Genomic DNA, 57523 nt, shown 5'->3' with positions numbered 1-57523 from the left:
AGTTCCTGCGACGGCTTCTCCGGCAGGCGCTCCAGACGGGCGACCCCGCCGATGGGCAGCAGGGTGATGTCCGGCGTGCGCACGCCATAGCGCCGGGCGGCGAAGACGTGCCCGAACTCGTGCAGCAGCACGCAGAGGAACAGCAGCGAGAGGAAGACCACCCCCTCCAGCGCCGCCGGCCAGCCGCCCTGAGCGTGGTAGGCGGCCCCGATCCACAAAAGGAACAGGAAGAAAGTGATGTGGATGCGGATCACCGTGCCCTTCACGGTGCCGATGGGGATCGACCAGCTCATCACGACCTCGCCTTGCGCTGCGACCGTTCTCGGCCAGAGTCCAGAATGTGGTGTCGCGCGGCGTCCGAAGGCATGGGCCGGGTGGTGGAGTGGGGCGGCGGGCCGGGAGAGAGGGCCGGGGCACGCCCGGCCCTCCCGCCGTGTCACAGGCCCCAGACGACGGTGTTGAACCAGTAGTCCGTGCCGCTGAGGTTCAAGTACTCGATGCGGCCGGCACCGGCAGCGCTGCCGCTCCAGAAGTCGTCGATGATGATGTACTCGCTGATGGTGCCGTCGGCGGCGTCGGCCTTGGTGAAGAACAGGAGGTCGTTGGAGTCGCCGCCGAAGGTGCTGGCCCGGTAATATTCGAGCTGGTTGGGCGCCGTCGGGCCGTTCATGCGGAGCCGGTCGTAGTCCCCGTGCGAATCGGAAATCAAATCGATCCCGTCCGAATTGCAGGTGTAGAGATAGTTGTCGTTGTCGTAACCGCCGTAGAGGACATCGTTGCCGGTTCCGCCCGCCAGAACATCCAGACCGACATCCGAGCTATAGTCCCCGAACAACGTGTCGTTGCCGGCCCCTCCGTACAGCGTGTCGTTGTTGTTCCCGCCGTAGAGGAAGTCGTCGCCGGCCTCGCCACTCAGAAGATCGTTGTTGTCGTTGCCGTACAGCGTATCGGCACCAAGGCCGCCATACAGGCTGTCATTTCCGAAGCTGCCGTAAAGAGTGTCGTTCCCGTCGCCACCATCAATGTAGTCGGCGTCAGTGTTCCCAAGGATATCGTCGTTTCCGCCCTGCCCGAACAGCGTGTTCGGCCCCGAGGGAGCGTCGTAAATGTCATTTCCGGAGGTTCCATACCAAGTTGTCATCACAAGGATCTCCAAATTATTTGCCAATTGGTGGCATATGCTTTTCACAGACAGCTTGTATCGGAGTCAATGGAGTAGATTTGAAATTGAATGCTCTTGTACGCATTATATACCAAATGAATTCAAAGGAATGCAAATTGACGCTTGATCAACTATGAAAGCGGTTGATTTCGTTGGCGGGCCGCGTGATTAGTTACCTAACTAATTTATGGCGTCATTTTGACGCGCCACGCTCCAGTGGTTCCGTTTTTGACGGCAAGGCTGATCTTTCCCTGAGGTTGTGTTCGTGTGATGGCGCTGCGCCCCCGCCGACTCAGGTTGGGTGGATGAAGCGTGATTCGTTCTGTCAAGAAAATGTATGGAGGAATGGGGAATGAACCTGAGTAGCAAGGTGTCTTGAGTTTATTTCTGATGATCACCGCATTGGTGCAGCTTCTGTATGGATGCGAGGAGATGCCGGGCCGGCTGCATCCGGCGGCGTGGCGGGGAATCTGCTGCAGGCACGCAAGGACGGCGGCGCCAACACCAAGGCTGACGACGCCAAGGGCATGGGAGCCATCGCGCGAGCGTCCGGCTTCCGCCTTGGCCTTTCATGCCGTGGGCGGATGATGGCTTTCATCATCCGCCCACGGTCAAACCCGACAGATCAATGCGCCCGACAGATCAATGCGATAGCATTGATTGAAAAGGTGATACGGACGAAGCCTTCAGGCACCGTCCGTATCACAGGATGGACGCCGCCGGCGCTCGGCACAGGGAAGGTTACACCGCCTTCAGATGGCGGACCGGGCGGCCGGGCGACAGCGCTTCCGCCGCGCGGACGATGGCCTGGGCGTCGAGGCCGTGATGGCGGTAGAGGTCGGCGATGGTGCCGGTCTGGCCGAAATGCTCCACCCCCAGCGCCCGCGTGCGATGGCCGTGGACCGAGCCCAGCCAGCCCAGCCCCGCCGGGTGCCCATCCTGCACCGTCACCAGCGCGCAGTGTGACGGCACCCCCTCCAGCAGCCGTTCGACGTGGGAGCGTGCATGGGGCTTGCCGCGCTCGCGCGCCCGCTGTGCCGCGCTCCAGCCGGCGTGCAGCCGGTCGGCGGAGGTGACGGCGAGCAGCCCCACGTCGCGGCGGTCCTCGCCAAGCATCCCCACCGCCTCGATGGCCTCCGGCGCCACCGCGCCGCTGTAGGCGACCACCACCTGAGCGTTCGGGCCGGGGCGGCGCAGCCAGTAGGCGCCCTGGACGATGCCGCTCTCCAGCTCCGCGTCCATGGTCCGGACCGGCTGTTCCAGCACGCGGGAGGACAGGCGCAGATAGACCGAACCGCCGGTTTCGTCGCGCAGCCAGTTCCGCTCGTCCGGCTCGCCCTCGCCCTCCCGCTGCATGTAGTCGAAGGCCCAGCGCATGGTGACGGCCAGTTCGTCGGCGAAGGCCGGTTCGAAGCAGGCGAGCCCGTCCTGGGCCATGCCGACCAGCGGCGTGGCGATGGACTGGTGCGCCCCGCCCTCCGGGGCCAGCGTCACGCCGGACGGGGTCGCCACCAGCAGGAACCGCGCGTCCTGATAACAGGCGTAGTTCATCTGGTCCGCCGCCCTCATCACGAAGGGGTCGTAGACGGTGCCTATGGGCAGCAGGCGCTCTCCGAACAGCGAGTGCGACAGGCCCAGCGCCGACAGCAGGATGAACAGGTTGGACTCGGCGATGCCCAGTTCGAAATGCTGGCCGTCGGGTGAGAAGTCCCATGTGTAGGTGGAGGGGATGCGCTCCTTCTTGAACAGATCGGCCAGAGCGCTCTTGGCGAACAGGCCGCGGCGGTTCACCCAGGCGCCGAGGTTGGTGGAGACCGTCACATCCGGCGCGGTCGTCACGATGCGCTCCGCCAGTTCCGTCCGCTCGCGTCCCAGCTCGTTCAGGATCAGGCCGAAGGCCGCCTGGGTGGACAGCGCCTTCTGCGACGGGGCCGCCAGCGCCGCCGGCACCGGAACCGCCGCAGCGCCATAGCGCCGCCGCCCCTTGGCCGCGAAGGGCACGCGCTTCAGGAAGGCGTCCAGCTCCGCCGCCGGCCGGTTCAGCCCCTCAAAACGGTCCCACTCATGGCCCGGACGGACGGCGTTGGCGGCGCGGAATGCCTCCATCTGCGCCGGGGTCATCAGGCCGGAATGGTTGTCCTTGTGCCCGGCCAGCGGCAGCCCGGCGCCCTTGATCGTGTAGGCGATGAAGCAGACCGGCCGGTCGTGCGTGCGCGCCTGGGCGAAGGCGTCGAGCAGCGAAGGCAGGTCGTGGCCGCCCAGGTTGCCCATCAGAAGGGCCAGCTCCTCGTCGCTGCGGCGTTCGATCAGGCGGGTGACCGGCCCCTGGTCGCCCAGATCGTCGAGCAGGCGCTTCCGCCACGCCGCCCCGCCCTGGTAGGTCAGCGCGGAATAGAGCTGGTTCGGGCAGCGGTCGATCCAGTCGCGCAGGCGCTGGCCCCCCTCCTCCTGGAAAGCCGCCTGCATCAGCGCGCCGTATTTCAGGATCACCACGTCCCAGCCGAAGGCGCGGAAGATGTTCTCCAGCCGCTCCCACAGCCCCTCGCGGATCACCGCGTCCAGGCTCTGGCGGTTGTAGTCGACGATCCACCAGGTGTTGCGCAGCCCGTGCTTCCAGCCCTCCTGAAGGGCTTCGAAGATGTTGCCCTCGTCCATCTCGGCGTCGCCGACCAGCGACACCATGCGCCCCTCCGGCAGATCCTTCGCCCAGCCCTTGGCCTTCACATAATCCTGCACCAGCGAGGCGAAGAGCGTCTGCGCCACCCCCAGCCCGACCGAGCCGGTGGAGAAGTCCACGTCGTCCACGTCCTTGGTCCGCGACGGGTAGGACTGGGCGCCCTTGAAGCCGCGGAAATTCTCCAGATTCCCGCGCGTCTGGTTGCCCAGCAGATACTGGATGGCGTGGAAGATCGGGCTGGCGTGCGGCTTCACCGCCACCCGGTCCTCCGGGCGCAGGGCCTGGAAGTAGAGCGCCGTCATGATCGTCGCCAGCGAGGCCGAGGACGCCTGATGCCCGCCGATCTTCAGCCCGTCCTGGTTGGGGCGTACGTGGTTGGCGTTGTGGATCGTCCAGGACGCGAGCCAGAGAACCTTGCGCTCCAACTCGCGCAGGCAGGCGAGGTCGGCGTGGTTCGGAACGGTCGCGTCCATGTTGGTGCCTCTCTTGACGGAACGGCGGTCGATGATCGGTGAAGCCTATCATTTGTGCCGCGGCAGGAGTTTGCAAAGTGGCGCCGGAGATGCCGCCGCTTTAGCATAGGATTGCGCAGAACTGGCCAGGACGGCATAAAATGCCAAAAATCAAACTCGACCGTATCGACCGCAAGATCCTGGCCCTGCTTCAGCAGGACGGGCGGATGCCCAACAACGAACTGGCGGAGCGCGTCGGCCTGTCGCCGTCCCCCTGCCTGCGCCGGGTGAAGGCGCTGGAGGAGGCGGGCGTCATCACCCGCCACGTCGCGTTGGTCGATCCCGCCGCGGTCGATCTGCCGGTGAACGTTTTCGTCAGCGTCAGTCTGGAACGCCAAGTGGAGGAGCGGATCGACGCCTTCGAGGCCGCCGTGATGGCGCTGCCGGAGGTGATGGAATGCTATCTGATGACCGGGGACGCCGATTACCTGCTGCGCGTGGTGGTCCCCGACCTCGCCAGCTACGAGCGCTTCCTGAAGGAGCATCTGACGCGGATTTCCGGGGTCGCCAACATCCGGTCGAGCTTCGCGCTGAAGCAGGTGCGCTACCGCACCGCCCTGCCGCTGGGCCATTTGGCGGAGTGACCAGGACGGTCATGAATCCATAGAGATCTAAGCATTCACGCCAAAATTATTGGTTAGGTTTCTAACTATATTCTATGATTATTGATCAATTGGATAAGTCGTTCTATCATTTCATTCAGTTCCAAGGCTGCGACATGATGGGGATAGGATGTCAAACATTTCCTTGAGCGGCGCGATCCCTTCAGCGTCGGCACATCCGACGATGTCCTCCAAGCCGCCGGTGAGCCGGACCAAGGAGAGCGAAGCCAGCAACGGCGGCGGGAAGGCCGACCATGTGGACTTGAGCCCGTTGGCATCGGCCTTGAAGGGCGACGCACTTTCGCTGTTTGGCAAGTTGTCATCTGAGGACCGAAGTGCATTGGGTCTCTTCGTTTCGTCCGGCCAAATGTCGGCCGACGAAATGAACGATGCGCTTTCGGGAAAACTGAAGGAAACCCGCAGCCGGACGTTCTGGAAAGGCGCCATCGAAGCGGGCGTCGGGCAGGAAACCGATAAACAGAAGAAGATCAGAACACTTTCGGAGAGCATCGAGGCGCGGCTGTCCGCCATCGATAAGATCGCCGGCTCGGGGTTGCGTCTGGATCAGGCGGTCGCGATCTCGAACGAGATGCGAGGCGCGATGCGGGAACGCAGTTCATTGATGGGTCAGACGGACGATGGCGCAACCACGGTGAGGTTGACCGCGGATTTTGCCTTGAACCAGCTGGCGCGGACCGACTCGGAACGCGCGGCGGGGGCCAAACTGTCCGCTGTGGGCTTCAAGTCCGAAAGCTTCAATCAGCTGTTGAAGGACACGGCGGAAAAGGACATCGCTTCCATGTGAGCGTGTGCGCGCTGTGACAACCGTGGTCCGTCGGCCGCAATCCTGCTTTCAATATGTTCAACATCCCGTCGCCCGGACCGCTCATGACGTTCGCGATGGAAGACCTGCGCCGCTTTTTGCCATAAAGAGTATTGGAACAGGGGCGCTCGGCGAAATTTCCCGCTGACAGACCCCGACCAACAGGCGAAGGCATGGGGAAGCAGGACGGGATGATGGACTGGGACAAGTTGCGGGTGTTCCACGCTGTGGCCGAGGCCGGCAGCTTCACCCACGCGGGCGAGGCCCTCAACCTCAGCCAATCGGCGGTCAGCCGGCAGATCAGCGCGCTGGAGGACAGTCTCGGCGTTCCGCTGTTCCACCGGCACGCCCGCGGCCTGATCCTGACCGAGCAGGGCGAGTTGCTGAACCACGCGGCGCGCGACATCTTCGCGAAGCTGTCGATGACCCAGGCGATGCTGAGCGAGAGCAAGGACGCCGCCAAGGGGCCGCTGAAGGTGACGGCCACGGCGGCCTTCGGCTCGACCTGGCTGACTCCGCGCATCGGGGAATTCCTGGCGCTCTACCCGGACATCCAGCTCACCCTGCTGATCACCGACACGGAGCTGGATCTGGGCATGCGCGAGGCCGACGTGGCGATCCGCGTCAGCCCGCCGCGCCAGCCGGACCTGATCCAGCGGCACCTGATGACCTTCCGCTCCCACCTCTACGCGCACCGCCGGTACCTGGACCGCAAGGGAGAGCCGCAGACGGTGGGCGATCTCGCCTCCCACGACCTGGTGACCTATCCGCAGGAGTTGCGCGCGCCTTTCGCCAACACCCACTGGCTGCGCGATCTGGTGACCGACCCGGTGGCCCGCGACCGGACGGTCCTTCAGGTCAACAACCTGTACGCGATCTTCCGCGCCGTCGAGAGCGGGCTGGGCATAGGCTCGCTGCCCGACTATCTGGTGACCGGTTTGAATGACATCGTGCGGGTGCTGCCGGACCAGTCCGGGTCGAAGGTGGACGCGTTCTTCGTCTATCCGGAGGAGCTGCGCCATTCCAAGCGCATCGCGGTCTTCCGCGACTTTCTGGTCAAGAGGGTTGCGGAAAGCCAGTTTTAATTCCCGTTTGACGAGTTGGCGGACGGGGCGCGCGCCGGAGACGGCCGCGCCCTTTGTTTTTTGCGCCATCCAGCATGCGACATAGTGTCGGTCAGGACGGCACGGCCGACTTCGCGCTTGCACGCTAAACTGATATATTAATATATGCCACACATGCGGAGCCCACCGCGTGTCGGCCTTCAGAGCCTGGGCCCCATCCAATAATCGCAATCGCCAGGAGTTTCCCGGAAGGGAAAGGCGTGCGCCTATGCCTGCCGATGAACAGGCAAGTGAGGAAGTCATGAAGATAGTGCGTGGTCTGCGATGGAAAGTCCTGGCGCTCATCATGCTTGGGACGATCATCAATTACATCGACCGCAACACGCTGGGCATCCTGGCGCCGATGCTCAAGGAACAACTGCACTTCACGACAGAGCAGTATTCCTACATCGTCAGCGTGTTCCAGCTCTGCTACAGCCTGATGCAGCCGATCGCCGGCTATGTGACGGACCTCATCGGCCTGAAATTCGGCTACGCGATGTTCGCCTTCATCTGGGGCAGCGCCGCCGCCTTGCACGCCTTTTCCGGCGGCTGGCAGTCGATGGCTTTCTTCCGCGGCCTGCTCGGCATCAGCGAGGCGGCGGCCATGCCGTCGGGCGCCAAGACCGCCACCCTGTGGTTCCCGGCCAAGGAGCGCTCGATCGCCACGGGCTGGTTCAACACCGGCAGTTCGGTCGGCGCCATGATCGCCCCGCCGCTGGTGATCTGGCTGTCCGTGACCTGGAGCTGGCAGGTCGCCTTCGTCGTCACCGGCCTGCTGGGCGTCGGCCTGTCGATGCTGTGGCTGGCGCTGTACCGCAACCCGGAGAACCACCCGCGCCTGACCAAGGAGGAGCACGCCTACATCCTGGACGGCCAGGAGCACGTTGAGCTTCCCAAGCCCTCGATGAAGCGCGTCGTCACCATGCGCAAATTCTGGGGCATCGCCGCCGCCCGCTTCCTGACCGAGCCGGCGTGGCAGACCTTCAGCTTCTGGATTCCGCTCTACATGGTCAGCACGCGCGGCATGGACATCAAGCAGTTCGCGCTGTTCGCCTGGCTGCCCTTCCTGTTCGCCGACATCGGCTGCGTCCTCAGCGGCTACCTGTCGCCCTTCTTCGCCAAGCGTTTCCGCATGTCGCTGGTCAACTCGCGCATCGCCGGCATCGGCATCGGCGCGGTGTGCATGATCGGCCCGGCCCTGATCGGCCTGACCAGCAGCCCGATCACCGCCATCTTCCTGTTCTCGGTCGGTGCCTTCGCGCACCAGATGCTGTCGAGCCTGCTCTACGCCTTGGTCACCGACACCTTCGAGAAGCAGGACGTCGCCACGGCGACCGGTTTTGGCGGCATGGCCGGCTACATGGGCGGCATGATCTTCTCGCTGATCATCGGCCAGCTCGCCAGCACGATCGGTTACGAGCCGCTGTTCGTCTGCCTGTCGGTCTTCGACATCACGGCCTTCATCGTGGTGCTGGTGGTTCTCGGCCAGTGGGGCCGGAACAAGGTCACGCCCCCGGCGGTGCCGAGCGGCGCCCACGCCGACTGAGCCGGACGTCTTCTCGTCCCACGGGGCCGCGCGATCCGGGAAGACCCGGGTTACGCGGCCCTTTTTTCATATGGACGAACGGTTTACTGGACGGCCGCGGTCAGCAGGGAGGCGAGGGCGAAGCCGCTGACGATGACGAGGCGGGCGATGATGTGGGTCTTCATGGCAAGGCTCCGATTGGCTTTGGCGGGCGCCGGGGCGAGCCCCGCTTTGTGTTGAGCCAATGTTCGCACCGCGCGGACTAAAGACAAACCGCGCAATTCGCATGCCTTCCATATCGATATTGCAGCGCAACATAGCGCTGTTATAAGTCGAAGCCCTGGAGAGTTCAAGTATTCATAGCGCTCTTCACAGCGCTGCTACTGAGTCAATTGCAGCGCTATGAATCCAGTGTTCATGCGGATTCGGCGATCGGTTCGGCGGGGGCGGAATCGCTGTCGAACAGGTCGGGGAAGCGCCGGGCCAACTCGGGCAGGGAGTTCAGGATCTCGCGCAGATGCAGGCGCATGGCGGCCTCCGCGGCGTCGGGACAGCGCGCCCGGATTCCTTCGACGATTTGCTCGTGCTGGGCGATCAGCCGGTCCAGCGGGGTTGCCTGCGGCAGGCTGAGGTAGCGCACGCGGTCCATCTGGGCCTTGGTCTCCTCCACCACCCGCCAAGCGTATTCGCAATCCACCCCCAGCGCGATGGTGCGGTGGAAGGCTTCGTCCAACTCCAGGAAGGCCGCCGGATTGGTGCTTTGGGCGGCCTCGCGCTGCGCTTTGAGATTGGCCTCCAACTCCGCGACGGCGCGGGCGGGCAACCCTTCGCCGGCCTTGCGCGCCACCGCCAGCTCCACCGCCTCGCGGACGAAGCGGGCGTCCATCACCTGCTTGGCCGAAATCTTCACCACGAAGGTGCCGCGCTGCGGGCGGATGACGACCAGCCCGGACTCGCTCAGCTTGATGAAGGCTTCGCGCACCGGCTGGCGGCTGACCCCAAGCTGGCCGGCCACCTCCTGCTCGGACAGCGGCTGGCCGGGCTGGAACTGCATCGTCACGATGGCGTGGCGCAGTTCCCGGAAGACGCGGCGCGCCACGGGCTCCGTCGAATCCGGCTCGATCCTCCTCAACATGCTCTCCCCATCCCTTCTTTTTGCAGTCCGTCCCGTCGGTGCCCGCCCGGATGATCCTCGACGGCGGATTCATCCTGCACCGTTCGCAAGCCCATAGACAACACCATTCTTGTATACTACCATACCAGTCGCGTACCGAACAATCGCCTCCGTGCAAGAGGCGTTGTCCTCAAAGGGAGGAAACATGAGCATCATCACCCGCACTTGGCGCGTGGCCGCCCTCGGCTTTGCGCTGGCCACCGTCGCCGGCGGCGCGCTGGCGGCCGACTACACGCTCAGCGTCAACACGGCGCTGGCCCAGCAGGACCCGCTCTACAAGGGGCTGGAGGAGTTCAAGAAGAACGTCGAGGCGCGGTCCGGCGGCAAGATGGCCGTCCGCCTGTTCCCCGGCTCGCAGCTCGGCAAGGACGAGGATGTGCTGGAGCAGGCCCGCGCCGGGGCGGGGGTCGCGGTGGTCGTGGACGGCGGGCGTCTTGCCGTCTTCGTGAAGGAGTTCGGCGTTCTGGGAGGACCGTACCTTGCCCAGGGCTACGAGGGCATCCGCAAGGTCGTCACCTCGCCGTTGTTCGACCAGTGGTCGGACAAGCTGCGCAAGGCGTCGGGCCATCAGGTGCTGTCCTTCAACTGGTGGCAGGGCGAACGGCACCTGCTGACCAACAAGCCGGTGAAGGGACCGGAAGACCTCGCCGGCATCCGCATGCGCACGCCGGGCGCGCCGGTGTGGATGGAGACGATCCGCGCCATGGGCGCCACCCCGACCCCGATGGGCTGGTCGGAGGTCTACACCGGCCTCCAGCAAAAGGTGATCGACGGCGTCGAGGCCCAGCACCCCGCCAGCTTCGGCGCTCGCCTGTACGAGGTGACCAACCGCATCACCAAGACCGGCCACATCAACCTGATCACCGGGATCGTCACCAGCGCCGCCTGGTTCGACAAGCTGCCGCCGGAGCAGCAGACGATCCTGAAGGAAGAGGCGCTGAAGGCCGGCGACAGCGCGTCGCGCGCCACCCAGGCGTCGCTCGCCGACTTCGAGAAGCAGATGAAGGACAAGGGCATGACGATCGAGGAGATCGACGTGACGCCCTTCCGCAAGGCCACCGCGCCGGTCTACGAGAAGCTGGGCTACGCCGAACTCCACAAGGACGTGGAAAAGCTGCTGCAGAACTGACGCGGGATTCGGTTCGCGCTGACGTTGCTCCCACCCCGGCCCTCCCCCGCTGTCGTAGGGGAGGGCCGGGGTGGGGGCCAGTACCTTCCACATTCAACGCTGCCTGCCGCCACCTTCCGCCATCAAGGGACCGCCATCATGTCGTCCTTGTTTCACAAGGGGGAAGCCGTCCTGGCGATGCTTCTCCTCGCCGCCATCGTTCTGCTCGTCTTCGCCGCCGGCGTCATGCGCTGGTTCGGCCATCCCCTGGTCTGGTCGGTGGACGTGGCGCAGCTCCTGTTCGTCTGGGTCGCCTTCCTCGGCGCCGACATGGCGCTGCGCAAGCGCGCCCACATCGGCATCGACTATCTGGTCAAGCGCCTTCCCGACTCCGCGCGGGCCACGCTGGACGTCGTGCTGGGCGTGCTGGTCGTTGTCTTCCTTCTCACCATGACGGTGATGGGCTACCGGCTGACCATGCTGAACCTGGAACGCCAGTTCGGCGACAGCGGCATCAGCTACGCCTTCGTCACCGCCGCGGTGCCGGTGGGCTGCCTGCTGCTCGCCATCACGCTGACCGGCCAGATCCTGGACACCCTGCGCGAGCTGCGCCGCCACCCCAAGCCGGTCTTCGCCCCGGCCCCGAAATCCGGCGACATCGAGGAGGTCGTGCCGTGACCCTGCTTGCCGTTACCTTCTTCGCGCTGATGGCGTTCGGGCTTCCGATCGCCTTCGCCATCGGCATCGCCGGCTTCTCCTTCTTCGCCACGAACGACATCATCCCGATGTCCATCGGGGTGCAGCAGGTCGCCTCGGCCTCGCAGAGCTTCCCGCTGCTGGCCGTGCCCTTCTTCGTGCTGGCCGGGCACATGATGAACCGGACGGGCATCACCAGCCGCCTGATCAACTGCTCCAACGTGCTGGTGTCCTGGATGTCCGGCGGGCTGGCGCAGGTCTGCATCGTGCTGTCCACCCTGATGGGCGGCGTCTCCGGCTCGGCGGTGGCCGACGCCGCGATGGAGGCGCGCATCCTCGGCCCCAGCCTGATCGCCCGCGGCTATTCGAAGGGCTTCACCGCCGCCGCCATCGCGGTCGGTTCGCTGATCACCGCGACCATCCCGCCCAGCCTGGGGCTGATCCTCTACGGCTTCGTCGGCAACGTGTCGATCGGGCGGCTGTTCCTGGCCGGCGTCATCCCCGGCTTCATGATGATGGCCGGGCTGATGCTGACCGTCTGGCTGATCGCGCGTCGCCGCGGCTACCGTCCCGAAATGGCGGAGCGTCCGACCCTGCGCGCCGTGTGGCGGGCGGTGGCCGACGCGAAGTGGGCGCTGCTGTTCCCGGTGGCCCTGCTGTTCGCGATCCGCGGCGGGTTGTTCACCCCGTCGGAGGTCGGCGCCTTCGCCGTCGTCTACGCCGCCGTCGTCGGCTTCCTGCTGCACCGGGAACTGACCTGGGCCGCGGTGGCCGAGGCGCTTCAGGAAGCGGTGGTGGACACCGGCCTGATCATGCTCATCATCCTGTTCTCCGGCATGGTCGGCTACGCCATCATCTTCGAGCAGGCGCCCCAGACCATCGCCGAGGCGATGACCCAGCTCACCACCAACCCGCTGCTGGTGGTGGCGCTGATCCTGATCTTCCTGTTCATCGCCGGGCTGTTCGTCGAGAGCACGGTGCTGGTCCTGCTGCTGACGCCGATCTTCCTCCCCATCGTGACGCCGCTGGGCGTCGATCCGGTGCATTTCGGCATCCTGATGATGACCATCGTCACGCTGGGCTCCATGACGCCGCCGGTGGGCGTGGCCATGTACACGGTGTGCAGCCTGCTCGACTGTCCGGTGGAGGAGTATGTCGTCGAATCGCTGCCCTTCGTCGGCACCATCGTCCTGCTGGTCGCCGTGCTGACGCTCTGGCCGGGGCTGGTGCTGTTCCTGCCGAACATGCTGATGTGAGGGAAGGGGGCTTGCCAGGAGTTGGAGCGCTGATATACTAATATATGGCGCTCCGATCTCTCGGCGGACCCACGGCCGGTCCGGGCACACCAAGCCCCGTCCATGGAGCGTCCTTGTCATTGTGGAAACGGGGCAGGGCCGCGTGTGAAGGGCAACGCCAAGGGGCGGTCCGGGCAGGGCCGCCCCTTCGCGCTTCGCCCTGGGCCACGCTACTTTCCCGTCACCATGCCCCAGAGCGGCTTGATCACCTTGTGCACCAGGGGGATCAGCAGGGCGCCCAGCAGAAGCCCGAACACCCCGGCTCCCGCCGCCCCGACCAGCCATTCCACCGCGGCCTTCGCCGCCGGAACGGCCTCTCCGGCCGCCACGGCGGCACCGTGGATCGTGTGTCCGATCGCGGTCAGGCCGAAGCCTTCCAGCCCATGGACGACGATGCCGCCGCCCACCCACAGCATGGCGGCGGTGCCGACCAGGGCCAGCAGTTTCAGGAAAACCGGCATTCCCTTGACCAGCCCGCGTCCGATCGCCTGGGTCACCGGGGCGAGCGCCCGGTCGGCCCCGCCCGGCGCATCGGAGTAGGGTGTGCGCAACCCCAGGAGACTGGCCGCCGGACGCCCGTTCTGGGCCAGCGACAGGCCCACGTCGTCCGCCTTCACGATCAGCGCCACCGCGCCGTAAACGATGCCGGTGATGCCCGCCCCGACGACCGCAAGAACGGCAGCCTGCATCCAAAAGGAGGAGGTTTCGGCGGCGATCGTGGAGAGGACGATGGCCATGATCTCCGCTGACAGGATCAGGTCGGTCTTGATGGCGCTGTTGATCTTCTCCCGCTCGAACTGCGCGGCGTCCTGCCCCGCGGCGCCCAGTCCTTCGGCGTCATGATGCGCTGCGTGGGGGCGCAGGGCCTCCCACACCTTCTCCGCCCCCTCGTAGCAGAGGAAGCCGCCGCCGAGCATCAGCAGGGGCGTGATCGCCCAGGGCGCGACGAGGCTGAGCGCCAGCGCCAGGGGCAGCAAAAACACCAACTTGTTCTTCAACGAACCCAGTGCGATCTTGCCGATGATCGGCAGTTCGCGGTCGGCGGTGAAGCCGACCACATAGCGTGGCGTCACCGCGGCGTCGTCCACCACCACCCCGGCGGCCTTGGCTCCCGCGCGTGCCGCCTGTCCCGCGGCGTCATCCAGCGAGGCCGCGGCGACCTTCGCCAAGCCAGCCACATCGTCCAACAGTGCGATCAGTCCCGTGCTCAAGGTTTTGGCTCCCCTCCGTACCGGCGTCCATGGAGCAGACAACGCCGCCGGGGGCAAGCCGGACCTTCGGAAAGCCGGTCAGTCGTCGACGAGCTGGTCGGCGGTGAGCATGTGGAGATCCGGGTCCGGCATGTCCCGGCCGTCGTCCAGATAGAGCACCCGGTCCACCAGCACGAGGACGCGCACGCCGTCCACCGGGACGACGCTCAGCCGCCGGTTGATGACGGCGTTGCGGAAGGCCACGGCCCGGTCGTTGTAGGTGACCGACAGAACGTCGTTCGTCCCTTCCAGCATGGGCAGGGCGTAGCGCTCCATCATCTCCGCGGTCAGCCCGTCGATGCGTGGCAGCAGGGAGGAGCCGACGATGTCGAAGCGGTGCCGCTCGAGCCATCGGGCCAGCGGCGGGGACACGGCCTGGGCGATCAGGCCGGGCGTGTAGAGGGTGCACTTCTCACCCATGCTCCGCACCATCGCCTTCAGGCCGAGGAAGGTGGGGTGGTGCCGGAAATGGCCGGTCAGAACGTCGCGCAACAGCGCCTGCTCCCGCGGGTCGGGCAGGGCGGCGCCGGACTCCCAACGGGCGACGGTTTCCTCGGTGGTGGCCAGCATGACGGCGAACTGCGCGGTGGTCAGGCCGTGCAGCCTTCGCAACGCGCGCACGATCTGCGGCCACTCATGCACCGGCACAGACGGCTCTCCAGATTATCTCCAGGGGTAATGATGGGAGAATACGCGATTCTACGGCAAACACATACGCAATCATGCGGGAAGAGTCATACCGGAGTATCCGGAACTTTGGTTCGTAACGCCGACTGTTTTGCGGGTAAACGCTTGAGGAAGCTGTAATTTTTCGGTCTTGCTGCTCTGCGGGCATAGCGCTTCTGGTATTGGGTATACCACGGCACAATAGCTCCATCAGCACAGAGGAGACACATCATGGCTTACGCTTCCGCTCATCACAGCCATCACGAAGGCCTTCTGGCGAGCATCGCCAAGGGTGTTACGGAATTCGCCAGCGCTTGGTTCTCGGCCACTCCGCTGTATATCGTATACCAGGCTGTGGCCTCGGGCACCTACGCCCCGGCGGCCAGCACCTCGACGCTCGATCTGCCGACGCTGATGCGCGAATGACCGGCGCCAGGGCCATCCGGCCCCACGACGCGGCGGCCCGCCCATCCGGGCCGGAAAAAAGGACCGACTCCTCCGGAGCGGTCCTTTTTCATTTCGCCCGTCGTTTTACCCGGCGACCGTGAACGTCGCCGGCGGCAAGCCTCGGCGCTGCCGGTCCAGCATCGTCAGCAACGCCTGGTCCAGCAAGCGTGTGTAGGCGTTCATATCGAACAGCGGCCCGCTGTCGCGTTCGGCCCGCAGTCTGTCCCGAACCGCCGCGAGGCCACCGCGGTTGTTCGCCCAACGAAGAACCGCGCTTTCGTAGTGCGCCAGGGATTCCGTCACGAATTCGGGAAGGCCAGCGGCGTGGAGCAGGCTGGCGGCCACGCGCGACTGCAGCGTGCGTCCCGGGAGCGTCACCACCGGAAGCCCGACCCACAGCGCGTCGCTCGCCGTCGTGTGGGCTCCGTAATGCAGGGTGTCCAGCATCAGGTCGGCGTTCTGAAGCCGGGCCAGGTGATCGGCCAGCGTCGGTGCCCAGGGCGCGAAGACGATGCGGTCCGCGGCGATCCCCGCCGATTGGGCGGCTTGGAGCAGGTTCTGTTCGGCCTCCGCGGTCGGCCGTGCAAGCCACAGAACCGCGTCCGAAATCTTGTGCAGCAACGCCATCCAGACGCCCCAGATCTCGGGCGTGATCTTGTAGGCGTTGTTGAAGCAGGCGAGCACGAAGCCATCCGCCGGAAGCCCGCAGGCCGACCGTGGCGGCGCTGGGGGGACGTCATAACGGCGGTCCCGCGGCAGGAAGCAGCGCGGCATCCGGGCGACCGTCTCGGTAAAGCCATCCTCCAACTCCGGCGGCAGGGCGATGGGGTCGGCGACGATGTAGTCGATCCACGGCGCGCCCATGGTGCCGGGATAGCCGAGGAGCTGGACCTGCACCGGTGCCGGCCGCGCGGCGAGGATGTGCGGCCGCGGGTGGCCGGTGTAGCCCTTGAGGTCGATCAGGATGTCGACGTCGTCCCGACGGATCGTTTCGGCGGCGGCCTCCGCGGTCAGGGCATCGATGTCCACAAAGCGGTCGACGCCCTCGCGCACACGGTGGCGTTCGACGCTGTCGTCGTCCGGGCCGTAGCTGTAGGCGACCACGCGGAAACGCGACCGGTCGTGCAGGGCCAGCACCTCCGCCAGCAGCTGCGCGACCGGATGCTGGCGGAAATCGTTCGACAGGTAGGCGATGGTGGCGACGGCCGTCCTGGCGGGCTTCGGCTTCAGCCGCACCGGCTTCGACCGGATCGTCTGCGCGTGGGCCCGCGCCGCGGCCAGGAGCGACCGGGCGGAAACGCGGTGGGACAGCATCATGGACGCCTGGACCGGCACGCCCTGCGACGCGATGGACTCCAGCTCGACCGCGTCGTCATCGAAGGAGGACCAGTCGCAGGATCGCTGCTTGGTCTGGATCAGCCCGACCGTCGCGGTCGGATTCTGCGGCGCGATCCTCAGCGCGCGGCGGTAGACCTCCGCGGCGACGGCCAGATTGTCCTGTCCTTTGAGGGCGGTCCCCAAATTGAACCACACCGCCGGAGCGTTCGGCGCGACCGCCGCCGCTTGACGGGCCAGACGCTCTGCCTCCGCGAGGCGCCCCAGTTGGAACAGCACCGCCGAGAGGCTGAGCAGCGTGTCCGGACTTGCCGGGTGCAGCGACCGCGCCTGTTCGAGCGTCCCGGCGGCGCGGTCGTAGGCTCCCATCCTGAACAAAGTGTTGCCGATGTTGAGCAGGATTCCAGGATGATTCGGATCGTGGCGGAGCGCCCGCTCGAACGCGCTCAGGGCATCGTCGTAGCGCTGGTTCCCGAAGGCCGCGTTCCCGACCGCCGCATGGAGGTCCCGTCCGAACCCGGCGATTTGCGGAGTCAGGGCGGTCCCCCTGGTCGCCTGGTCGAACAACGCGACGGCGCGCCCCAGATCGCCTTTCTGGGCCAAGGCCAGAGCATCCGACAGTTTGCGCATGTCCGGTGCGGAAGGACCGCCGGATTGCCTGTTCTTGTTCATGGTCGCTCCAACCCGGACTGCTTCGGTTCACCCAACACACCGAACCGCGCTGCGCCCGCCGCAGCCCGGTTCGTGCGAGCCGCACCGCCATGGCGATGCGCTCTATTAGGGTATGCTAACGCCTTGCCGTCCCGGGAAGGAGAGCGTTGTCGTCGGGCCAGCCTCCACACGCGACCCGTGCCGGTGGAGGCGTCAGGCGTCCCCGGCGATCTCCGCCAGAAGCTGGACCTGGAAGGAGAGCAGGAAGGCTGCCCGCTCCTGCGCCCGTGCCCGACCCGCCGGGGTCTGCATGGTGTTGGGCAGCAGCAGCAGCTTCGCCTTGAAATGGTCCAGCGCGTATTGCAGGTCGTCGAGCGGGCGGCCCTCCGCCATCGGGTCCTCGCCGTGGAACAGCGCCCGCTTCATCAGGCCGGAGGTGGCGAAGCAGCGGGCGATGCCGATGGCCCCCAGGCTTTCCAGCCGGTCGGCGTCCTGAACCAGCTTCGCCTCCACGGTCAGCGGCGGAATGCCGGCGGAGTAGCTGTGCGCCTCGATGGCGTGGCGGGTGGCGGGGATCAGCGCGTCCGGGAACCCCATGCCGCGCAGAACCTCCTCCGCCCGATCCGCCGACAGGCGGGAGGCGCGGCTGCGGTCCGGATGGTCCTTCGGCACGTTCACGATGTCGTGGAGCAGGGCCGCGGCCAGCACGACGAGCATGTCGGGCGGCGGTCCGCCGTCCCGTTCGGCCTCCGCCGCGGCCAGAGCCTTGGCGGTGCGCCAGACGCGAAGAAGATGGTCGACGTCGTGCGCCGGATCCTCGGCCACGTTGGAACGCAGCCATGTGGTGATGGAGCTTTCCCAAACATCGACATCGCTGAGCACAACATCTTTTGGCATGAGCGCTCGTCCTCTTCCGTGCTTTTTACATAATATGGGGATGGGGAGGGCGATTGTCCCGAAATCATTTGTGGGCGGGCATCCCCCTCCCCAAATCGGGACTCCCAAATCAGGAACCCCCTATCCGGAATGGTTGCATCGCGCCGAATGCCCGATGACCACGGGCCGTCGCGCCGTTAAGGTGACGCCCGCCCGGAACGGGCCGACCGACAGGCAGAGGGGAGACATGCAGCCGATCATTCAGGTGCGTGGGCTGGAAAAGACCTACGCCACCGGCTTCCAGGCGCTGAAAGGGGTCGATCTCGACATCCGCCGCGGCGAGATCTTCGCCTTGCTGGGACCGAACGGGGCCGGCAAGACGACGCTCATCAGCACCGTCTGCGGCATCGTCAACGCCACCGCGGGCACCGTGACGGTCGACGGGCACGACATCGTGCGCGACTGGCGCGCCGCGCGCTCGCTGATCGGCCTCGTCCCGCAGGAGCTGACGACCGAAGCGTTCGAGAGCGTCTGGGCCACCGTCAGCTTCAGCCGCGGGCTGTTCGGCAAGCCGCCCGATCCCGCCCACATCGAGAAGGTGCTGAAGGACCTGTCCCTCTGGAACAAGAAGGACAGCAAGGTCATGGCGCTGTCCGGCGGCATGAAGCGCCGCGTGATGATCGCCAAGGCCCTGTCGCACGAGCCGCGCATCCTCTTCCTCGACGAGCCGACCGCCGGAGTGGACGTGGAGCTTCGCCGCGGCATGTGGGAGATGATCGGGCGGCTGCGCGACAGCGGCGTGACCATCATCCTGACCACCCACTACATCGAGGAGGCGGAGGAGATGGCCGACAGCATCGGCGTCATCTCCAACGGCCGCATCGTGCTGGTCGAGGACAAGGCCGCGCTGATGCGCAAGCTCGGCAAGCGGCTGCTGACCCTGCAGCTCCAGCATCCGCTGGAGGCCATCCCGGCGGAGCTGGCCGGCTACCCCCTGACCCTGTCCGGCGACGGGCGTGAGCTGGTCTACAGCTTCGACACGCAGGAGGACCAGACGGGCATCGCCCGGCTTCTCCGCAAGCTGGGCGACCACGGCATCGATTTCACGAACCTGCACACCGAGGAAAGCTCCCTCGAGGAGATCTTCGTCAGCCTTGTGAAGGAGCGGGCATGACCTCCCCCATCAACCTTCATGCGGTCAAGGCCATCTACCTGTTCGAGCTGGCCCGCACCTGGCGCACGCTGTTCCAGAGCATCGCGGCGCCGGTCATCTCGACCTCGCTCTACTTCATCGTCTTCGGGGCGGCCATCGGCGGGCGCTTCACCGCGGTGGACGGGGTGAGCTACGGCGCCTTCCTGGTGCCCGGCCTCGTCATGATGTCGGTGCTGACGGAAAGCGTGTCCAACGCCTCCTTCGGCATCTACATGCCGCGCTATTCCGGGACGATCTACGAGGTGCTGTCGGCCCCGATCTCCGCCTTCGAGACGGTGCTCGGCTATGTCGGGGCGGCGGCCACCAAGTCGATCATCCTCGGCGTGCTGATCCTGCTGACCGCCCGGCTGTTCGTGGACTACTCGATCCAGCACCCGTTCTGGATGGTCGCCTTCCTGGTGCTGACCTCGGTCACCTTCAGCCTGTTCGGCTTCATCCTGGGCGTCTGGGCCGACGGCTGGGAGAAGCTGCAGATCGTGCCGATCCTGGTCATCACGCCGTTGGCCTTCCTCGGCGGCAGCTTCTACTCGATCAGCATGCTGCCGCCGCTGTGGCAGAAGATCACCCTGTTCAACCCGGTCGTCTATCTGGTCAGCGGCTTCCGCTGGAGCTTCTACGGCCAAGCCGACGTGCCGGTGGGGATCAGCCTCGCCATGACCGCTCTGTTCCTGGCGCTCTGCCTGACGGCGGTCTGGTGGATCTTCCGCACCGGCTACAAGCTGAAGGCCTGACAGCCTCGGGCGGCGGGGGTTACGCCCCGCCGTCCAACATCCCGTGGGCGCGGTGCCACTCCTCCAGCGATTCCGGCGGGTAGTCGTCGCTGCGCTCATCCCCCGGCCCGGCCTGGACCGGCACCCAGTTGGCCTTCGACCCCAGCATCATGTGGACGTGGGCCGGCGCCTCCGGCAGGGGACTGTCGATGGCGCTGGCGAAGGGGTGGACCAGCTCCGGCCAGCGCGGGTCGCTCACCCACAAGGCGGAGCCGCAGCGGGAGCAGAAGCGCCGCTCGCCGGGGCTTTCCTGCCCGTCGATGCGGGCGTGGAAGACGGTGATGTGCTCCGTCCCCGTCACCGCCAGCGTGTCGGCCTTGGCCCCCAGATTGATGGCGTAGCCGCCACCGCCCGCCGTCTTGCGGCAGATCGAGCAGTAGCAGCGCAGGTAGGGGACCGGCGCGTAAGCGTCCACCGAGAAACGCACCGCGCCGCAGTGGCAGGACCCGTCGAGCTTCATCGTCCTCTCCTCCGATCCTCGGGCGCCCGCCTGCGGCGCCGCACCCGTCCAACCCTCCCTCTTCGGGAAAGTTTCCGGGGGGTGCGGCGATCACACGTCGACCACAAGGGCCATCGCCTCGGCCATGGCCAGCGGTCCGACGGAGGCCCAGGTCCGCGCCCTGGTCACCGTGAACACCGAACCATCGTCGCTGGGACCGCTGGGCGAGCCGGTGATGAACGCGCCGCGGCTCAATCTCGCCCTCGACGCAGTCACGGCGATGCATTAGCTGAAGGTCAGCAGACGGCCTCTTCCGTTCCCTCGCGGGTGGGGAGGGGATGGGGCCGCCGATCCGTTCCGAAAGCCGCCCCCGATGCCGAACGACCGAACCGCCGCCGCCATCCGGCCTTCGCCCGATGCGCTCCTGCGCGAAGCCACGCGGGAGGGGCGCGGGCGGCTGAAGCTGTTCCTGGGTGCCGCCCCCGGCGTCGGTAAGACCTACGAGATGCTGTTGACCGCCCAAGCCAAACGGCGCGATGGGGTTGACGTGGTGGTCGGGGTGGTGGAGACGCATGGCCGGCGGGACACCGAGGCGCTGCTCGCCGGCCTGACGGTCCTTCCTCGCCGCAAGGTCGATTACAGGGGCCGCCAGCTCGACGAGATGGACCTCGACGCCATTCTCGCCCGCCGACCCGCCATCGTGCTGGTGGACGAGCTGGCCCACACCAACGCCCCCGGCAGCCGCCACGCCAAGCGTTATCTCGACGTGGAGGAGATCCTCGCCGCCGGGATCGACGTCTACACGACGATGAACATCCAACATGTGGAGAGCCTGAACGACGTCGTCGCCCGGATCACCCGCGTCCGTGTGCGCGAGACGGTGCCGGATTCCATCCTCGACCGCGCCGACGACATCGAGGTCATCGACATCACGCCCGACGACCTGATCCAGCGGCTGAAGGACGGCAAGGTCTATGTCCCGCGCACCGCCGAGCGGGCCATCCGCCATTACTTCTCTCCCGGCAACCTGACGGCGCTCCGTGAGCTGGCGCTGCGCCGCACCGCCCAGCGGGTGGACGACCAGCTTCTCACCCACATGCAGGCCCACGCGATCGCCGGCCCCTGGGCGGCGGGAGAGCGGCTGCTGGTCTGCGTGAACGAGGACCCGGCCTGCGCCGCCGTCGTCCGCTACGCCCGCCGTCAGGCGGACCGGCTGCGCGCCCATTGGACGGCGCTGCACGTCGAGACGCCGCGCAGCCTGCGCCTGAGCGAGGCCGAGCGCGACCGCATCGCCGACGCGCTGCGGCTGGTCGAGAAGCTGGGCGGCGAGGCGGTGACCATCCCCGGCGGCGACGTCGCCGGAACCGTGGTCGAGTATGCGCGAACCAACAACGTCGCGCACATCGTTATCGCCAAGTCCCACCGCGGCCTCTGGGCGGAACTGCTGCGCGGCTCCGTCGCCTTCCGGCTGATCCGGCAGGCCGGCGGCATCAGCGTCCACGTCATCGCCGGCGACGCCGAGGAGCCGATCCCGCCCAAGACGGTGCGCACCGCGGCCCCCCGGCGTCCGGCGCTGTGCTGGTGGCCCTACGCCGCGGCCACCGGCTATGTTGCCCTGGCGCTGGGCGTCGGGCACCTGCTGCATCTGATCCTGGACGTCGGCAACATCGGGCTGGTGTTCCTGACGGCGGTGCTGACCAGCGCGGTGACCGGCGGGCTGGGGCCGTCGCTCTACGCTTGCGTCGTCAGCATCCTGGCCTTCAACTACTTCTTCCTGAACCCGCTCTACACCTTCTCCATCGCCGATCCGGAGAACATCGTCGCGCTGTTCTTCTTCGCGGTGGTCGCGGTGATCGCCAGCAACCTGACCGCCCGCGTGCGCGCCCAGGCGGTGACGGCGCGGCTGCGGGCCAAGACGACGGAGGATCTCTACGGCTTCAGCCGCAAGCTGGCCGGCGTGGTCACCATGGACGACCTGCTGTGGGCGACCGCCCACCAGATCGCGGCGATGCTGAAGGTGCATGTGGTCCTGCTGCTGCCCGACGGCGACACCGTGTCCGTCCGCGCCGGCTACCCGCCGGAGGACGAGCTGCGCGAGGCCGACCTCGCCGCCGCCGTCTGGGCGTGGGAAAACAACCGGCCCGCCGGGCGCGGCTCGGACACGCTGCCCGGCGCCAAGTGGCTGTTCCTTCCCCTGCGCACCGGGCGCGGTCCGGTCGGGGTGGTCGGCATCGACACCGACACCGCCCGCACCGGCAAGCCCGGCGCCCTGCTGACCCCCGACCAGCGCCGGCTGCTCGACGCGCTGACCGATCAGGCCGCACTCGCCATCGAGCGCGTCACCCTGGCGGAGGACGTGGACCGCGCCCGTCTGGCCGCCGAGACGGAGCGGCTGCGCTCGGCCCTGCTCACCTCGATCTCCCACGACCTGCGGACGCCGCTGGCCTCCATCCTGGGGTCGGCGACCAGCTTGACCGCCTACGGCGCCGGGATGGACGAGGCGTCGCGCCGCGACCTCGCCGCCACCATCCAGGAGGAGGCGGAGCGGCTGAACCGCTTCATCGCCAACCTGCTGGACATGACGCGGCTGGAGTCGGGGGCGATCCGCCCGCGCACCGGCCCGGTCGATCTGGCCGAAACGGTGGGCAGCGCGCTGGGGCGGGCGGGCCGCATCCTGGCCGGGCACCGGGTGGACGTCGATCTGGCCGCCGACCTGCCGATGCTGGAGGCGGACGACGTGCTGTTCGAACAGGTTCTCTTCAATCTTCTGGACAACGCGGCCAAATACGCGCCTACAGGCTCGCTGATCCAGGTCGGGGCGTCGCGGGAGGACGGTCGGGTGCGCGTCGAGGTGCGGGACGAGGGCGACGGCATCCCCGTGGCGGATGTCGAGCGCATCTTCGACAAGTTCTACCGCGTCCAGGCCCAGGACCGGCAGCGCGCCGGGACCGGGCTGGGGCTGGCGATCTGCCGCGGCTTCGTCGAGGCGATGGGCGGCACCATCACCGCCGGCAACCGCAAGGACCGCTCCGGCGCCGTCTTCACCCTGACCATGCCCGCCGCCGCCGCTCTGCCCGGCCTTGAGGAGCCCGGCCTTGAGGGGGAGGGGACGCCATGAGGTCGGACACCCTGCCGCTGCGCGTCCTGGTGGTGGACGACGAGCCGCCGATCCGCCGCTTCCTGCGCACCACCCTGTCCGCCCAGGGCTACGACATCGCCGAGGCGGAGGACGGGGCGGGCGCGCTGGAGGCGATGCGGCGGCGCCCGCCGGACCTGCTGGTGCTCGACCTCGGCCTGCCGGGGATCGGCGGGCTGGAGGTGATCCGCCGCCTGCGCGCCGACGGGGTGGCCGCCCCGATCATCGTGTTGTCCAGCCGAACCGACGAGGCGGGCAAGGTGGAGGCGCTGGACCTCGGCGCCGACGACTATGTGACCAAGCCCTTCGGCATGGACGAACTGCTGGCCCGCATCCGCGCCGCCCTGCGCCACCGCCTGCAGCAGCAGGGGGAGCGCCCGCTGTTCCGCAGCGGCGACCTTGCCGTCGATCTGGTCCGGCGGATCGTGACGGTCCGCGGCGCCGAGGTGAAGCTGTCGCCCCGCGAATACGACCTGCTGCGCCTGCTGGTCGCCCATGCCGGCAAGGTTCTGACCCACCGGTTCATCCTGAAGGAGGTCTGGGGCGCCGACACCGACGTGCAGTATCTGCGCATCTACATCCGCCAGCTCCGCCAGAAGATCGAGGCGGAGCCGGAGCGCCCCTCGCACATCCTGACCGAGACCGGCGTCGGCTACCGGCTGCGCGCGCCGGATTGATCCCGCCCCCACATCCGTTGCAACCCACCGCTGCACGCTAAACCTGCTGCGCGGTGGTTGGATTCGTGCGACAGAACCCCCAGGGCCGCTGTTTCAAGCGCAAGCCCCAAGAAAAGAGATGACCGCACACCGCCATTGAGCCCACCCGCAGCCTTCGAAGAGATTTTTATATGGAAAGCGTCGATCTCTGGTCGCAGCTCACCGCCCTTGGGCAGGTGGTCGCCATCGACCTCGTTCTCGCCGGCGACAACGCCATCGTGGTCGGCATGGCCGCCGCCGCCGTTCCCGTGGAGCAGCGCCGCAAGGTGATCGTCTGGGGCATCGGCGCGGCCATCATCCTGCGCATCTTCTTCGCCCTGATCACCACCCAGCTTCTCGCCATCATCGGGCTGACCCTGGCCGGCGGCGTCCTGCTGCTCTGGGTCTGCTGGAAGATGTACCGCGAGCTGCGCTCCGGAGGGGCGGACGAGGTGACGCCCGACGAGGCGCTGGCCGCAAACGGCCCTGGGGACGCCGCGGTCGGTGCGGCGGTGGTGACGACCACCTTCGGCGCGGCGGTCTGGCAGATCGTGGTGGCGGACGTGTCGATGTCGCTCGACAACGTGCTGGCGGTGGCCGGTGCGGCCAAGGACCATCCGACGGTCCTGGTCATCGGCCTTCTGCTCTCCGTCGTCCTGATGGGCGCTGCGGCCAATGTGATCGCCCATATCCTGCACAAGCACCGCTGGATCGGCTGGATCGGCCTCGCCATCATCACCTACGTGGCGCTTGACATGATCTGGCGCGGCGGCAACGAGGTCCTGACCCAGGCCCACCTGCTCTGATGTCCCATCTGCTCTGACAATCGAAAACCCCCGCCCCTCCGGTGGGGGTTTTTCTTCAGGCGCCGGCACCCTCCAACAGCGCCCGCAAATCCTCCTGGCGCTGGACCGTCCGCACCCCCAGCGTGCCGTCGCGGCCCCGGATCGCCACTTCCCGGCGCTCCAGATGCTCAAGCTGCCGCAGCCCCGCCAGTTCGGCGGTCGCGTCGGAAAAGACCAGGGTGGCGCCCAACGTCTTGGTCATCTCCTCCAGCCTTGCGGCGACGTTGCCGGTGTCGCCGATGAACTGCAGCGACCCGTCCTCCGAACAGGCCACCGCCCCGACCACGGCGAGGCCCGAGTGCACCCCGGCCCCGAAGGCCAGCGGCTGGTCCAGCTCCTCCGCGAGGTCGCGGCTCAGCACCTCGATGTCGCGCCACAGGTCGGCGGTGGCGCGCAGCGCGCTGGCCGCCGCCGCGGTGGGGTCCGCCTCGTTCGCGAACATGCCCATCACCCCATCGCCGGCGATGGCGATGACGTAGCCGCCGTGCCGCCGGATCGCGTCGGTGACGACCTGGACGTAGCGGGTGACGATGAACAGCGCGTCGAAGGGCAGCCGCTCCGCCGCCAGCGAGGTCGATCCCCGCAAATCCACGAACAGCGCGGTGATCGCCAGCTCCCGCCCGCTGTCCATGGGGGCGGTGACGGCGAAGGTGCGGCCGTTGTCCCGCGCCGACAGCAGCGGCGTCACCGACAGCGGCGCCACCGGGCGGAGCTGGCAGGCCAGCCGTACGGCGGGCGGCGCCTTCATCCGTTCCAGCACGGCCCGCTCCGTCGCGTTGGGCGCCGGCAGGGCGTCGGCCCCCTCGGTCACCCGGATGCGGCAGGTGGAGCAGCGTCCCCGCCCGCCGCACAGCGCGGTGTGCGGGATGCCGTTGGCGCGGCTGGCCTCCAGCACCGAGGTCCCGCGCGGAACGGTGACCGAGCGCCCGCCGGGATAGGCGATGCGCACCGGGCTGGTCGCCCGCGCCCGCCAGTTGCGGTACTGCCGCATCCCCAGCGTGCCGACCAGCAGCAGGACGTAGGTGTTGAACACGCCGCCGCTGATCGCGGCCAGCGCGGCGCGGTTCTCCGCCTCCGGCGTGCCGGCGGGGGGCGGGCGGAACTGCTCGAGATAGGCGGGATCGGCGGCCGCCCGGCGCTCGGCGTCCCAGCCGGCGTTGACAATCCCGGCCAGCGCCAGCAGCGGCAGCAGCATGGCGAAGGCGCCGAGCAGCGAGGCCCGCTGCCGGTACCAGGGCTTCGTCATCAGCCAGCCGCGCACCCCGATGCAGCCGTGGATCCACACGATCACCAGCAGCAGGAGCTGGCGCCACAGCAGGGTTTCCGGCGCGGTGATCCAGTAGAGGACGATCGCCCGCGGGTAGGTCAGCGGGTCGTTGTAGAGGTCGTCCGACAGCATCCCCGCCATCCCGTGGGGGATCAGCAGCAGCGGGATGCACAGGCCGAGCCCCAGCTGCCACGCCTCCCCGGCGGGCATGCGCAGGTGGCGGCGCCGGTAGAGCGCCCACAGCCCCAGCCCGGCGTGGGTGACGAAGGAGCCGGCGAGCAGCGCCTGCCCCGGCAGCGTGTCCCAGACCCACAGCAGGGTGCCCCGCGCCACCTCCATTCCCGGCAGCAGCAGCAGGCCGGCGGCGTGGGCGAGGAAATGGGTGATAACGAAAGTGAACAGCGTCAGGCCGGTGAACAGGCGCAACGGGCGTTCGATCCGGCGTTTCATGAACGGTTCCGGGTCATGAACGGGGCCGGGCGGCGGGTGGGACGGTCGTCATGTCGGTCGGCGGACTCGGGCTGTGGTTCTCGGCTTCGGCGTGGCGTCCCCTGGCATCCTATGAGATCATCCCGCGCCATGCCACAGCCCGACATCCATTCCCGTTCATGAGGCGCCGGACCGAAACGCTGGCCGGGGCGGCGCTGTTCCGCTCCCTGTCCCCCGACGAGCTGCGGGCGCTGGAGGACCGCTGCGTCTGGCGCCGGGTGGAGGCCGGGCAATGGATCATCGATTTCGAGGATGAGGGGACCGACGTCTTCGTCGTCGCCGCCGGTCTGGTCCGGGTGACGATCCGCGCGATCTCCGGGCGGACAGTGATCCTCCGCGACATCCCCGCCGGGGAATTCTTCGGGGAACTGGCGGCCATCGACGGAAAGGCCCGCTCCGCCGGCATCGTCGCCGTGACCAACGCCACGGTCGCCTGCATGCCCGCCCCTTTGTTCCGCGACTGCATCCACCGTCACCCCGACGTCTGCGACCAGGTGATGGTTCTGCTGGCCGGGGAGATCCGGAAGCTCGCCACGCGGGTGAACGAGTTCAACACGCTGGACGTCCGTCACCGCATCTACGCCGAGCTGTTGCGGCTGGCCCGGCCGGACGGGCGGGGGGAGCACAGCGCCACCATCTCCCCGCCGCCACCCCACGCCGACCTCGCCGCCCGAGTCAGCACCCGGCGCGAGGCGGTCTCGCGGGAGCTGAGCGCCCTGGAGCGCGACGGGCTGCTGGAGAAGCGGCGGGGCGCGCTGATCCTGCTCGACACCCGCCGCCTGCGGGAGCGGGTCCGGCAGGCGGCGGAGGAGGATTGACGGCGCGCCTTACGCCTTCACCGCCTCGGACTCGATGATGATCTGGATGTCGTCGCCGATGTTCGGCACGCCGTACTTCATGCCGAAGTCGGAGCGCTTGATCGTGCCGCGGGCGGAGAAGCCGACCGTGTCCATCTTGCTGGCCGGGCTGACGCCGTCCTTGTTGAAGGCCACGTCGAGAACCACCGGCTTGGTGACGCCCAGCAGGGTCAGGTCACCGTGCAGCTTGCCGGTCTTCTCGCCGGTCTTCTCGATCTTGGTGCTCTTGAAGGTCATCTTCGGGAACTCCTTCGCGTTGAAGAAGTCCGGCGACTTGAGGTGCTCGTCGCGCTTGGCGTGGTTGGTGTCGACGCTGGTGGTGTCGATGGTCACCGACAGGCTGCTCTTGTCCGCGGCGTCCTTGTCGAAGGACAGCTCGCCGGCCACCGTGTTGAAGCGGCCCATGGCCTTGGCGAAGCCCAGATGGTCGACGATGAAGACCACGGCGGTGTGGGCCGGGTCGAGCTTATAGGCGACCGGGGCGGCCTGGGCGGTCAGCGGCAGGGCGACGAGGGCCGAGAGGGCGGCGGCGGAGAGAAGACGCTTCATGATTCGGAGTCCTTTGTCGGATGGAACGGGATGACTGGGGTGGGTCAGTAGCCGGACACGTCGGAACCGGCGGACAGTAGGAAGGCGACGCCCACGGCGGCGACGGCCGGCACCAGGGCGAGGACGGTCAGCGCCACGGTGCCCAAGGCCCGTCCCGCGGCGGTGCGCGGCAGGGGCAGCCGGTCGCGCAGCCGGTCGGCGAAGAAGGCCGGCAGGACGAGCAGCAGGGCTTCGGCGTGGGCGGAGGAGAAGAAGGTCAGGGTGGCGGCCAGCAGCACCAGGATGCCCAGCGCCGCCTGACCGGCGTTGCCCCAGGCGTGGCGTTCAACCGGCCAGTTCCACAGCAGGAGGCCGCCGGTGGCCGCGGCCAGTGCGAAGGCGAGCTGGGCGACGGAGGCGGAGGCGCCGACCAGCGCCACCCCGCCCACCGCCACCGCGGCGGCCAGCAGGGCGACGCCGGGCGTGGCCACCCCTTCGCCCTCCCCGGCGGTGCGGGACAGGGCGATCCAACCGCCGGCCAGCAGCAGGACCGCGGCGGTGATGGTGTCCAGGCTGCCCGGCAGCACGGGCAGGGCGATCCACAGCAGCGCCCCCGTCACCCAGGCGCCGAGCAGCCATGTGCCGCGGCGGCGGTCGACCCCGGCGAGATCGGCACCGACGCCGATCACCAGCCCGGCCACCGCGCTCCAGAACAGGCGGCCCATGCTGGAGGGCGGCGGCAGGGCCGGCAGGCCGACGATCAGCGCATAGGCCGCCAGGAAGGCGGCGGCAACGCCCGCCGCCGCCAACCGGGGCCCCCGGGTCCGCCCGCCCGCGACACGGACAACGCCGACGGCGGCGACGCCGACCACCAGCGGAAACAGGGCGGTCTGCACCACGAGATCATCGAGCAGAGCCATCGTCAGGGCACTCCAAGCCGCAGGAAACGGGACGCGGGGCGGAGCCTGCCGGGATGGAACGGTCAGGCCACCGCTTCGCGGCGCGGTTGGAGAGTGCCGTCATGGCCCGCCGACGCCTGTGCGAAAACGCACATCGCGAACAGGGACCGACAGGGCGGAGATGTCAGAAACCGTGGAAACGGGTGAAGTCGGCGACCGGGGCGCGCTCGGTCTCCAGACGGTTTTCCGGCGCGTCGGGGTCGGCGTGGCCCAGCGCCATGCCGCTCAGCAGGATGTCGGTCTCCGGAATGCCGAGATGGCGGCGGACGATGCGGTGGTACGTGATGAAGGCGGCCTGCGGGCAGGTGTCCAGCCCGAAGCCCCGCGCCGCGACCATCACGTTCGCCATGAACATGCCGACGTCGAGCCAGCTTCCCTGCTCCATCCGCCGGTCCATGGTGAAGAACAGCCCGACCGGGGCGCCGAAGAAGTCGTAGTTGCGGGCGTGCTGCTGGGCCATCGCCTCCCGGTCGCCCTTGGCGATGCCGAGCAGGCCGTAGAGGTCCCAGCCGATCTTCCGGCGCCGCGCCAGATAGGGCTCGAACCACTGGGTCGGGTAGTAGGTGTATTCCGCCCCGGCCTGGTCGTCCGCCGGGTCGAAATGGGCGGCGCGCAGGTCCGCCGACAGCGCCTCGCGCGCCGTACCGGCCACCACATGGACTTTCCAGGGCTGGATGTTCGACCCGCTGGGCGCCCGGCTGGCGGCTTCGAGGATTTCCTCCACCACGGCGCGCGGCACCGGCTCGGCGGTGAAGGCGCGGACGCTGCGGCGGCTGCGCACGGCCTCCAGGACAGACAGGGGGCGGGAAAAGGATTCTTCGGACGCCATGGGCGCGCTCCACTGCGGACGGTGTCTCATGAACCCTGTCCGGGGAACGGCGGCCCTCTCAGGACCGAGAAGGACGGTCAGGCTGGCAGGAGGCGCTGCACCGCGTCAAGGAGCTGGTCCTCCTCGAACGGCTTTTCCAGGAAGGCGGTCACGCCGGCTTCCCGCGCGCGGGCGAAGGTCGCGGGATCGCCGCGCCCCGACACCATGATGACGGGCAGGCCATGCAGGTTCGCGCCGAAGCGCTCGATGAACTCCAGCCCGCTCATCACCGGCAGGTGCAGGTCGAGAACGAGGCAGCCCGACGGCTTGCCGTTGTACTGATCCATGAAACTCTGGCACGACGCGTAGTCGCGCACTTCGAAGGCACAGGCTTCGAGCAGCGCCTTCATCGAGTCCCGCACCGGCTCGTCGTCGTCGACGATGTAGACGATGCTATCGCCCGGTTCGGCCAAGACTGCCTCCAGCATCGGAAATCACGCAAAATGACGCCCGTCGTCTGGGCGTAACAGGGAAGATAGAAGCCGCCCGGCGGTGCCGGAATACGGAGTTCCCCTTATCGGGCGTGGTTTTGATGTGGATCAGTCGCCGCCGGCGCCGCCCGGCGCCGTCCGTATCACTCCCCTTTGGGGGTGATCCCGGCGGACAGGGCCATGCGGACCAGAGAGGGCAGGCTGTCGGCGCGCATCTTCTCCATCACGCGGGCGCGGTGGATCTCGACCGTGCGCGGGCTGATGGACAGTTCGAAGGCGATGACCTTGTTCGACTTGCCTTCGACCAGCCATTGCAGCACGTCGCGTTCCCGCGGCGTCAGGCTGGACAGCCGCTCCAGCACCTCCGGAGACACGGCAGGGGCGGCCGGGGCGGGTGGCGGCGCCTGAGTGGCCGGCGCTGCCGCGGGCGGAACCGCGCGGGCCAGGGCGGCCTTCACGCTGCCGATCAGGGCCTGCTCGTCGAAGGGCTTCTCCACGAAGTCGACGGCCCCGGCCTTCATCGCCCGCACCGCCAGGGGCACGTCGGCGTGGCCGGTCATGACGATCACCGGCAGGCCGCGCCCCTCCTGCACCAGCCGCTCCTGCACGTCGAGCCCGCTCATCTGCGGCATCCGCACATCGACCAGCAGACAGCCGGGGCGCGACGGCGCGTCCGAGTCCAGGAAGGCCAGGGGGGACGCGAAGCTCTCGACCCGGAATCCCTCGCATTCCAGCAGGATCACGACGGAATCGCGCACCGCCTCATCGTCGTCCAGGACGAAGACCGTCATGCCCGACGGGGGAAGTTCGGGCGGCAATGGGGACTCAGGGCGCATCATCCTCTCCGGCAGCCGGCACGGTGAAGGCAAAGGTGGCCCCTCCGTCCCCCGGTTCCAACCACAGGCGGCCGCCATGGGCCTCGATGATCGACCGGCAGATGGACAGGCCGAGCCCCATCCCCTTCTCCTTGGTGGTGACGAAGGGCTGGAAGAGCTGGGCGAGGACGGTCTCGTTCAGGCCGGGGCCGGTGTCGCGGACGGTGACGCGCATCAGCGCCGCCGACTCCGGGTCTGGGCCGGTGGCGACCGTCAATTCCCGAATCTCCGACTCGGCCATGGCCTCGATCGCGTTGCGGACGAGGTTGAGGACGACCTGCTGGATCTGGATCTTGTCGATCAGCACGGGCCGCTCGTCGCCGCTCATCTCCAGCCGGACATGAACGCCGCGCTCCTTGGCGCCGACCAGGGCGAGGGCGCTGGCCTCCTCCACCACCTTGCCGATGCTTTCCACCGTGTGCTCGGTCTGGCCCTTCTCGATGAAGTTGCGCAGGCGGCGGATGATCTGGCCGGCGCGGGCGGCCTGCGCGGTGGCCTTGTCCATCGTCTCCCGTGCCTTGTCCGCCCCGTCCGGGCGGTCGAGCAGGCGCTTCACCGCCTTGGCGTAGTTGATGACGGCGGTCAGGGGCTGGTTCAGCTCGTGCGCCAGGGTCGAGGCCATCTGGCCCATGGCGCTGACCCGGCTGACATGCAGAAGCTCGGCCTGAAGCTCCTGCAGGCGCTTCTCGGTGGCTTGGCGCTCGGTCAGGTCGCGGATGAAGCCGGTGAAGCAGCGGTGCCCGGCCAGCTGCACCTCGCCGACCGCCAGTTCCATCGGGAAGACCGAGCCGTCGCGGCGCAGGCCGGAGACCACGCGTCCGATGCCGATGATCCGGCGTTCCCCGGTCGTCAGGTAATGGTCCATGTAGCGGTCGTGCTGCTCCCGGTAGGGGGAGGGCATCAGCAGGCTGACGTTCCGCCCCGTCACTTCGGCGGCGCTGTAGCCGAACAGCCGCTCCGCCGCCGGGCTGAAGGATTCGATCAGTCCCCGCTCGCTGATGACGATGATCGCCTCGGGCACGGTCTCCAGGATGGAGGTGAGGCGGGCCTCGCGCTCCCGCAGCGCGGTTTCCGCCCGCTTGCGCTCGCTGATGTCGCGGATGATTCCGATGTAGACCCCGCCGCCACCGGCCTCCCGGCAGGCCTCGCCGACCGACAGCTCCATCGGGAAGGTGGTGCCGTCGCGGCGCAGGCCGGTAACCTCCCGTCCGATGCCGATGATCCGGCGTTCCCCGGTCCGGTGGTAGCGGTCCAGGTAGCCGTCATGCTCCTCCCGGTAGGGCGGCGGCATCAGCATCTTGACATTGTGGCCGATCACCTCCGCCGCCGTCCAGCCGAACAGCCGCTCGCAGGCCGTGTTGAAGGTCTGGATGCGCCCTTCGGCATCGATGATGACGATCCCGTCCGGCACCGTGTCCAGCATGGCCTGAAAGCGCAGCAAGAGGTCCGGATTTCCCGTCCCGATATCGTCCGCCATGCCCGTCCCCAACGTCCCTTGTCCCTTGAACCCTTCTTGGCTCAAGAGTAGTTGAGTTGATTTCTTGGTCAACCGGGATTGGGGGCTGCGGGCGGGAAGATGCTCCCCGCTCGCGCCGGGACGGCGGTTCACGCCGCCTGCTGGCCCTCCAGCGTGACGGCGCGGTCGTGCTGCAGCTGGGCCGACACCTCCTCGGCCAGGCGGAAGGCCAGCGCCACGAGGTTGATGGTCGGGTGGTCGCAACCCATGCTGGGGAAGACGGAGCTGCCGCCAATGTAGAGGTTGTGCATTCCGTGCACCTTGCAGCGCGCGTCCACCACGCCCTGCTTCGGGTCGTCGTGCATGCGGGTGGTGCCCATATGGTGCCAGCACCAGGAGATGCGCTCCGCCCAGGCGCGCTCGGCGGCCTGCTGCGGGTCGGGCTCGGTCACCGTGATCAGGCCGTTGCGGGTCAGCTCCGTCCGCACCAGCTCGTTGGTGCGCAGGAAGTTGTCGCGGTCCTGCTCGGTCAGGCGCCAGAGGGTGTCGGCCCGGTTCAGGCCCAGCGCGTCGCGCTCCGTCGCCAGGGTCACACGGCTGTCGGGGTTGGGCACCGGCTCCACGATGGTTTCCAGCAGGAAGCTGCGCGTCACCCAGGCCGGATTCACCACATTGTCGAACAGCGCGTAGGCGAGGTTCGGCAGATGCAGTGCGATCTGCGGCACCGCCTCCCGCAGCAGGGCGCCGAGGTCACCCTCGGCGTGGCCGAACTTGCGGCGGTCGGACATCAGCATGCGCAGGTCGTGCAGCGCCCGCACCCCGGCGGTCGCCTCGCCATGATACTGCGCCACCAGATAGCTGCGCGAGTTCATCAACCCCAGCCGGCGCTGCGTCTCCACCGTCGGCGACAGGGAGGCGGAGACGGGCAGATGCTTGGCGTTCAGCCGGCGGCGCGACAGGGTCAGCGTCATGTCGTAGAGGCGGCGGTGCCGCGCCTGATCGGTCAGGCGGACGGAGCCGGCCTTGATGCGCGGGTGGTCGGTGAAGTAGCGGCCCACCAGATCGTGGCCGTTGCCAAGCCCGGCGCTCTGCACCCGGTTGGACAGCAGCAGCAGGCGGGCGTTCTCGATGCCGCCGCAGCACAGGACGAACTGCCGCGCGGTGACCGTGAAGCGGGCGCCGCTGAGCGCGGCGCAGCGCACCCGCTCCACCACCGTGGCGGTGTCGTTGGTCTCGAACTCGGTGACGTTGGCGTTCAGGTAGCAGGCGATGTTCGAAGCCTGGACGATTTCGTCCACGGAGGTGACGCCGACGCGCGGCTGGTCGCTGATCTGGGCGACGCGGTTCTCCAGCGCGCCGCCCTCGACCGGCAGAAACTCGATCCCGTCCGGCGCCAGGGTCTTTTCCCAATGGCCGTTGTCGTAGATGTGGGACGGCAGGTTGAGGTGGCTGTGGGCGCGGGCGTAATAGGGGGCCAGCACCTCGGGCCCGAAGGGCCAGCCGCTGTTCGGCACCCAGGGCCGCGCCTCCATATCGATCGGCTCGAAGGGCCGGCAGAAGCCGCCCCAGCAGTTGGTGCTGCCGCCGAAATAGCGGCTGCGCGCGGTGGACAGGCGCTCGTAGGGCAGGCCGAGATTCTCCCCGGCGTAGAGCGACTGGGTGTGGCCGTCGGGGTCGAGCCCGCCGCTTTCCAGAAGGACGATCTTCCAGCGCGAACCGGCCAACGCACGGGCAATGGCGAGCCCGGCGGCGCCGGCGCCGACGATGCAGAGGTCCGCGTCAAGGTTGGTGCCCGAGGACACCGAGCGAGCATCGAGGATCATGCTGCGCCTGCTTTTCTTTGGGGTTGAACGCACGGGACTCAGATAAATCTCAAGTTCCCGGTGCCGTTACTGAAATTGCGGGCTAGCCCGTCCAGCGGGACAGCCCCTTCCCCGCCCCCGCCACTCGCAGCCACGCCGATTCCACCCGTTTTTTCAATGGAATGGCCGCCCCGTTCCAGCACCACTTTCGATGCGGAGTCCGAAGGGGTAGCCCGGCCTTCCCCCGGATTAAAAATTCGGCAGACGGCCCCCCAACGCCTGGAGCAGCGACACGGCGGCCAGCAGGCGGCTCTGCCGCACAGACAGGGCGCTTTCCTCGTCCGACAGGGCGGCGGTCTGGGCGGTCAGGACGCTGCTGTAGGGCAGGGTGCCCGCCCGGTACTGGTTCAGGGTCAGCCGCTCCGCCTCGCGCGCCAGCCGCACGGCGTCGTCCTGCACGGCGGCCTGCTGGGCCAGGATGCGCTGGGCGGCGAGCTGGTCCTCGACCTCCTGGAAGGCGGTCAGCACGGTCTGGCGGTACTGCGCCACGCTCTGGTCGAAGACGGCGCGGCGCAGCTCCACCTCGGCCGTCCGCGTGCCGCCGTCGAACAGGGTTTGGGCGACCTGCGCCCCGACCGCCCAGATCGCCGTCGGCGCCTGGAGCAGCCGCGGCAGGATCGTGGCGCTGTTGGTGAGGGAGCCGGACAGCACGACGTCCGGGTACCAGGCCGACTCCGCGATGCCGATCTGGGCGTTGGCCTGGGCCATCTGCCGCTCCGCCGCCGCGATGTCCGGGCGGCGTTCCAGCAGGGCGGAGGGCACGCCGGGCGGGATCGCGGGGACCGCGGCGGCCAGCGGCGCCGGGGCCAGCGCGAAGGCGGCGGGCGCCTGCCCGACCAGAACCGCGATGGCGTGTTCGAACTGGGCGCGCTGCACCCCCAGCGCCACAAGCTGCGACTCGGTGGAGCGGACCTGCGTTTCGGCGGTGAAGACGTCGGCCAGGGTCGCCGTGCCCACGGCGTGGCGGTTGCGGGCGATCTCCAGCGATTGGCGGTAGGCGGCGATGGCCCGCTCCAGAAGCGCCTTGCGCTCGTCCGCCACGCGGAACTGGACGTAGGCGGTGGCCAGCTGCGCCTGCGCCGACAGGCGGGCGGCGGCGAGGTCGGCGGCGCTGGCCTGGAGGTTGGCGTCGTTGCTTTCCACCGACCGGCGGATGCGGCCCCAGAGGTCCGGCGCCCAACTCGCCCCCAGCCCGGCGTCGTAGGTCGTCACCGGGGTTCCGCCGCGGCTGATGCTGGTGCCGGAAACGCTGCGGTTGCCCGACCCGACGGTCCCCGCCCGGTCGGCCCCGCCGCTGACCGACAGAATGGGGAAGAAGGAGGAGCGGGCCTGATCCGACAGCGCCTTGGCCTGCCGGTAGGCGGCCTCCGCCGCCTTCAGGGTCTGGTTGTCCACCTCCACCCGGCGCATCAGCCCATCCAGCACCGGATCGTTGAAGACGCTCCACCAGGGTCCGGCCTCCGCCTGTCCGGGGGCGGCGGGGCGCCAGCCGTCGTCGCGCGGGACCGGCGGTGCGAAGGCCACGGGGGTGACGCCGCCCTCCTTGTAGGCCGGCGGCACGGCGGCGGAGGGCCGTTCGTAGTCCGGTCCCACGGCGCAGGCCGACAGCAGGGTGAAAGCGCCGAGCGCCGTGCCCAGGAAACGGGCGCGCCGCCCGAAGATCGTCGTCATGTCAGGTCCATCCAAAGGACAATTTCCCTCTCCCGCCCCGGGAGAGGGAAGGGGCCCGCGCCACAGGCGTGGGAAGGGCGAGGGTGCCGCCGAGAATCAGCGCCATGATCCTCGCGCGACCCTCACCCGCCCGCTGTCGCGGGCACCCTCTCCCGGGACGGGAGAGGGACTTGATGGTTGCGGCGATCAGCATGGTTTGGCCTCGGGGCGCCGCCACCGCCGCCGGCACCACAGCCGGAAGCGGTCGAGGTACAGGTAGGTGACCGGGGTCGTGTAGAGGGTCAGCATCTGGCTGACGACCAGACCGCCGACGATGGCGATGCCCAGCGGCTGGCGCAGCTCCGCCCCGTCGCCGGAGCCGAGCGCCAGCGGCAGGGCGCCCAGCAGCGCGGCGACCGTGGTCATCATGATCGGGCGGAAGCGCAGCAGGCAGGCGCGGTGGATCGCGGTGCGCGGGTCCAGCCCCTCGCTCCGCTCCGCTTCCAGCGCCACGTCGATCATCATGATCGCGTTCTTCTTGACGATGCCGATCAGCAGGATCACGCCGATCAGGGCGATGATGCTCAGCTCCTTGTTCAGCGCCATCAGCGCGACCAGCGCCCCCACCCCGGCGGAGGGCAGGGTGGAAAGGATCGTCAGCGGGTGGATGTAGCTCTCGTAGAGAACGCCCAGCACGATGTAGACGGCCAGCAGCGCCGCCAGGATCAGCACCGGCTGGTCGCCGATGGACTGCTGGAACACCCGCGCGGTGCCCTGGAAGCTGCCCTGGATGGTGGTCGGCACCCCGATCCTGTCCATGGTGTGGCGGATGACGGCCAGCCCCTCGCCCAGCGAAACGCCGGGAGCGAGGTTGAAGGAGATGGTGGTGGCGACGAACGGCCCCTGGTGGTTTACCGACAATGGTGTGTTTTCCAGCGAGACGCGGGCGATGGCCGAGAGCGGAATCATCGTCTCCACGCCGGTGCTGAGCGCCGATCCGGTGGAGGCGGCGGTGCGGCCGGTGGTGGCGATCTGGTTGATGCGCTGGTTGCGCGCGGCCTCCGTGTCGGCGGTGGCCGCCCCGGCGATGGCGCTCGTCGCCTGCGTCCCGCTGACCGCCCCGCCGGATTTGCTGATGAGGATGTCCTTCATCATCTCCGGGTCCTCGCGGTACTGGGGGGCGACCTCCATGATCACGCGGTACTGGTTCAGCGGGTTGAAGATGGTCGAGGCGGAGCGCTGGCCGAAGGCGTCGTAGAGCGTGTTGTTGATCTGGTTGAAGGACAGGCCCAGTCGCGCCGCGGCGTCGCGGTCCACCGTCACCTCCAGCGCCAAGCCGCGCTGCTGCTGGTCGGAGTTCACCTCCGTCAGCTCCGGCACCTGCTGAAGCGCCTGGGTCAGGCGGGGCGCCCAGGTCTGCAGCTCGTCCAAAGTGTCGCCCTGAAGCGTGAACTGGTAGTTGGCGTTGGCCTGCCGCGCCCCCGCCCGCAAATCCTGCATGACCGACAGGTAGAGGTTGGCGCCGGGCACCTGGGTGAGCTGGCCGCGCAGCCGGGCCATCACCTCGTCGGCCGTGACGTCGCGCTGCGCCAGCGGCTTCAGCGTGACGGCCATATAGCCGCTGTTGGTTCGGCTGCCGCCGGTGTACCCCACCACCGTCTCCACCGCCGGGTCGGCCTGCACCAGCGCCACGAAGCGCTCCATCTTCTCCTTCATCAGCGTGAAGGACGTGCTCTGGTCCGCCACGACGAATCCGTTCAGCCGGCCCGTGTCCTGCTGCGGGAAGAAGCCCTTGGGGATGATCGTGAAGAGATGGACGCTGAGCGCCACCGTAGCCGCGAAGACCACCATGGTCAGCAGGCTGTTGTCGAGCGCCGCCGTCAGCGTCCGGTCGTAGAGGCGCAGCGTGCCCCCGCCGATCCACGTCCCGAACCGGCGCAGGGCGGCCACGGCGCGGCCCGGCTCCTTCGCCTTGCGCGGCTCCCGCAGCAGGACCGCGCACATCATCGGCGTGGTGGTCAGGCTGATGACCATCGAGACCAGGATGGCGATGGACAGGGTCAGGGCGAATTCGCGGAACAGCCGTCCGACGATGCCGCCCATCAGCAGGATCGGGATGAAGACGGCGACCAGCGACACGCTCATGGACAGGACGGTGAAGCCGACCTCCCGCGCGCCGCGGAGCGCCGCCTGGGTGCGGGACATGCCGTTCTCGATGTGGCGGGCGATGTTCTCCAGCACGACGATGGCGTCGTCGACGACGAAGCCGGTGGCGATGGTCAGCGCCATCAGCGACAGGTTGTTCAGGCTGTAACCGAGCAGATACATGGCGCCAAAGGTGGCGACCAGCGACACCGGCACCACCACGCTGGGGATCAGCGCGGCGCGCGCGTCGCGCAGGAACAGGAACACCACCATCACCACCAGCCCGACGGCGATGATGAGCGTGTGCTCCACCTCGGCCAGCGAGGCGCGGATGGTCGTGGTGCGGTCGCTGGAGATCGACAGGTCGATGTCGGCAGGGATGGAGGCGCGAAGCTCCGGCAGCATGGCCTTCACCCGGTCCACCGTCTCGATGATGTTGGCCGCCGGCTGGCGGTTCAGCATCAGCAGGACCGACGGCTTGCCGTTGGTGATCCCGGCGTTGCGCAGATCCTCCACGCTGTCCGACACCTCGGCCACGTCCGACAGGCGGACCGCCGCCCCGTTGCGGTAGGCGATGACCAGCGACCGGTACTCCTCCGCCTTGCGGGCCTGGTCGTTGGTGTAGATCTGGAAGCGCAGCTCCCCGTCCTCGACGGCGCCCTTGGGGGCGTTGGCATTGGCCGAGGCGATGGCGGCGCGCACGTCCTCCAGCCCGATGCCGTACTGGAACAGGGCGCGGGGATTCAGCTCCACCCGCACGGCGGGCAGCGAGCTGCCGCCGATGGTCACCTGCCCGACGCCCTCCACCTGCGACAGTTTCTGCTGGAGCACGGTCGCCGCGGAATCGTAGAGCTGCCCCTGGCTGAGCGTCGCCGAGGTCATGGTCAGGATCATGATCGGGGCGTCGGCGGGGTTGACCTTGCGGTAGGTCGGGTTGCTCCTCAGGCTGGACGGCAGGTCGGCACGGGCGGCGTTGATGGCCGCCTGCACCTCGCGGCCCGCGCCGTCGATGTCGCGGTTCAGCCCGAACTGCAGCGTGATGCGCGTCGAACCGGCGGAGCTGGAGGAGGTCATCTCCGTCACGTCGGCGATCTGCGCCAGATGCCGCTCCAGCGGTGTCGCGACGCTGGCCGCCATCGTCTCCGGGCTGGCGCCGGGCATCGAGGCGGTGACCGAGATGGTCGGGAAATCCACCTGCGGCAGCGGTGACACCGGCAGCCCCAGGAAGCCCAGCGCCCCGGCCAGCGCCAGCCCGAGCGTCAGCAGGGTCGTCGCCACCGGCCGCCGGATGAAGGGCGCCGACAGGTTGGCGGCCCAGCTCATCGCGCGGCCCTTTCCTTAAGCCCGTCGGGACGCCCGCGCAGGCGCGCGGCCAGCCGGTCAAAGGCCAGATAGATCACCGGCGTGGTGTAGAGGGTCAGAAGCTGGCTGAGGATCAGCCCGCCGACGATGGACACGCCCATCGGCTGGCGCAGCTCCGACCCCGTGCCGGTGCCCAGCATCAGAGGCAGGGCGCCGAGCAGCGCCGCCATGGTCGTCATCAGGATCGGGCGGAAGCGCAGCAGGCAGGCCTGATAGATCGCCTCGCGCGGGGGCTTGCCCTCCTCCCGCTCGGCGTCCAGCGCGAAGTCGATCATCATGATCGCGTTCTTCTTCACGATGCCGATCAGCAGGATGATGCCGATGATGGCGATGATGTCGAGGTCGTGCCCGGCCAGCATCAGCGCGATCAGCGCCCCCACGCCCGCCGAGGGCAGGGTGGAGAGGATCGTGATCGGGTGGATGTAGCTCTCGTAGAGGACGCCCAGCACGATGTACATCGTGACGATGGCGGCCAGGATCAGGAGGAGCTGGTTGCCCAGCGACGCCTGGAAGGCCAGCGCCGCGCCCTGGAAGCGGGTCAGCACGCTGGCCGGCAGGCCAAGCTCCCGCTCCGCCGCCTCGATGGCCTCGACCGCCGCGCCCAGCGACACCCCCGGCGCGAGGTTGAAGGAGACGGTGACCGCCGGGAACTGCCCGAAATGGTTGATTTGGAGCGGTGCGTTGCGCACCTCCATCCGGGCGAAGGCGGCCAGCGGCACCTGCCCGCCGCCCGCCGAGGGAAGATGGATGGAGGTCAGCAGCTGGTCCACCGTCATCCGGTCCGGGTCGGCCTCCAGGATCACGCGGAACTGGTTGGCCTGGGTGAAGATGGTGGAGACGATGCGCTGGCCGAAGGCGTCGTACAGCGCGTTGTCGATGGCCGCCGTGGTGACGCCGTAGCGCGCGGCGGTGTCGCGGTCGATGGTGATGGCGGCCGACAGCCCCTTCTCCTGAAGGTTGCTGGTGACGTCGGTGATCGCCGGCACCGCGGCCAGCCGGTCGATCAGCCTCGGCGCCCAGACGCGCAGCTCCTCGGGGTTCGCGTCCTCAAGCACGAACTGGTACTGGGTGCGGCTGACCGTGGCGTCGATGGTCAGGTCCTGCACCGGCTGCATGAACAGCTCGATTCCGGGGACGGCGGCGGTGTTGTGGCGGATGCGGCGGATGATGTCGGCCACATGGTCCGTCCGCTGCTCCTTCGGCTTCAGGTTGATGAGGAAGCGCCCGCTGTTCATGGTGGTGTTGGTGCCGTCCACGCCGATGAAGGAGGACAGGCTGACCACGTCGGGGTCCTTCAGCACCTCCACCGCCAGCGCCCGCTGCCGCTCCGCCATGGCGGCGTAGGAGACGGACTGGGTGGCCTCCGTCACGCCCTGGATCAGGCCGGTGTCCTGCGCCGGGAAGAAGCCCTTGGGGATGGCGGTGTAGAGCACCACCGTCAGCGCCAGCGTGCCCACGGCGACCAGCAGCGTCGCCCCCTGGCGGTCCAGCACCCAGCGCAGCGTGCGGGCGTAGCCGGCGATCACCGCGTCGAACCACGCCTCGCTGCGCCGCGCGATGGCGGACATCTCGCGCGGCTCGCGGTGGCGCAGCAGCTTGGCGCAGAGCATCGGCACCAGCGTCAGCGAGACGACGGCGGAGATCAGGATGGTGACGGCCAGCGTGATGGCGAACTCGCGGAACAGCCGGCCGACCACGTCGCCCATGAACAGCAGCGGGATCAGCACCGCGATCAGCGAGACGGTCAGCGACACGATGGTGAAGCCGATCTGCTTCGACCCCTTCAGCGCGGCCTGGAGCGGCGGCTCGCCGCGCTCCACATGGCGGGCGATGTTCTCGATCATCACGATGGCGTCGTCGACGACGAAGCCGGTCGCGACGGTCAGCGCCATCAAGGACAGGTTGTTCAGGCTGAAGCCCGCCAGATACATCACCGCGAAGGTGCCGACCAGCGACAGCGGCACCGACAGGCTGGGGATGATCGTAGCCGGGATGTTGCGCAGGAACAGGAAGATCACCAGCACGACCAGCCCCATGGCGACCATCATCTCCATCTGCACGTCCTCGACGGAGGCGCGGATGGTCACGGTGCGGTCGGTCAGCACGGCGACGTCGACCGAGCCGGGCAGGGCGGCGGTCAGGTTCGGGAGCATCTCCTTCACCCGGTCCACCACCTCGATCACATTGGCGCCGGGCTGGCGCTGGATGTTCAGGAGGATGGCCGGCGTGTCGTTCATCCAGGCGCCCAGCCGGGTGTTCTCGGCGCTGTCCACCACGTCGGCCACGTCGGACAGGCGCACCGGGGCGCCGCTGCGGTAGGCGACGACGAGGTCCTTGTACTCGTCGGCCCGGCGGAGCTGGTCGTTGGCGTTGATGGTGTAGTTGCGGGTCGGCCCGTCGATGGTGCCCTTGGGCGAGTTGACGTTGGCCGTGTTGATGGTGCTGCGCAGGTCGTCGATGTTCAGCCCATAAGCGGCCAGCGCCTGGACGTTGGCGCGGATGCGCACCGCGGGCCGGTGCCCGCCGCTGAGGCTGACCAGACCGACGCCGGGAAGCTGCGACAGCTTCTGCGCGAAGCGGCTGTCCGCCAAGTCCTGCACCTGGGTCAGCGGCAGCGTCTTGGACGTCAGGGCCAGCGTCAGGATCGGCGCGTCCGCCGGGTTGACCTTGGCGTAGATCGGCGGGGCGGGCAGGTCGGAGGGCAGCAGGTTCCCGGCGGCGTTGATCGCCGCCTGCACCTCCTGCTCCGCGATGTCGATGCTGAGTTCCAGCCCGAACTGGAGCGTGATGACCGACGCCCCGGCGGCGCTGACCGAGGACATCTGCACAAGCCCCGGCATCTGGCCGAGCTGGCGCTCCAGCGGGGCGGTGACCGACGAGGTCATCACCTCCGGGCTGGCGCCGGGGAAGAAGGTCTGGACCTGGATCGTCGGGTATTCCACCGCCGGCAGCGCCGACAGCGGCAGGAAACGGTAGGACACCGCCCCCACCAGCAGGATCGCCAGCATCAGCAGCGAGGTGGCGACCGGGCGGACGACGAAGGGGTGCGAGATGTTCATGGCGGCAGGCGCGCGTTACGACGCGTTGCGCTGGGGGCGGCGCTGCGGGCGCGGCCCCTCGCTGGACGGTGCCGGAACCGCCGGCTGGGCCGAGCCGTCGGTCGCCGCGACCTTGGCGCCCTCGCGCAACCGGTCGGCGCCCTGAATCACCACCGTCTCGCCGGGCCGCACGCCCTGGGTGATGACGGTCTTCGCGCCGTCACTGGCGCCGAGCGTCACCGGACGGACGGAGGCCGTGCTGTCCTCGCCGTTCACCACATAGACGTAGGTGCCGGGCGCCCCGCGCTGCACCGCCGCCACCGGGACGATCGGCACGCCGGCCAGCGTGTCCACCAGAAGCTGGACGTTGACGAACTGGTTGGGGAACAGCGACTGGTCGGCGTTGTCGAACTGCGCGCGCAGCTTGACCGTGCCGGTGGTCACGTCGATCTGGTTGTCCACCGTCGTCAGCGTGCCGGTCGCCAGCACGCGGTCGCGCGTCCGGTCGTAGGCGGTGACCGGCAGCTTCGCTCCGTCGCGCAGCCGCGCCATGATCGCCTGGATGTTGTCCTCCGGCAGGGTGAACAGGACGGAGATCGGTTGCACCTGGGTGATGACGACGATGCCGCCGGCCTCGCCCGCGGTGACGTAGTTGCCGGGATCGACCAGCCGCAGCCCGGCGCGGCCGGAGACGGGCGCGGTGATGCGGGTGTAGGACAGGTTCAGCTTGGCGTTCTCCACCGCCACCTGATCGGCCTTCACCGTACCCTCATACTGCTGGACCAGCGATTCCTGGGTGTCGCGTTGCTGCTTCGCGATGGAGTCCTGCTTGACCAGCAGGCGGTAGCGCTCCAGGTCCAGCCGGGCGTTCTTCAGCAGCGCCTGATCGCGCAGCAACTGGGCCTCGGCCTGCTCGACGGCGAGCTGAAAGGGGCGCGGGTCCACCTCCGCGAGGAAATCGCCCTTCTGCACGGTCTGCCCCTCGGTGAAGGCGACCTGGGTGAGCTGGCCGCCGACCTGCGGGCGCACCGTGACGGTGGCGAGCGACGAGACGGTGCCCAGCCCGTTCAGCCGGATCGGCATGTCGCCCTTCTCCACGGTGGCGGTCACCACCGGCATGGCCGTCTGCATGCCGGGCCGGAATCCGCCGGGCGGGCCGCCGCGAGTTGCCATCTCCGGCGCCGGACGGAAGGCGAACCACCACACCCCGCCGCCGATCAGCGACAGCACCACCAGCCACGCCAGCATCCGGCCCAGGATCGAGCGACGCCGGCGGGCTTCGGTCCGCCCGGCGTCGGAAGCGGGCTGGCCCCGGCGGGCCTCCGTCGCTGCCGTGGCGGGACTGTCCGACCCGGGCGCGGGTGGCGGTTTGAGGGGCGTGTCCAAATCCATCGGGTCCTTCATCGCCTGCGGGCGTCGTCCGAAAAGTCGCGTCGGGAGGGAGGCTGGCGACCCAGCCCTGATCCCGGCGGGACGCTATCACGGCGTCGCGCGCAGAATATGTCCAGAAGGGATTAGATTTGTAACGCTCGGTAACAGCGTCGAGGGGGCGCTTGAAGTCCCCTCTCCCCTCCGCTCACGCGCAAACTTCGTTTGCGCGTGAGCGGAGGGGAGAGGGTTATGTCACGCCAGCCCCGTCACGAAGGCGGCGATGCGGCGGCAGGCCTCCGCAAGCTCCGCCTCGCCGACCGCGAAGGACAGGCGGACGCAGCCCGCCGCCGCCGGGCCGAAGGCGCCGGCGTCGAGGACCGACACGCCGGTCTCGCGGAACAGCCGCCACGCGAACTCCATGGTCGGCAGGCCGGTGCCGCGCACGTCCACCAGCATGAACATGCCGGCCTCCGGCTTCAGGCAGCGCAGGCCGGGAACGGAACCGAGCGCCTCCAGCGCGATGTCACGGCGGCGGCGGTAGCCCTCGCGCATCGCCGCCACCGCCTCGTCGCCCTGCTCGACGGCGACCAGCGCCGCCTGCTGCACGAAGCCCGGCAGGCCATAGAGCATGCACAGCGCCAGGGTTGCCATGTGCGCGACCAGCGGCGCCGGGGCGACCACCCAGCCGGCGCGCCAGCCGGTCATGGCGTGCGACTTGGACAGGCTGTTGATGGTCACCGTGCGCTCCGCCATGCCGGGTAGGGTGGCGATGCCGATGTGCGGCCGGTCGAAGGTCAGGCTGGCATAGACCTCGTCGGCGACCACCCACAGATCGTGGCGGCGGGCGAGGTCGGCGACGGCCTCCAGCTCCTCCGCCGACATGACGATGCCGGTGGGGTTGGCGGGAGTCGCCAGGAAGATGGCGCGGGTGCGCGGGGTGACCGCTGCGGCCAGCGCCGCCGGGTCCAGCCGCAGCGTGGCGGCGTCCGGTGCCACCGGCACCAGCGTGGCGCCCGACGCGCGGACGCAGGCCTCGTAGGTCAGGTACATCGGCTCCGGCACCAGCACCTCGTCCCCCGCCTCGACGAGGCAGAGGGTGGCGTTGAACAGGCCGTTCTGCGCGCCGGCGCAGACGATGACGTTCTCCGGCTCGACCGGCAGGCCGGTGCGGCGGGCCACGTCGCGGGCCAGCGCGGCGCGCAGCTCCGGACGGCCGGGAATGGGGGTGTAGTGGGTGTCGCCGGCGTGAAGGGCGGCGATGGCGGCGTCGCGCACCGGGGCGGGCGTGTCGTAATCCGGGTCGCCGACGCTCAGCACGATCACGTCCTCACCGCGGCCCTTGGCGGTCCAGGCGGCGAAGTGGATGTCCCAGGCCGCGACGCGGTCGCCGCGGATGCGGTCGGTGAGGGACGAGAAACGCATCGGCGGAGGCTCCCTGGCAGGCTTTTCCGTTGGCCGGACAAGGGTCACGGCGGAAGACCCATCCATATGCCCCAGAGCGGTGCCGGGGCACAACCGGGCGTTTGAGCGGCGACGGCGCAGGGCGGCCATTCATGCCCATTAGGACACCCTGATATGACCGACCGGCAATTGCAGCGCTGCGAAAGGGGGGCCTATGACGGACCCCAACGATAAAAAAGCGAATGAATCGTCCGCCGAACAAACGCCCGAGAACGTGCAAAGGATGACCATGTACCGCGACCGTATTCGCCTGAAGTCTCTGTGGGGAAAGGTGGTGACGCCGGAAGAGGCCGCTCTGCTGATCCGCGACGGCATGACCATCGGCATGAGCGGCTTCACCCGCGCCGGGGACGCCAAGGCGGTGCCGCTGGCGCTGGCCGAACGCGCCGCGACGGAACAGTTGAAGGTCACGCTGATGACCGGCGCCTCGCTCGGCAACGACGTGGACCGGATTCTGACGGAGGCCGGGGTGCTGGCCCGCCGCCTGCCGTTCCAGGCCGACCCGGTGCTGCGCAAGGCGATCAACCGCGGCGAGGTGATGTTCGTCGACCAGCACCTGTCGGAGACGGTGGAACTTCTGCGTTCCCGCCAGATGGGCCCGGTGGACGTGGCGGTGATCGAGGCCTGCGCGATCACCGAGACGGGCGGCATCGTCCCCACCACCTCCATCGGCAACTCCGCGACCTTCGCCATCCTGGCGGAGAAGGTCATCGTCGAGCTGAACCTGACCCAGCCGCTCGACCTTGAAGGGATGCACGACGTCTACATCCCGACGCGCCGCCCCTTCCGCGAGCCGATCCCGGTGGTGACGGCGGAGAGCCGCGCCGGCCTGCCCTATATCCCCATCGACCCGTCGAAGATCGCGGCCATCGTGGTGACCCGCAAGCAGGACAGCAGCGCCACGATCCTGCCGCCGGATGGCGAGACCCGGGACATCGCCGGGCACCTGATCGAGTTCCTCGACCGCGAGGTGCGGCAGGGCCGGCTGGGCCGCTCGCTGAACCCGCTCCAGGCCGGCATCGGGACCATCGCCAACGCCGTGCTGCACGGCATGATCGACAGCCCGTTCCATGACCTGACGATGTACAGCGAGGTCCTGCAGGACAGCACCTTCGAGCTGTTCGACGCCGGCAAGCTGACCTTCGCCTCGGGCTCCTCGATCACGCTCAGCGCCGGGAAGTATGCGGAGGTCCTGCCGAGGATCGGGAGCTACAAGGGTCGGCTGCTGCTGCGGCCGCAGGAAATCTCCAACCACCCGGAGGTCATCCGGCGGCTGGGCGTGATCGGCATCAACACGGCGCTGGAGTGCGACATCTACGGCAACGTGAACTCGACCCACGTCAACGGCACGCAGATGATGAACGGCATCGGCGGCTCCGGCGACTTCGCGCGCAACGCCCACCTCGCCATCTTCGTCACCAAGTCGCTGGCTAAGGACGGGAGGATTTCCAGCATCGTGCCGATGGTCACCCACACCGACCACAACGAGCATGACGTGGACGTTTTGGTGACCGAGACCGGTCTGGCCGACCTGCGCGGCCTCGCCCCGCGCGAGCGGGCGGAAACGATCATCCGCAACTGCGTCCACCCCAGCTACCGCGAGTTGGCGCTGGACTATCACCGCCGGGCGCTGCAGCGCGGCGGCCACACGCCGCATCTGCTGGAGGAGGCCTTCTCCTGGCACCTGCGCTACCAGCAGACGGGGAGCATGCAGCCGGCCTGAGGTCCCGATGCCCTCCCCTGCGCAGCGGGGGAGGGTTGGGTGGGGGCCGCCGCGAGGGCTTGCTGCCTCCGAATCAGGGGCAGACGGCCTCGACGATCCGGCACACGTCCCCCGCGGTCCGCGGGCTGAAGCGGGCGAGCAGCCCGCCGCGCAGCTCGGGTACGATCAGAGACACCGGCTGTTCGGCGGGAACCGTCAGGTCGTGGTCGAGGTCGCAGACGCTGACGTAATCCAGCCCGGCCAGGGCGACGAGGAGCGACTGCCGCCCCCGCTCGTCGACGGCGTGGGCGATGGCCCGCCCGTTGACGGCGGCGTAGGCGGCGGCCTGATCCCGGGTGTAGCGGGACACCGGCAGCACCCGCAGCGACGGGTGGCTGCGCAAGACCGTGGCGATGAGGGCGTTGAGGCCGCTGGACAGGCTCGGCATGGGGTTCCAAAGACTTCCGACTGTGGAGCGTCATGCTACCACGACTTCGGCCGTTGGGGGGCGCCACCCCCGCGCGACGCGAAAATGGTCACGCGGGGGTCACGCTCGTGCAAAGGTGTCAGCCCGCGCGGACCCGCGCGATGAAGCCCTGGATCTCGTCGCGCAGCAGGTCGGAGTCGCGTGACAGGCTGTTCGCGGCGTCCAGCACCTCGGCGGCGGCCTCGCGCACGTCGGTCGCCGACTGGCTGACGCCGCCGATATTGCCGGAGACCAGCCGGGTGCCCTGGGCCGCCTGCTGGATGTTGCGGCCGATCTCGTGCGTGGCGGCGGTCTGCTCCTCCACCGCGGCCGCGATGGCGCCGGCGATGGCGTCCACGTCGGCGATGGTCCGGGCGATGTTGCGGATGGCCGTCACGGTGCCTTCGGTAATCGCCTGGATCTCGGTGATCTGGCTGGCGATCTCCTCGGTCGCCTGCGAGGTCTGGGTGGCCAGCGCCTTGACCTCGCCCGCCACCACGGCGAAGCCCTTGCCGGCCTCGCCGGCCCGCGCCGCCTCGATGGTCGCGTTCAGCGCCAGCAGGTTGGTCTGGCTGGCGATGTTCTGGATCAGGTTCACCACGTCACCGATCTTCTGGGCGGCGCTGGCCAGCCGCTCCACCAGCGCGTTGGTCCGTTCCCCTTCGGCCACGGCGTCGCGGGCGACCGTCGCGGCGCCGTTGACCTGACGGCCGATCTCCCCGATGGAGCTGCCGAGCTGCTCCGACGCCGCGGCGACCGTCGCGACGTTCGCCGACGCCTGCTCCGTCGCGGCGGCGACCGAGGAGGCCTGCTCCGTCGTCGTCTCGGCGGCGCCGGTCATCGTCTGCGCGTTGCTCTGAAGCTGGCGGGCGGCCTGCGAAACGGCGTGGACCACGCCCTGCACGTTGGCGTCGAACTGGTCAGCCAGCGCCAGCATGGCGGCGCGGCGGTCGGCCTCCATCTGACGCTTCTGCGCGTCGCTCTCCTCCTGGAGGCGCCGCATGTCCAGCCCGTTGCTCTTGAAGACCTGGAGCGCGCGGGCGAGCAGGCCGACCTCGTCCGAACGCTCGGTGCCCTGGATGGCGACGGTCAGGTCGCCGGCGGCGATGGAGGTCATCTCCGACGTCAGGCGGTGCAGCGGACGAACGACGAAAAACAGCAGGATGGAGCCCAGCAGGCCGAAGGCGAACAGCAGGCCCGCGCCCGCGACCGTGTAGAGCCGCATCATGACCTGCTGGGACAGGGCGGCGGCGCGCTTCTCGGCCTCCCGCGTCTCGGCCATGCTCTGCGCCACCCGTTCGCCCAGCGCCGCGGTCAGCTTCTGCCGGACCGGGCGGCCGACGTCGATGGACACGCGGATGGCGCCGTCGGTGTCGAAGCCGCGGGCCAGCTGCACGGTCGTCTGGGCGACACGTTCATACTCCCCGACGATCGACTTGATGGCCTGGATGCTCTCGCGCTCCGCCGGGTCGTCGTAGGCCTCGGCCAGCGTGTCGATGGCGGACAGGGCCTTGGCGATGTTGGCCGTGAGCTGCGCGTTGGCGGCGTCGATGGCTTCGCGGGACGAAGCGACGATGGCGTTCGCCTCGGTGTCCATGGCGTCGCCGAGCGCCGACTGGACGGCGATCGCCGCGCCGAGCCGATCGGCGACGACCTCCGTGATGCGGGCGGTCGACCGCGTCAGGTCGGAGATCGCGCTCCGCGCGGTCCAGACGAGGCTGGCGATGACGATCAGCAGGACGAGGACCGGAACGAGGATCTTGTGCAATAACTTGCGGTTCGAAAACCAGCGGTGCAGCGGCATGTCCAGGGTTTCCCAATAAAACGGGCTCAATCGGCGGGGCGGCGCCGGGAGCCGGGTCCAAAAAAATTCCCCCGCAGCCTTGCGGCATGCGGGGGGAGGTGAGACGCGCCGTCAGCCGGCCAGCCGGTCCCAGCAGCCGTCTAAGGCGGGGGAGAGCTTGTGCTTCATGATGCGCTGGCTGGGGGTGCGCTCGAATTCCTCGACCACCGCGATGTAGCGCGGATTCTGGTAGGGGGCGAGTTGTTTTCCGAGCCATCCGGACAGTGACGGGAGGTCCAGCGTCGCCCCGGCCTTCGGCTTCACGAACAGCTTGATGTCCTGCTCGCCCACATCGGCCGCGACGCCGATAATGGCGCAGTCCTCGACGGAGGGATGGGTGGCCGCGACATGCTCGACCTCCCAGGCCGAGACGTTCTCGCCCTTGCAGCGCACGCTGTCGGTCATCCGGCCGTGGAACAGCAGCGTGCCGCTCTCATCGAGCGAGCCGAGGTCGCCGGTGTGCAGGGCGCCGTCCTTGAGCGCGCGGGCCGTCGCCTCCGGGTTGCGGAAATAACCGGCGAAGATGGCGCCGGGACGGTCGGTGCGGACGACGATCTCGCCCCGCTCGCCCCGAGGCACCGGCTTGCCCGCGCCGTCCAGCAGCTCCACGGTGAACCAGGGCATCGGGCGGCCGACCGCACCGACCACGCCCTCGTCGTTGCAGGTGGTGATGCTCGACGCCTCGGTCATGCCGTAGCATTCGCGGATCTGCACGCCGAACCGCTCCTCGAAGGGCGTCCAGGTCTCCTTGGGGCAGCCGCCGCCCCAGGCGATGCGCACGGGGTGGTCGCGGTCGCGCGGGGAGACCGGCTGCTTCAGCAGGATCTGCAGGATGCCGCCCAGGTAATGGATGTGGGTCGCCCCGTACTCGCGCACCTGATCCCAGAAGCGGCTGGCGCTGAAGCGGTCCACCATGGCGAGCGACACGCTGCGGATCAGCGGCATGATGATCATCTGCGCGCCGCCGATGTGGTACAGCGGCTCCCACACGAACAGGACGTCGCCGTCGCGGGCGGCGGAGACGCGGGCCACCGCCTCGCCGGCCAGCCGCATCATGCGGTGCGACACCAGCACGCCCTTGGGCCGCCCGGTGGTGCCGGAGGTATACATGATGGCGAAGGTGTCGTCGGGAGCGGGCGGCGGCTCCTCGAAGGCGGCGTCGGACTCCAGCAGGGTCTCCAGCCGCAGCGCCGCCGCCGGGTCGCCTTGCACGATCAGCGGCGTGCCGGCGGGCACAGCGCCCGTCTCGGCGATCACCGGCAGGAACTCGGCCTCGGCGACGATGGCGCCGGGTTCCGAATGCTCCAGGATGTAGCGCAGCCCCTCGCCGCGCTGCTGGGCGTTGATCGGCACCCAGACCAGCCCCGCCTTGGCGAGGCCGAACAGGGTGGAGAGCACCAGCGGGCTGTTGCGCAGCATGAGCGCCACGCGGTCGCCGGGCTTCAGCCCCAGCCGCCGCAGCTCCGCCGCCACGCCGTCGGACTGGCGGTCGAGCGTGGCGAAGCTCAGCGCCTCGCCGTTGAAGCGGGCGAACAGGCGGGCGCGTCCGGTCCGGGCCGCCTGGGTGAACAGGCGGACGAACCCTTCTTCGAAATCGGACATGATGCGTATCTCGAATGCGTTTGGTCGGTTGGTTGCGGCCGAAAGGGGTTGCGGATCACCGCGCCGGACGGCGCAGCCATTCCGCCATCAGCAGGAGGGCCATCACGATCGCGAAGACCACGACGGACACGGCGGCCAGCGTCGGGTTCAACTGGAGGATCATGTCGTCCCACATCTGCTTCGGAAGTGTGGTCTTGACGCCGCCGCTGACGAAGATCGCCACGGTCAGCTCGTCGAAGGAGGTGATGAAGGCGAACAGGAACGCCGCCACCAGACCGCCGCGGATCAGCGGGACGGTGACCAGCATCAGCGTCCGGAAGCGGTTCGCCCCCAGGGTCGCCGCCGCCTGGTCCAGCCGCCAGTCGTGCCCCTTGACCACCGCGGAGATGGCGACGAAGGCGAAGGGCAGGGCCAGCACCGTGTGGCCGATGATCAGGCCGAGGTCGGTGGCGACCAGCCCGATCTGGGCGAACAGGTAGAACAGCCCGACCGCGATGACGATGCGCGGCACGATCATCGGCGCCAGGAAGAAGGCGAAGATCGCCCCCCGCCAGCGCGAGGAGGAGCGGGCGAGCGCCAGCGCGGCCAGACCGGCCACCAGCGTTGCCAGGATCGCTGTGGCGAAGGCCACCGCGAAGGAGCGGATGGTCGCCGACACCCACAGGTCGGAGTTGAAGTAGACCCGGAACCACTCCAGCCCGTAGCCCGGCGGCGGGAAGTCGAGGAAGGGCGAGGTGGTGAAGGCGATGGGAACGACGACCAGCGCCGGGGCGACCAGGAAGACGATCACCGCGGCGGAGTAGAGCGGCAGCAGCCGGTCCATCATCTTCGGCCCCAGCGCGTGCCCGACCGGGGCGCCCAGCGCCGTCGACGCCTTGGCGAGCGCCGACAGGATTTTCATCCCGGCGCTGCGCAGGTGGCCCTGGCCGGCTCCGGTCCGCCCGGAACTCTCTCCCGACAGCGACGACAGGCCGAACAGCCGGTCGTAGACCCAGCAGGTGACCAGCGCCGCGACCAGCATGAAGGTGGCCAGCGCGCCGGCGAAGGCCCAGTTCAGCATTTCCTGGATCTGGGTGATGATGAGCTGCGCCAGCATGGTCTGCTGCGGCCCGCCGAGCAGCGCCGGCACGATGAAGAAACCCAGCGAGGAGATGAAGGTGAGCAGCCCCGCCGCGGCCACGCCGGGCAGCGACAGCTGGAAATAGACGAGCCAGAAGGCGTTGGCCGGCGGCGCGCCCAGGGTTTCCGCCGCCTGGACCAGCCGGCGGTCGATGGTGGTCATCACCGGCAGCATGGTCAGCACAGCCAGCGGCAGCATGGCGTGGACCATGCCCGCCATCACGCCGAATTCGTTGTGCAGCAGCGGCAGGCTGGGCATCCCCGTGCCGGACAGGATCTGGTTGATGACGCCGGTCCGCCCCAGGATGACCATCCAGGCGAAGGTCTTGACCAGGTAGCTGGTCCAGAAGGGCACCATCACCGCCAGGATCGCCAGCCCGCGTTGCCGCTCCGGCAACTGCGCCAGCCAGTAGGCCAGCGGATAGCCGAACAGGAGCGACAGCAGGGCGGTCAGTCCGGCGATGCGGAAGGTGCTCATCAGGACGCGGAAATAGACGTCCGTGGCGACGATGCGGGCGTAATGGTCGCCGGTCCAGGCCGAGGTCTCCAGATCCTGGACGCTGAGGCCGAGAAGCCGAAGCACCGGGAACAGAAAGAAGATGGCGAGGAAGGCGAGGCCGGGGGCGGCCAGCCACAGCGGGCCGAAGCGCAGCCGCCGCCGCGCCGCGGCGAAGGCGCCGTCATGGTTCAGGGTGGCGGCGCTCATGACACCAGCACCCCGGCGTCGGCGCGCCAGCGCACCGCGACGACCTCGCCCAGCCGCGGCGGGGCGGTGCCGCGGCGCAGGCGGACAGTGATCGTCTCCTCGCCGCCCAGAGACACCAGGACGCGGGTCTCGGAACCGGCATAGACGGTGTCGACCACCTCGCCCCGCACTTCGTTGTCGCCGTCGCCGTCGATGTCGAGCTGCTCGGGACGGACGACCAGCGCGCCGTCCGGACGGTCCGGCGTGTCGGCGGACAGGCGGAAGCTGCCGTTGCCGGTGACCAGCATGGGCGCCCCGCTGCCGTCGCGCCGGACCTGGCCGCGGAAGATGTTCGACACGCCGATGAAGTCCGCGGCGAAGGCGGTCTTCGGGCGGGCGTAGATGTCGTGCGGGGTGCCGAGCTGCTCGATGCGGGCGTGGTTCATCAGGCAGATGCGGTCCGACATGGCCAGGGCTTCCTCCTGGTCATGGGTGACGTAGATGATCGTGGCGCCCGTCTCGCGGTGCAGGCGCTTGATCTCGTACTGCATGTGCTCGCGCAGCTTCTTGTCGAGCGCCCCCAGCGGCTCGTCCATCAGGATGACCGAGGGCTGGTAGACGAAGCAGCGCGCCAGGGCGACGCGCTGCTGCTGCCCACCGGACAGCTCCTTGGGGAAGCGCCCGGCGAGATGGCCCAGATGGACCATCTCCAGAGCCTCCGTCACGCGCCGCGTCAGGTCCGCCGGGGCGACGCCGCGCATGCGCAGGGGAAAGCCGATGTTCTCCGCCACCGTCAAGTGCGGGAACAGGGCGTAATGCTGGAAGACGAGGCCGATGTCCCGCTTGTGGACGGGAGTGCGGGTCTCGTCCTGCCCATCGATCAGGATGCGCCCGCCGCTGGGCTCCACCAGCCCGCAGATCATCTGCAGCAGCGTGGTCTTGCCGGACCCCGACGGGCCGAGCAGCGTCAGGAACTCGCCCGCCGGAACCTCCAGGCGGGTGGGCTCCAGCGCGGTGATGGCGCCGTACCGTTTGGTCAGGCCGTCGACCAGCAGCTTCGGCGTGGCGGCGGCCCCGGCCTGGACCGGCGCTGTCCGCGCCTGTGCGAGCGGTGAGAGCATGGCGGCGGGTCTCCTTTCCGAAGGTGGGCTTAGCCGAGGATCCAGGCGTTGAAACGCTCGTTCATCTTCGACCGGTTGGCGCCCCACCAATCTTCCTTGGCGATGGCCATCACCTTCAGATTGTCTTCAAAGGTGGGCAGCGCCTGGGCGCGCTCCTTCGGGATGCTCTTGTAGGCGTCGAGGTTGGTCGGGCCGTAGGCCAGGACTTCGGTGAAGACGGCCTGACGGGACGGGTCGGCGCAGAACTTGATGAACTGGCGGGCGGCGTCGGCGCGCGGGTTGCCGCGCGGGATGCCCCAGCCCTCGATCGAGTAGAGCCCCTGGTTCCAGCTGATCTTCACCGGGGCGCCGCCGTCGATCACCGCCTGGGCGCGGGCGTTCCACAGGGCGATCATGTCCACCTCGCCGCTCTGGATGAGCTGGCTGGACTGGGCACCGCCGGTCCACCACACGGCGACGTGCGGCTTGATGCGGTCGAGCGCCTTGAAGGCGCGGTCGATGTCGAGCGGGTAGAGCTGGTCGAGCGGCACGCCGTCGGCGAGCAGCGCCTGCTCCAGCGTGTCGATCGGGTTCTTGCGCAGCGAACGGCGGCCCGGGAACTTCTCGACGTTCCAGAAATCGGCCCAGCTCTGCGGGGCGTTGGCGGCGAACTTGTCGGCGCGGTAGCCGAGGATGGTCGAATAGACGTCGGTGCCCATCCAATGGCTGGTCAGCGACTCCGGCATCAGGCCGGGCGCGTCCGCCGCGGTGAAGTTCAGCGGCTCCAGCAGATTCTGCTTCATCAGGATGTCGCGGGCCGACAGGGTCAGCGTGCAGACGTCCCAGGTGTAGGACTTGGTCTCCACGATGGCCTTGAACTGGGCGGTCGGTTCCGCCTCGCGGGCGACGTTGACCACCTTGATGCCGGTGGCCTTCTCGAACGGATCGTAGAAGGCCTTGCGGAAGGCCGGGCTGTAGGGGCCGCCCGGATCGGCAACGGTGATCTGCGTGGCGGCGAAGGCCGGACGGAGCAGCCCGGCGGGCAGGGTGGCGCCCAGCGCGACGCCGGCGGCCCCCTTCATCAGGCTGCGGCGGTCCATGGAGAAGCCGGAGGTCTTGCTCATGTGAAACTCCCTGTCCTTTGGCCGGGGCGTCTCTGTTGCCCCGGCGGATGAGCGCCGCCTTGGCGGCGCGGGCGGGCGGATCGTTGCGCCCATGAAATCGTGTTCCGGGCGTAAGCCCTTGTTTACGCGCGCTTCGCGGCGCGCTTGGCGAGGAATTCCTCCATCATCCGGGCCGGTTCGCCGGACGCGTAGGCCTCGCGCTGGATGCGCACGCCGGCGGCCAGAGCGTCGCGGAAGCCGGCTTCGGTCATCTCGCGGAACCGCTGCTTGTCCAGGCGCATGGCGACCGGCGGCTTGGCGGCCAGCTCCTCGGCCAGGGCCAGCGATTCGGCCATCACACGGTCCTGCGGGACGATGCGGTTGATCAGGCCGATGCGGTGGCTCTCCTCGGCGTCCATCAGCCGGCCGGACAGAGTCAGGTCGATGGTGCGGGCCAGGCCGATCATCTCCTTCATGATCCACGGGCCGGTGGTGCTGGCGATGCCGGAGTTGATCTCCGGCTGGCCCATGCGCACTCCGGCATGGCCGATGCGGAAGTCGCCGAGCAGGGCGACCTGGAAGGCGGAGCCGGCGGCCACGCCGTTCAGCGCGATGATCAGCGGCTTCGACAGGGTGCGCATGCGGTGGTAGAGGCGCTCCCACTCCGCCACCCACTCCTCGGCGCGGTCGGCGTCGAAGGTCTTGGTCTCGTTCAGGTCCTGCCCGGCGCCGAAGGCGCGGTCCCCGGCCCCGGTGAGGATGATCGCGCGCACGCCGTCCTGGTTCTCGAACTGCTCGAAGGCGACGACCAGCTCGTCGCGCATCGCGGCGTTCCAGGCGTTCAGGATCTCCGGGCGGTTCAGCGTGATGATGCCGACTGGGCCGCGGACCTCGGTGAGGATGAATTTGAACACGGGACCACTCCTGTAAGCGGGGCGTTTCGCGCGCCTTGCGGATGTTCCGGCGCCCCTCGGGGCGGCGCGTCGTATTGCAATACGATACTTGGTATTGAATAGCTTGGCTTGCTTTGCTAGACCTGTCAACGGTATCTCTCGCACACGAACCACAGGACCGATCGCCATGGCTCCGCGCCGTCCGTCTTCCCGAAAGTCAGACACGGAATCCGCAACCGCCGTTGCGGACGCCTCGGTGAAGGAGGGGGGCGCCGCGCGTGCCGGCGATCCCTTGATGGTGATGTCCGTGGAGAAGGCGTTTCGCGTGCTGAACGCGTTCGACGCGGCGCGACCGACGATGAGCCTGACCCAGATCGCCTCGATCGTCGGGTTGGACAAAAGCGCGGCGCAGCGCTTCACCCACACGCTGGAAAAGCTGGGCTATCTGCACAAGGACCCGGAAACGAAGCGGTTCGAGCTGACGGTCAAGACGCTCGATCTCGGCCATCATTATCTGCGCGGCAACGGGCTGCTCGAACGCTCGATGCCCTACCTGATGCATCTCAGCAAGACCACCGAGGAGACGATCAACCTCACGATGTTGGACGACACGGAGATCGTCTTCGTGTCGCGCTTCATGAGCCGCCATGTGCTGAACACCGACGTCGTCCTCGGGATGCGGATGCCGGCCTACTGCACGGCGCCGGGGGTGGCGATGCTGTCGCGGATGCCGATGGAGGAAGCCGTCGATCTGATCGACCGCATGGACCTGCACCCCTACACGCCGAACACCACCTGGAAGCGCGAGGATCTGCTGGCGAAGATCGAGCGGTCCGCCGATCTCGGCTACGCCACCGCCTTCGAGGAATATTACCACGGCGACCTGTCGATCGCGGCGGCCATCGTCGGTCCGGCGGGCGCGCCCATCGGCGCCATCAACATCGCCGTCTCGCGCTCGCGCTTCACCCCGCAGGAGGCGGAGGAGCGCTTCGCGCCGCTGGTCGTTGCCGCGTCGTCGTCGATCTCCACCATCGGCCGTCCGACCCCGCCGCGGAAAAATGGGCGGCGGTGAAAAAAAACGCTTGCCGGGCTAATCCAACCCGCCTATAACCCGGCTCCCACGACGCCGGGGCCGCTGAGAAGCGCGACGGCGGCAAGGGAACGGCAGAGACGCCGAAGACGAGACGAAGTAAAGTTGGCCGGCGTGACAACAAAGGCTTGACAGACCGCTTCGGATCTTCTAGATACAGCGCCCCGACGCGCCGCACCGAACTCCGGTGACGCAGCGCGGGACGGGCAGCGGTCCTCGACGAGGATCGCGGGATCTTGGATATCGTTGATACCGTGTTGTGAGAAGGGATGCGCAGGCGGCGGTTTTGGCCGTTGGC

At 68.5% G+C, this 57523-nt stretch carries 47 protein-coding genes (1 of these 47 cut by a window edge); 17 read left to right on the top strand and 30 right to left on the bottom strand.

Going from position 1 to position 57523, the window contains the following annotated elements:
* The 3 genes from H0B54_RS11625 to H0B54_RS11615 all read right to left on the bottom strand — a co-directional run.
* Positions 1 to 293 carry the 5' end (the start) of a site-2 protease family protein gene (locus H0B54_RS11625; protein ID WP_188260445.1) on the bottom strand. The gene continues 793 nt to the left of window position 1, outside the view, so only the first 293 of its 1086 coding nucleotides appear in the window; it begins with the start codon at positions 291 to 293; the stop codon falls past the left edge of the window.
* A 143-nt stretch (positions 294 to 436) separates the two neighbouring features.
* Entirely contained in the window at positions 437 to 1141 is a 705-nt protein-coding gene (locus H0B54_RS11620) for a calcium-binding protein (protein ID WP_188260444.1), read from the bottom strand.
* A gap of 762 nt (positions 1142 to 1903) precedes the next feature.
* Positions 1904 to 4312 (bottom strand): transketolase-like TK C-terminal-containing protein, encoded by a 2409-nt coding sequence (locus H0B54_RS11615; RefSeq protein WP_188260443.1) that lies wholly within the window; start codon positions 4310 to 4312, stop codon positions 1904 to 1906.
* Positions 4313 to 4452: 140 nt separating this feature from the next.
* On the opposite strand from H0B54_RS11615, the gene H0B54_RS11610 reads away from it, so the two are divergent.
* The 4 genes from H0B54_RS11610 to H0B54_RS11595 all read left to right on the top strand — a co-directional run bounded on the left by H0B54_RS11610 (position 4453) and on the right by H0B54_RS11595 (position 8428).
* Positions 4453 to 4935 (top strand): Lrp/AsnC family transcriptional regulator, encoded by a 483-nt coding sequence (locus H0B54_RS11610; protein WP_188260442.1) that lies wholly within the window; start codon positions 4453 to 4455, stop codon positions 4933 to 4935.
* A 148-nt stretch (positions 4936 to 5083) separates the two neighbouring features.
* A complete protein-coding gene (locus H0B54_RS11605; RefSeq protein ID WP_211109329.1) occupies positions 5084 to 5758 on the top strand; it encodes a hypothetical protein in 675 nt (224 codons plus the stop codon).
* A gap of 212 nt (positions 5759 to 5970) precedes the next feature.
* Positions 5971 to 6861 (top strand): LysR family transcriptional regulator, encoded by an 891-nt coding sequence (locus H0B54_RS11600; RefSeq protein WP_175426619.1) that lies wholly within the window; start codon positions 5971 to 5973, stop codon positions 6859 to 6861.
* Between the two features lie 325 nt (positions 6862 to 7186).
* A complete protein-coding gene (locus H0B54_RS11595; RefSeq protein ID WP_246472487.1) occupies positions 7187 to 8428 on the top strand; it encodes an MFS transporter in 1242 nt (413 codons plus the stop codon).
* Positions 8429 to 8511: 83 nt separating this feature from the next.
* On the opposite strand, the gene H0B54_RS11590 is transcribed toward H0B54_RS11595, so the two are convergent.
* Both H0B54_RS11590 and H0B54_RS11585 read right to left on the bottom strand, forming a co-directional pair.
* Positions 8512 to 8652: a hypothetical protein gene (locus H0B54_RS11590; RefSeq protein WP_188260439.1), complete on the bottom strand. Its 141-nt coding sequence runs from the start codon at positions 8650 to 8652 to the stop codon at positions 8512 to 8514.
* Positions 8653 to 8822: 170 nt separating this feature from the next.
* Positions 8823 to 9542, bottom strand: coding sequence for a GntR family transcriptional regulator (locus H0B54_RS11585; RefSeq protein WP_094303630.1), 720 nt, complete (start codon positions 9540 to 9542; stop codon positions 8823 to 8825).
* Between the two features lie 184 nt (positions 9543 to 9726).
* Between H0B54_RS11585 and H0B54_RS11580 the strand changes: the two genes are divergently transcribed.
* The 3 genes from H0B54_RS11580 (at position 9727) to H0B54_RS11570 (ending at position 12641) form a co-directional block, all read left to right on the top strand.
* Positions 9727 to 10710 (top strand): C4-dicarboxylate TRAP transporter substrate-binding protein, encoded by a 984-nt coding sequence (locus tag H0B54_RS11580; RefSeq protein ID WP_188260438.1) that lies wholly within the window; start codon positions 9727 to 9729, stop codon positions 10708 to 10710.
* Between the two features lie 138 nt (positions 10711 to 10848).
* Positions 10849 to 11367 (top strand): TRAP transporter small permease, encoded by a 519-nt coding sequence (locus tag H0B54_RS11575; RefSeq protein WP_188260437.1) that lies wholly within the window; start codon positions 10849 to 10851, stop codon positions 11365 to 11367.
* Complete coding sequence (locus H0B54_RS11570) at positions 11364 to 12641, top strand: TRAP transporter large permease (protein ID WP_094303633.1); 1278 nt, start codon at positions 11364 to 11366, stop codon at positions 12639 to 12641. Before H0B54_RS11575 ends, H0B54_RS11570 begins: the two co-directional genes overlap by 4 nt.
* A 209-nt stretch (positions 12642 to 12850) precedes the next feature.
* Here H0B54_RS11570 and H0B54_RS11565 read toward each other — a convergent pair whose 3' ends face one another.
* Together H0B54_RS11565 and H0B54_RS11560 are read right to left on the bottom strand one after the other, a co-directional pair.
* Positions 12851 to 13891: a DUF808 domain-containing protein gene (locus H0B54_RS11565; protein ID WP_188260436.1), complete on the bottom strand. Its 1041-nt coding sequence runs from the start codon at positions 13889 to 13891 to the stop codon at positions 12851 to 12853.
* A gap of 78 nt (positions 13892 to 13969) precedes the next feature.
* Positions 13970 to 14578, bottom strand: coding sequence for a helix-turn-helix domain-containing protein (locus H0B54_RS11560; RefSeq protein ID WP_188260435.1), 609 nt, complete (start codon positions 14576 to 14578; stop codon positions 13970 to 13972).
* 249 nt (positions 14579 to 14827) lie between these two features.
* On the opposite strand from H0B54_RS11560, the gene H0B54_RS11555 reads away from it, so the two are divergent.
* On the top strand, positions 14828 to 15022 hold the full coding sequence (locus tag H0B54_RS11555) for a hypothetical protein (protein WP_188260434.1): 195 nt from the start codon (positions 14828 to 14830) through the stop codon (positions 15020 to 15022).
* 105 nt (positions 15023 to 15127) lie between these two features.
* Here H0B54_RS11555 and H0B54_RS11550 read toward each other — a convergent pair whose 3' ends face one another.
* Together H0B54_RS11550 and H0B54_RS11545 are read right to left on the bottom strand one after the other, a co-directional pair.
* Entirely contained in the window at positions 15128 to 17050 is a 1923-nt protein-coding gene (locus H0B54_RS11550) for an O-linked N-acetylglucosamine transferase, SPINDLY family protein (RefSeq protein ID WP_188260433.1), read from the bottom strand.
* Positions 17051 to 17242: 192 nt separating this feature from the next.
* Positions 17243 to 17926, bottom strand: coding sequence for an HD domain-containing protein (locus H0B54_RS11545; protein WP_094303638.1), 684 nt, complete (start codon positions 17924 to 17926; stop codon positions 17243 to 17245).
* Between the two features lie 226 nt (positions 17927 to 18152).
* Between H0B54_RS11545 and H0B54_RS11540 the strand changes: the two genes are divergently transcribed.
* On the top strand, positions 18153 to 19079 hold the full coding sequence (locus H0B54_RS11540) for an ABC transporter ATP-binding protein (protein ID WP_188260432.1): 927 nt from the start codon (positions 18153 to 18155) through the stop codon (positions 19077 to 19079).
* Entirely contained in the window at positions 19076 to 19849 is a 774-nt protein-coding gene (locus H0B54_RS11535) for an ABC transporter permease (protein WP_211109328.1), read from the top strand. The genes H0B54_RS11540 and H0B54_RS11535 overlap by 4 nt, the downstream gene beginning before the upstream one ends.
* 19 nt (positions 19850 to 19868) lie before the next feature.
* Here the strand turns inward: H0B54_RS11535 and H0B54_RS11530 are convergent, their stop codons facing one another.
* The gene (locus tag H0B54_RS11530) at positions 19869 to 20348 is read right to left on the bottom strand and encodes a GFA family protein (RefSeq protein ID WP_188260431.1); all 480 of its coding nucleotides are present in this window, start codon (positions 20346 to 20348) and stop codon (positions 19869 to 19871) included.
* Positions 20349 to 20472: 124 nt separating this feature from the next.
* On the opposite strand from H0B54_RS11530, the gene H0B54_RS11525 reads away from it, so the two are divergent.
* The 4 genes from H0B54_RS11525 to H0B54_RS11510 all read left to right on the top strand — a co-directional run bounded on the left by H0B54_RS11525 (position 20473) and on the right by H0B54_RS11510 (position 24964).
* Entirely contained in the window at positions 20473 to 20616 is a 144-nt protein-coding gene (locus tag H0B54_RS11525; RefSeq protein WP_188260430.1) for a potassium-transporting ATPase subunit C, read from the top strand.
* Between the two features lie 84 nt (positions 20617 to 20700).
* Entirely contained in the window at positions 20701 to 23445 is a 2745-nt protein-coding gene (locus H0B54_RS11520) for a sensor histidine kinase (RefSeq protein WP_188260429.1), read from the top strand.
* Positions 23442 to 24140, top strand: coding sequence for a response regulator (locus tag H0B54_RS11515; RefSeq protein WP_188260428.1), 699 nt, complete (start codon positions 23442 to 23444; stop codon positions 24138 to 24140). Before H0B54_RS11520 ends, H0B54_RS11515 begins: the two co-directional genes overlap by 4 nt.
* Positions 24141 to 24310: 170 nt before the next feature.
* A complete protein-coding gene (locus H0B54_RS11510; protein WP_188260427.1) occupies positions 24311 to 24964 on the top strand; it encodes a TerC family protein in 654 nt (217 codons plus the stop codon).
* Between the two features lie 55 nt (positions 24965 to 25019).
* On the opposite strand, the gene H0B54_RS11505 is transcribed toward H0B54_RS11510, so the two are convergent.
* The gene (locus H0B54_RS11505; protein WP_188260426.1) at positions 25020 to 26720 is read right to left on the bottom strand and encodes an adenylate/guanylate cyclase domain-containing protein; all 1701 of its coding nucleotides are present in this window, start codon (positions 26718 to 26720) and stop codon (positions 25020 to 25022) included.
* Between the two features lie 158 nt (positions 26721 to 26878).
* On the opposite strand from H0B54_RS11505, the gene H0B54_RS11500 reads away from it, so the two are divergent.
* Positions 26879 to 27577, top strand: a complete 699-nt coding sequence (locus H0B54_RS11500) for a Crp/Fnr family transcriptional regulator (protein ID WP_188260425.1) — start codon at positions 26879 to 26881, stop codon at positions 27575 to 27577.
* Positions 27578 to 27586: 9 nt separating this feature from the next.
* Here the strand turns inward: H0B54_RS11500 and H0B54_RS11495 are convergent, their stop codons facing one another.
* The 12 genes from H0B54_RS11495 to H0B54_RS11440 all read right to left on the bottom strand — a co-directional run bounded on the left by H0B54_RS11495 (position 27587) and on the right by H0B54_RS11440 (position 45583).
* A complete protein-coding gene (locus H0B54_RS11495; RefSeq protein ID WP_188260424.1) occupies positions 27587 to 28165 on the bottom strand; it encodes a YceI family protein in 579 nt (192 codons plus the stop codon).
* Positions 28166 to 28209: 44 nt separating this feature from the next.
* Positions 28210 to 29064: a hypothetical protein gene (locus tag H0B54_RS11490; RefSeq protein WP_188260423.1), complete on the bottom strand. Its 855-nt coding sequence runs from the start codon at positions 29062 to 29064 to the stop codon at positions 28210 to 28212.
* Between the two features lie 163 nt (positions 29065 to 29227).
* Positions 29228 to 29932 carry a nitroreductase gene (locus H0B54_RS11485; protein WP_188260422.1) on the bottom strand — a complete coding sequence of 235 codons (705 nt, stop codon included), beginning with the start codon at positions 29930 to 29932 and terminating at the stop codon, positions 29228 to 29230.
* Between the two features lie 77 nt (positions 29933 to 30009).
* Positions 30010 to 30399: a response regulator transcription factor gene (locus tag H0B54_RS11480; protein ID WP_035683743.1), complete on the bottom strand. Its 390-nt coding sequence runs from the start codon at positions 30397 to 30399 to the stop codon at positions 30010 to 30012.
* A 146-nt stretch (positions 30400 to 30545) separates the two neighbouring features.
* The gene (locus H0B54_RS11475; protein WP_425490028.1) at positions 30546 to 31220 is read right to left on the bottom strand and encodes a response regulator transcription factor; all 675 of its coding nucleotides are present in this window, start codon (positions 31218 to 31220) and stop codon (positions 30546 to 30548) included.
* A 7-nt stretch (positions 31221 to 31227) separates the two neighbouring features.
* Positions 31228 to 32754, bottom strand: a complete 1527-nt coding sequence (locus H0B54_RS11470; RefSeq protein ID WP_188260421.1) for a PAS domain-containing sensor histidine kinase — start codon at positions 32752 to 32754, stop codon at positions 31228 to 31230.
* A 128-nt stretch (positions 32755 to 32882) separates the two neighbouring features.
* Positions 32883 to 34556 carry an FAD-dependent oxidoreductase gene (locus tag H0B54_RS11465; RefSeq protein WP_188260420.1) on the bottom strand — a complete coding sequence of 558 codons (1674 nt, stop codon included), beginning with the start codon at positions 34554 to 34556 and terminating at the stop codon, positions 32883 to 32885.
* Positions 34557 to 34784: 228 nt separating this feature from the next.
* Positions 34785 to 36266 carry an efflux transporter outer membrane subunit gene (locus H0B54_RS11460; RefSeq protein ID WP_188260419.1) on the bottom strand — a complete coding sequence of 494 codons (1482 nt, stop codon included), beginning with the start codon at positions 36264 to 36266 and terminating at the stop codon, positions 34785 to 34787.
* Positions 36267 to 36452: 186 nt separating this feature from the next.
* Complete coding sequence (locus H0B54_RS11455) at positions 36453 to 39713, bottom strand: efflux RND transporter permease subunit (protein ID WP_188260418.1); 3261 nt, start codon at positions 39711 to 39713, stop codon at positions 36453 to 36455.
* Complete coding sequence (locus H0B54_RS11450) at positions 39710 to 42811, bottom strand: MdtB/MuxB family multidrug efflux RND transporter permease subunit (protein WP_188260417.1); 3102 nt, start codon at positions 42809 to 42811, stop codon at positions 39710 to 39712. Before H0B54_RS11450 ends, H0B54_RS11455 begins: the two co-directional genes overlap by 4 nt.
* Before the next feature lie 15 nt (positions 42812 to 42826).
* The gene (locus H0B54_RS11445; protein WP_188260416.1) at positions 42827 to 44182 is read right to left on the bottom strand and encodes an MdtA/MuxA family multidrug efflux RND transporter periplasmic adaptor subunit; all 1356 of its coding nucleotides are present in this window, start codon (positions 44180 to 44182) and stop codon (positions 42827 to 42829) included.
* 231 nt (positions 44183 to 44413) lie between these two features.
* On the bottom strand, positions 44414 to 45583 hold the full coding sequence (locus H0B54_RS11440; RefSeq protein WP_188260415.1) for a pyridoxal phosphate-dependent aminotransferase: 1170 nt from the start codon (positions 45581 to 45583) through the stop codon (positions 44414 to 44416).
* A 268-nt stretch (positions 45584 to 45851) separates the two neighbouring features.
* Here H0B54_RS11440 and scpC point away from each other — a divergent pair, with 268 nt between their 5' ends.
* A complete protein-coding gene (gene scpC / locus H0B54_RS11435) occupies positions 45852 to 47345 on the top strand; it encodes a succinyl-CoA:acetate CoA-transferase ScpC (protein WP_188260517.1) in 1494 nt (497 codons plus the stop codon).
* A 73-nt stretch (positions 47346 to 47418) separates the two neighbouring features.
* Here the strand turns inward: scpC and H0B54_RS11430 are convergent, their stop codons facing one another.
* From H0B54_RS11430 to H0B54_RS11400, 7 genes are all read right to left on the bottom strand, one after another.
* Entirely contained in the window at positions 47419 to 47772 is a 354-nt protein-coding gene (locus H0B54_RS11430; protein ID WP_188260414.1) for a hypothetical protein, read from the bottom strand.
* 118 nt (positions 47773 to 47890) lie between these two features.
* A complete protein-coding gene (locus tag H0B54_RS11425) occupies positions 47891 to 49594 on the bottom strand; it encodes a methyl-accepting chemotaxis protein (RefSeq protein ID WP_188260413.1) in 1704 nt (567 codons plus the stop codon).
* A 111-nt stretch (positions 49595 to 49705) separates the two neighbouring features.
* Positions 49706 to 51235: an AMP-binding protein gene (locus H0B54_RS11420; RefSeq protein WP_188260412.1), complete on the bottom strand. Its 1530-nt coding sequence runs from the start codon at positions 51233 to 51235 to the stop codon at positions 49706 to 49708.
* A 55-nt stretch (positions 51236 to 51290) separates the two neighbouring features.
* Positions 51291 to 53060 (bottom strand): ABC transporter permease subunit, encoded by a 1770-nt coding sequence (locus H0B54_RS11415; RefSeq protein ID WP_188260411.1) that lies wholly within the window; start codon positions 53058 to 53060, stop codon positions 51291 to 51293.
* Positions 53057 to 54160 carry an ABC transporter ATP-binding protein gene (locus H0B54_RS11410; protein WP_094303660.1) on the bottom strand — a complete coding sequence of 368 codons (1104 nt, stop codon included), beginning with the start codon at positions 54158 to 54160 and terminating at the stop codon, positions 53057 to 53059. The genes H0B54_RS11415 and H0B54_RS11410 overlap by 4 nt, the downstream gene beginning before the upstream one ends.
* Positions 54161 to 54189: 29 nt before the next feature.
* On the bottom strand, positions 54190 to 55263 hold the full coding sequence (locus H0B54_RS11405; RefSeq protein WP_188260410.1) for a polyamine ABC transporter substrate-binding protein: 1074 nt from the start codon (positions 55261 to 55263) through the stop codon (positions 54190 to 54192).
* 122 nt (positions 55264 to 55385) lie between these two features.
* Entirely contained in the window at positions 55386 to 56156 is a 771-nt protein-coding gene (locus tag H0B54_RS11400) for an enoyl-CoA hydratase-related protein (protein ID WP_188260409.1), read from the bottom strand.
* Positions 56157 to 56430: 274 nt separating this feature from the next.
* Between H0B54_RS11400 and H0B54_RS11395 the strand changes: the two genes are divergently transcribed.
* A complete protein-coding gene (locus H0B54_RS11395) occupies positions 56431 to 57207 on the top strand; it encodes an IclR family transcriptional regulator (protein WP_246472486.1) in 777 nt (258 codons plus the stop codon).
* Positions 57208 to 57523: the final 316 nt, after the last annotated feature.

The sequence above is a fragment of the Azospirillum tabaci genome (assembly GCF_014596085.1).
Classification (GTDB): domain Bacteria; phylum Pseudomonadota; class Alphaproteobacteria; order Azospirillales; family Azospirillaceae; genus Azospirillum; species Azospirillum tabaci.
The sequence above is the reverse complement of the archived record's forward strand: the minus strand, read 5'-3'. Positions and strand labels throughout refer to the sequence as shown.

Excerpts from the sequence above, each read along its gene's own strand:
- H0B54_RS11620 (WP_188260444.1), bottom strand. The coding sequence starts at position 1,141 with ATGACAACTTGGTATGGAACCTCCGGAAATGACATTTACGACGCTCCC.
- H0B54_RS11615 (WP_188260443.1), bottom strand. The coding sequence starts at position 4,312 with ATGGACGCGACCGTTCCGAACCACGCCGACCTCGCCTGCCTGCGCGAG.
- H0B54_RS11610 (WP_188260442.1), top strand. The coding sequence starts at position 4,453 with ATGCCAAAAATCAAACTCGACCGTATCGACCGCAAGATCCTGGCCCTG.
- H0B54_RS11605 (WP_211109329.1), top strand. The coding sequence starts at position 5,084 with ATGTCAAACATTTCCTTGAGCGGCGCGATCCCTTCAGCGTCGGCACAT.
- H0B54_RS11600 (WP_175426619.1), top strand. The coding sequence starts at position 5,971 with ATGGACTGGGACAAGTTGCGGGTGTTCCACGCTGTGGCCGAGGCCGGC.
- H0B54_RS11595 (WP_246472487.1), top strand. The coding sequence starts at position 7,187 with ATGCTTGGGACGATCATCAATTACATCGACCGCAACACGCTGGGCATC.
- H0B54_RS11585 (WP_094303630.1), bottom strand. The coding sequence starts at position 9,542 with ATGTTGAGGAGGATCGAGCCGGATTCGACGGAGCCCGTGGCGCGCCGC.
- H0B54_RS11580 (WP_188260438.1), top strand. The coding sequence starts at position 9,727 with ATGAGCATCATCACCCGCACTTGGCGCGTGGCCGCCCTCGGCTTTGCG.
- H0B54_RS11575 (WP_188260437.1), top strand. The coding sequence starts at position 10,849 with ATGTCGTCCTTGTTTCACAAGGGGGAAGCCGTCCTGGCGATGCTTCTC.
- H0B54_RS11555 (WP_188260434.1), top strand. The coding sequence starts at position 14,828 with ATGGCTTACGCTTCCGCTCATCACAGCCATCACGAAGGCCTTCTGGCG.
- H0B54_RS11550 (WP_188260433.1), bottom strand. The coding sequence starts at position 17,050 with ATGAACAAGAACAGGCAATCCGGCGGTCCTTCCGCACCGGACATGCGC.
- H0B54_RS11545 (WP_094303638.1), bottom strand. The coding sequence starts at position 17,926 with ATGCCAAAAGATGTTGTGCTCAGCGATGTCGATGTTTGGGAAAGCTCC.
- H0B54_RS11540 (WP_188260432.1), top strand. The coding sequence starts at position 18,153 with ATGCAGCCGATCATTCAGGTGCGTGGGCTGGAAAAGACCTACGCCACC.
- H0B54_RS11535 (WP_211109328.1), top strand. The coding sequence starts at position 19,076 with ATGACCTCCCCCATCAACCTTCATGCGGTCAAGGCCATCTACCTGTTC.
- H0B54_RS11530 (WP_188260431.1), bottom strand. The coding sequence starts at position 20,348 with ATGAAGCTCGACGGGTCCTGCCACTGCGGCGCGGTGCGTTTCTCGGTG.
- H0B54_RS11525 (WP_188260430.1), top strand. The coding sequence starts at position 20,473 with ATGGCCAGCGGTCCGACGGAGGCCCAGGTCCGCGCCCTGGTCACCGTG.
- H0B54_RS11520 (WP_188260429.1), top strand. The coding sequence starts at position 20,701 with ATGCCGAACGACCGAACCGCCGCCGCCATCCGGCCTTCGCCCGATGCG.
- H0B54_RS11515 (WP_188260428.1), top strand. The coding sequence starts at position 23,442 with ATGAGGTCGGACACCCTGCCGCTGCGCGTCCTGGTGGTGGACGACGAG.
- H0B54_RS11510 (WP_188260427.1), top strand. The coding sequence starts at position 24,311 with ATGGAAAGCGTCGATCTCTGGTCGCAGCTCACCGCCCTTGGGCAGGTG.
- H0B54_RS11505 (WP_188260426.1), bottom strand. The coding sequence starts at position 26,720 with ATGAAACGCCGGATCGAACGCCCGTTGCGCCTGTTCACCGGCCTGACG.
- H0B54_RS11500 (WP_188260425.1), top strand. The coding sequence starts at position 26,879 with ATGAGGCGCCGGACCGAAACGCTGGCCGGGGCGGCGCTGTTCCGCTCC.
- H0B54_RS11495 (WP_188260424.1), bottom strand. The coding sequence starts at position 28,165 with ATGAAGCGTCTTCTCTCCGCCGCCGCCCTCTCGGCCCTCGTCGCCCTG.
- H0B54_RS11490 (WP_188260423.1), bottom strand. The coding sequence starts at position 29,064 with ATGGCTCTGCTCGATGATCTCGTGGTGCAGACCGCCCTGTTTCCGCTG.
- H0B54_RS11485 (WP_188260422.1), bottom strand. The coding sequence starts at position 29,932 with ATGGCGTCCGAAGAATCCTTTTCCCGCCCCCTGTCTGTCCTGGAGGCC.
- H0B54_RS11480 (WP_035683743.1), bottom strand. The coding sequence starts at position 30,399 with ATGCTGGAGGCAGTCTTGGCCGAACCGGGCGATAGCATCGTCTACATC.
- H0B54_RS11470 (WP_188260421.1), bottom strand. The coding sequence starts at position 32,754 with ATGGCGGACGATATCGGGACGGGAAATCCGGACCTCTTGCTGCGCTTT.
- H0B54_RS11465 (WP_188260420.1), bottom strand. The coding sequence starts at position 34,556 with ATGATCCTCGATGCTCGCTCGGTGTCCTCGGGCACCAACCTTGACGCG.
- H0B54_RS11460 (WP_188260419.1), bottom strand. The coding sequence starts at position 36,266 with ATGACGACGATCTTCGGGCGGCGCGCCCGTTTCCTGGGCACGGCGCTC.
- H0B54_RS11455 (WP_188260418.1), bottom strand. The coding sequence starts at position 39,713 with ATGAGCTGGGCCGCCAACCTGTCGGCGCCCTTCATCCGGCGGCCGGTG.
- H0B54_RS11450 (WP_188260417.1), bottom strand. The coding sequence starts at position 42,811 with ATGAACATCTCGCACCCCTTCGTCGTCCGCCCGGTCGCCACCTCGCTG.
- H0B54_RS11445 (WP_188260416.1), bottom strand. The coding sequence starts at position 44,182 with ATGGATTTGGACACGCCCCTCAAACCGCCACCCGCGCCCGGGTCGGAC.
- H0B54_RS11440 (WP_188260415.1), bottom strand. The coding sequence starts at position 45,583 with ATGCGTTTCTCGTCCCTCACCGACCGCATCCGCGGCGACCGCGTCGCG.
- scpC (WP_188260517.1), top strand. The coding sequence starts at position 45,852 with ATGTACCGCGACCGTATTCGCCTGAAGTCTCTGTGGGGAAAGGTGGTG.
- H0B54_RS11430 (WP_188260414.1), bottom strand. The coding sequence starts at position 47,772 with ATGCCGAGCCTGTCCAGCGGCCTCAACGCCCTCATCGCCACGGTCTTG.
- H0B54_RS11425 (WP_188260413.1), bottom strand. The coding sequence starts at position 49,594 with ATGCCGCTGCACCGCTGGTTTTCGAACCGCAAGTTATTGCACAAGATC.
- H0B54_RS11420 (WP_188260412.1), bottom strand. The coding sequence starts at position 51,235 with ATGTCCGATTTCGAAGAAGGGTTCGTCCGCCTGTTCACCCAGGCGGCC.
- H0B54_RS11415 (WP_188260411.1), bottom strand. The coding sequence starts at position 53,060 with ATGAGCGCCGCCACCCTGAACCATGACGGCGCCTTCGCCGCGGCGCGG.
- H0B54_RS11410 (WP_094303660.1), bottom strand. The coding sequence starts at position 54,160 with ATGCTCTCACCGCTCGCACAGGCGCGGACAGCGCCGGTCCAGGCCGGG.
- H0B54_RS11405 (WP_188260410.1), bottom strand. The coding sequence starts at position 55,263 with ATGAGCAAGACCTCCGGCTTCTCCATGGACCGCCGCAGCCTGATGAAG.
- H0B54_RS11395 (WP_246472486.1), top strand. The coding sequence starts at position 56,431 with ATGGTGATGTCCGTGGAGAAGGCGTTTCGCGTGCTGAACGCGTTCGAC.